Below are 55,196 nucleotides of genomic sequence, written 5' to 3' on the forward strand. Positions count from 1 at the left end.
TTGCTGGGTCGGCTGATTACCAACCTCGAGCACGGCACACCATAAATATATATCACGCGTGATGTAAACCTGTATGATGGCCTTTTCCAAGGAGCCATCATGTCCCGTCGTATATTGATCACCGGCGCCAGCGTCGCCGGCACCACCACCGCCTGGTGGCTGACCCAAGCAGGGATTGACGTCGACGTCGTCGAGCGCGCGCCAGCGTTTCGCGACGGCGGCCAGAACGTCGATGTGCGCGGCAATGCCCGCGCAGTCCTGCGCAGAATGGGCCTGGAAGAGCGCGCCCTGGCCCGCAGCACCAGAGAGCGCGGTACCGACTGGGTCGATGACAGCGACAGCGTGGTCGCCCGCTTCGAGGCCAGCGATTCGGACACCGACAGCGGCCCGACTGCCGAACTGGAAATCCGCCGTGGCGATATCGCCCGCATCGTCTACGACGCTGCGCGCCAGCACGCCCGTTTCCGCTTCGGCGACAGCATCGCCAGGATCGATCAGGATGACACCGGTGTGGACGTGACGTTTGCCAGCGGCCAGCGTGCGCGCTACGATCTGGTGGTGGTGGCCGAAGGCGTGGGGTCGGCCACGCGCGAGCTGGTCTTCCCCGGCGAGAACGTCGTACGCTGGATGGACCTGACCATTGCCTATTTCAGCATCCCGCGCCTGCCCGGCGACAGCGCGTATGCGCGGCAGTACAACACGGTCGGTGGCCGGGGTGCGGTCCTCAAGCCGGCGCTGGACGACAAGCTGGGCGCGTACCTCGGCATCCAGAAAAAGCCGGCAGGCGAACACGAATGGACATCCGACCAGCAGCGCCGCTTCATCCTCGCGCAGTTCGCCAATGACGGCTGGGAGTTCCCGCGTATTCTCGACGTGATGAAGGAGGTGGACGACTTTTATTTCGATGTGCTGCGCCAGGTTCACATGCCGCGCTGGTTCCATGGACGCGTGGTGTTGACCGGCGACGCCGCCTGGTGCCCGACACCGTTATCGGGCATCGGTACCACGCTTGCCATCGTGGGCGGCTATGTGCTCGCCGGCGAAATCGCCAACGCCACGGCGCCCGCAGCGGCGTTCGCACGGTATGAGAGCATGATGCGTCCGTTCGTGGACGAAGGCCAGGATATCCCGAAAATCGTCCCGCGCATGCTGTGGCCGCATACGGGCATCGGGTTGACACTGCTGCACGGTGCGCTGCGCCTGGCCAGCACGCCACTGCTGCGCGGCTTGATCAACAACGGTTTTGCGCGCGATGCCAGCAAGATCGACCTGCCCGACTACCGCTGAACCACCACCTCAGTTCTCGCTGCACACACCGATGGTGGCGCCCGGCAGCAGCACCGGCTGCCACATCTCCTGCAGGTCGGTGGCCGGCGTGCCGTTGACCAGCGCCAGCAGCATGTCGACCATGCGCGCGCCGGCCTTGCGCGGTTCGGGCTGGTCGATGGTGGCGACGTTGGCACCGGCCAGCGAATCGGCCATGCTGCCCCACACCACCACCGACATGTCCTTGCCCATCTCGATGCCGGCGTCGCGCATGGCGCGCACCACGCCGGCGCCGGACATGTGGTTGTCGACGATGACCGCGCTCGGACGCGGCGAGCAGGCCAGCAGCTGCTGCATGGCGCTGTGGCCGCTGCGGCGGTCGATGCAGTCGGCGATCAGGTAGCGCGGATCGACCGCCAGGCCGGCAGCCGCCATCGAAGCCATGAAGCTGTCGCGCCGCTCGCGGGCAAAATTCATGTCCAGCGCGGCGCTGACCATCGCCACCCGGCGGTGGCCCAGCGCCAGCAGGCGCTCGAGCGCCAGTTCCACGCCGGCCGCGTGGTCGTAGTCGAACCAGGCATACGGCGCATCCTGCTGGGTGCGGCCGTGGGCGATGAACGGGAATTTGGCCTGGGTGAGAAAGGCGATGCGCTCGTCGTGCACCAGCGTGCGCGACACCACCAGGCCATCGACGCGGCGCCCGCGCACGATCTGCTGGTAGGCGCGCTGCTCGGTGCCAGGCGAGACGGGCGCCAGGATCAGGTTCTTGTTGAATGCTTCGAGCGCGGCGGACATGCCGTCCACCACGTCGAGGAACATCGGATCGGCCAGGTCGGCCGTCATCAGGGGGAAGATCAGGCCATACACATTGCTGCGTCCGAGCGCCAGGCTGCGCGCCATCGGATTGGGCTGGTAACCGGCTTCGCGGGCGGCCTTGAGCACGCGTTCCCGGGTTTTGACATTGACCTCGGGATAACCGTTCAAGGCGCGGCTGACGGTGGTTTTCGACATCCCCAGAAAATTAGCCAAGCGCTGCAAGTTCATAGGATAACATTCAATGTTGATCATCGATTATAGCGGCGCTGGCAACGCTGCCGCCATGACAACAAAGGTTAATCGCAATAAATACAACAAATGACAGGTCATCTGTGCCCGTGGCGGACCAGTTGCAAGGCTGCCGCAGCGCCGGGCCTGCATGATGTTGCCGCCTTGCCTTTTTCGTTTTTCTGTCCTAATCTTTTTTAGAGAACGATCAACGCTGAAGGGAATATGTCGTGGCCACCGTAACGTCCATCACGCCCGCCAGCACGCTGCAATCGTCCGTGGTCCGTGCCGAGCGCCAGGTGCGGCAAGGGGAAACCCGCGTGGACCAGGATGCGGCGCGCCTGGACCAGAGCAGAACGCAGCTGCGCCGCGACCGCGAGACGCTGGCGCAAAGCGAGCGCGAAAGCACGCAGGCCGCGCGTACGCCACAGCAGGCCGCGCCTGCGGTCAACCTCGACCGCGCCATCCAGAGCCCGTCGCGCGCCGAGCAGGCACTGACCGGGCTGCTGACCGCCAGCCGGCCCCAGGTCAATTCGCTGGGCCAGGCGATCGGCAAGTTCATCAACGTCACCGCCTGACCGGGCAGCCCGTCACGACGCGGTCTGACGGCCGGTCTCTGTGTCGCTGCCCGCCGCTTCCTGCAGCACCAGCGGCGTCCACCACGGCTGCTGCGCCGCTGGCGCCAGGGGTGCCATGATGGCCATCGGCATGCCGATTTCCGGCGTGGCCAGCGGCAGCCGCCGTTCGGCCGCCAGCGCGGCAATGCGGTCGAACGGATCGTGCCACGGGTGCAGCGACAGGTCGAAGGTACCGTTATGGATCGGCAGCATGACCTTGCCGCGCAAGTCGAGGTGGGCTTGCAGCGATTCCTCGGGCTGCATGTGGACGTCCGGCCATTGCGGATCGTAGGCGCCGGTTTCCACCATCGTCAGGTCGAACGGACCGTAGCGGCGGCCGATTTCCTTGAAGCCGTCGAAGTAGCCGCTGTCGCCGGAGAAGAAGATGCGGGCCTCGCGGTCCTCGATCACGAACGACGCCCACAGGGTCTTGTTGCGGTCGCTCAGGCTGCGGCCGGAGAAATGCTGGGTGGGCGTGGCCACCAGGCGCAGGCCATCGACCTGCGTGCTTTGCCACCAGCCCAGCTGGCGCACCTTGTGCGGCGCGATGCCCCAGGCGATCAGGCGGTCGCCCACCCCGAGCGGCGTGATGAAGTGCTCGGTCTTCGGCGCCAGCGCCAGCACGGCAGCGCGGTCCAGGTGGTCGTAGTGATCGTGCGACAGGATGATGCCCTTGATCGGTGGCAGGTCTTGCAGACTGATCGGTGGTGCATGAAAACGCCTGGGGCCGGCCCACTGCAACGGCGAGGCGCGCTCCGAAAATACCGGGTCGGTGAGCCAGAAAGCGCCGTCGAGCTTGAGCAGCACGGTCGAATGACCGAGGCGGTACAGGGTGCGATCCGGCGCAGCGCGCAGCTGCTGCGGCGTGATCGCGTGAACGGGAATGGCAGCGCGCGGCACCGTGTTGGCCGGCTTGTCGAACCACATGCGCAGCATGATGCTGAGTCCCTTGAGCAGCCCCATCTTCTGCATCCGGGCCGGGTTGCGGTAACGGCCGTCGCGCGTGCGCGGTGCGGCAGGCGCGGTCAGTGCATCGAGATGGTCGATAGCAGACTCAGCAATAACAGATGGATGGACCATGGGATTCCTCGCAGGGGGTGTTAGCGCTACAATTTACACTACACAGTGTAGTTCTGATTTTTGAAAAAGTAAACTACCGGGTGTAAAATGTCTGGATGAATGCTCCCATCAAGCTCACCGACCGCAAGCGCGAGGCCATCGTCGATGCCGCCATTGCCGCATTTCGCGGCAGCGGTTTCGAGTCGACCAGCATGGACAAGATCGCCGCCACGGCCGGGGTGTCCAAGCGCACCGTGTACAACCATTTTCCCAGCAAGGAAGCGTTGTTCGCGCACATCCTGCAACAACTGTGGTGCAGCACGTCGTCGCTGGAAGACACGCCCTACGACAGCACCCTGCCCCTGCGCGAGCAGTTGCTGCAGCTGCTGTGGAAAAAAATGGAAATGCTCAAGGACGCCTACTTCCTCGACCTGGCGCGGGTGGCCATTGCCGAAACCATCCATTCGCCCGCGCGCGCGCACGAGATGGTCGCGCGCCTGAGCACCAAGGAAGAAGGCCTCACGCGCTGGCTGCGCGCCGCACAGGCGGACGGCCGCCTGCGCGCAGCCGACCCGGTGCTGGCCGCGCACCTGCTGCAGGGCCAGCTCAAGACTTTCGCGTTCTGGCCGCAGGTCACGCTCAACCAGCCGCCGCTCGACGCCGCCACCCAGGTGACGGTGTTGGAGACCACGGTGGACATGTTCCTGGCGTATTACGGCACGCCGGGGGGCGCCGCGTGACGGCTACACCGTTGCCAGGTATTTCGGCGACTGCACCCGCATCACGGCATACAGCACGAACGGCGCTGCCCACGCCAGGTTGACCAGCCAGGTCAGCGCATACTGGCTCAGCGGCACGACGGCGCCCGACGCCAGCTGCGCCATCAGGTACTGGTTGCTGATGAGTGGCAGCAGATGGGCGTAAGCATGGCTGTTTTGCGCCATGCCGAATACCACCGACGCCAGCAGCGGCAGCAATGACAACATGCCGACCGTGGTCTGCGCTTCCTTGTAGGAGCGGGCATTGAGCGCCAGCGCCAGCTCGGCAGCAGCGGCAAACAGGGGCAGCGACAGGCTTGCCACGATCAGCCCGGCGATCTGCGCCAGCGTCAGGCTCCAGGACAGGCCGATCTGCGCCAGCGGCAAGGTGCTCATGACCAGGTGTACCAGCACCAGCTCCAGCGCCAGCCCGATCATGCCCACCAGGGCGGCTGCGATCCATTTGCCGCCGATCAGGTAAGCCGCCTTGACCGGCTGCGCCAGCAGCACCTCCATGGTTTTGCGTTCGCGCTCGCCGGCCGAGCTGTCGATGACTGTGCTCATGCACAAGAAAAAGGCGGGCATGAAGAACAGGCCGATGAAGCCCGCGATCTGCTTGCCGGCACGCTGCGCGCTGGAGCTGACATCGTGCTCGACGACGGGCGCCAGCGCGCCGGCCTGGACCGCCTCGGGCGCCAGCTGGCTGCGGTAGGCGTCGACATTGAACCGTTGCACCAGTCCGACCAGCTTGACATAGGCCGACGCCGGCACACCCGTGCTGTCGTAGTACAGCGCTGTCTCCCGCAGACGTGCTGGTACCGGGGCAGCAGCGGATGGAGCGGCCCCGGCCCCGACCTGTTGGGCCAGCACGATACCGACCCGTTCCGGATCCTCGCTGTAGGCTGTTTCGGCAGCAGTGCTGCTGTTGACCAGCGTGGCCTCCGCCCCGTGCCGACGCAAGAACGTCACCAGCGCGGGGGCGCCCGGCGCGGACGCCACGGCGACGTGGATGAAGCTGCCGCGCGCCGCCTCGCTGCTCTTGATCCGGTCGCTCAACAGCAAGCCCAGCAACGCTGGATAGACGAACACGAACAACAGCAGCATCAGCAGCGTGCGGCGGTCGCGCAGCGACTCGCGCACTTCCTTTAGCGTGACGACCAGCAGCTTGTTCATGCAGCCTCCGCCGTCTTGGTATCGACCAGGCTGACAAACGCCTCTTCGAGGTCTTCGGCTGCCGTCAGCTCGCGCAGCATTTGCTGCGAGCCGGCCGCGATGGCGCTGCCACGCGCCATGACGACGATGTGGTCGCTGAGCTGGGTGACTTCCTGCATGATATGGGTGGACAGCACGATGCAGCAGCCGGCATCGCGCAGCGTCAGCAGGGCCCGGCGCAGGCTGCGCGCGCTCATCACATCGAGCCCACGCGTCGGCTCGTCCAGGATCAGGTTGCGCGGGTTGGCCAGCGTGGCGCGCGCCACCGACACCTTCATGCGCTGGCCTTGCGAGAAGCCCAGGATGCGGCGGTCGATGATGTCGGCCAGCTCGAAGATACGCGCCACCTCCTCGATGCGGGCCTGCGCGGCCGCCGTGCCCATGCCGTTGAGGCGGGCAAAATACAGCAGGTATTCGCGCGTCGTCAGGCGGTCGTACAGGCCGGCCTGGTCGGGCAGGAAACCGATCGAGGCACGTACGGCTTCCGCCGCGATGGCCGGATCGAGGCCGTCGACACGGATATCGCCGCTGTCGCGTGGCATCAGGCCCAGCAGCATGCGCAGCAGCGTGGTCTTGCCGGCGCCATTCGGGCCCAGCAAACAGGTGATCTTGCCATTGCCCGCCTTGAGCGACACCTTGTTCAAGGCGCGGACGTTTCCAAAAGACTTGCTCGCTTTCATAACTTCTATCATGATTCGGCTCTTGATCTGATGTGGAAAGAACGTCGTCGCCGGCTGGCACCGGTGCGACGGGTACGCACGATCGCCCTGTGATCGCTGCGTTGAAATGATATTATGTCGTATGCCGATACATCGTCAAGCGATATGTCGGCTTACGATCTAATGTCTGGGAAACTATGGATGCAAATAAATACCTGCCGTTGACCGAATCGACCTTCTACATTCTGCTCAGCCTCGATGAACCGCGCCATGGCTACGGCATCATGCAGCGGGTCAGCGAGATGAGCGATGGAGAAGTCCGTATCGGACCGGGCACGCTGTACGGCGCCTTCAACATGCTGGAGAAACAGAAGCTGATCGCCATGGTGCGCGAAGAAGATCGGCGCAAGATCTATGCGCTGACGACAGAGGGACGCACGGTGCTGCAGGCGCAGCTGGCGCGCACCCGGCGCCTGCTCGACAACGCCGGCTGGCTGGCGCAGAACGGCTGAGGAACTGGATGGACGTACGACGCAAAATCAAATTCTGGTGGCCGTGGCAGGACCTGGCCGAGCAGGAATGGCTGACGCAGCAGGCGGCGCAAGGCCTGCACCTGCGCTCGGTCGGGGTGCTGGGCAGCTACCGTTTCACGCGGGGCGAACCGCGCGACATGGTCTATCGCATGGATATCGAATTCGGACCGCGCCGCACCCATTACCGCCAGTTGTACGCGGACGCCGGCTGGGAACACGTGGCCAGCTACTACGGCTGGCAGTACTGGCGCACCCCGCGCGCGGCCGACGGCAGCGAGGCGGAAATCTTTACCGATGATGTCTCGAAACGGGCCAAGTTCAAGCGCATCCTCTGGTACCTCGGCATCTCCACGCTGCCGGCCCTGGTGGTCGCGGTCCATCCCAATACGGCCGACCTGCTGCGCCAGCAGCCGCTGCCGCTGGCAATCGGGGTCCGGGTGCTGCTCTACGGCCTGATCGGCATGAACCTGCTGGCAGCAGGCGGCGTACTGTCGCGCATGCGCCGGTTGCGCGCGCTGTAGTGCCGCGCCTGGTCAGGGCGCCAGCCCATAGCCGGTGCTGTGGCCGAGGCTGACAAACGACAGCCGCCCATCGAGCACCAGGGCCAGCGCCGGTGTGGCTGCCGCGTCCAGGTCACGCAACGGCACCAGGGCGCAACCGCTGTCGCGGCTGGCATAGCGCCGGTCGCCGAGCCCGACGGTGCCGGCGCCGTCGAAACAGACCTTCAGCAGGTCCGGACTGTCGTATTTTTCGGTCCGCAATCCCAGCGCGTACCACGGAATATTGGCCTGGGTCGCGTGCAGCTCGCGCAGCGCTGCGCGCACGGCCGCCACGTCCAGGCGCGGCCAGACGTCCGGCGGTATCGACCAGGCGACCGCCAGGAAATGGGCCTTGGTCCGGGCATTGAACAGGATGCTGGCAGTCTCGCCCTCGGGCAGCGGCAGGTTCGGCAGCACGAAGTAGCCGCCGCGCAGCGACGCCACCGGGTGGTCGCTGCTGTCGCTGACGACCGCCACCGCCCAGTCCGCGGGTTCGTAGCCGTCCTGCTGGTCGGCGGTGAGGTCGGTGAACGACAGCCGCAGAAAGGGCTGGACATGGGCGTGGTCGGGCGGCATGTAGCCGAGCAGCTTGCGCTGCAGTGCGTAATAGGCGCCATAGTCGAGCGTGCCGGCATTCCTGAGCGCCGTGATCTGCACCGGCGGCGTGGCGACCGCGTCATCGGCGCGCGCGCTGACCGCGACCGATGCCCAGGCCAGCCATGCGCCCAGCAGCAGTGGCTTGATGGCGCTCATCGGGCAGTCCAGCCGCCGTCGATCATCAGGTTGTGCCCGGTCACCATGCGCGCGGCAGGCGAAGCCAGATAGACCACGGCATCGGCCACGTCTTCGGGCGTGGCTGCGGCGCCCAGCGGGATGCCGTTGGCGATCTCGTCGGCGAACGGCGCCTGCGCCAGCAGGGAACGGTTGTACTCGGTCACGACGAAGGTGGGACTGACCGCGTTGACGCGGATGCCCAGCGGCGCCCACTCGACGGCCAGGGCACGGGTCAGATTGATCAGCCCGCCCTTGCTGGCGCAGTAAGGCGCCCGGTTGATGTTGCCGACCACGCCGTGTTGCGAGGCGATATTGACGATGGTGCCACCACCGTGTTCCCTCATTTCCAGCGCCGCTGCCTGGGCGCAGAAAAACGCGCCTTTCAGATTGATCGCCATGACGTCGTCATACTCTTCCTCCTCCAGCTCCAGCGCGCTCTTGAGCAACTGCGCGCCAGCGTTGTTGACCAGGATGTCGAGCCGTCCGAATTGCCGGCACACCAGGCCGACCGCTGACGCGATCGTCATCGTCGAACGTACGTCGAGCGTCAGGTCCATGGCGCGGTAACCGGCGCGCTGCAGGTCCGCCACCACTGCGCGTGCCGCGCCCGCTTTCGCTGCCACTTCCGTGATGGCCACGGCCGCGCCCGCGCGGCACAGGGCCCACGCCGTGGCCCGGCCGATGCCGGCACCGCCGCCCGTGACCAGCGCCACCTTGCCGTCCAAGCCGAAGGAGCTCATGCATGGGCTCCCATCATCTGCACCTTCAGCAGCACCAGCTGGAACAGGCCCCACAGCAGCGCGGCGGCGGCATAGGCGCCCACGCGCCGGCTCTTGATGGTCCACGCGAAGCCGGCCACCACCAGGGCGTAGGTCCACAGGTCGAACAGGTCGATATAGCTCCATATCTGCAGCCAGCCTGGCGCCGTGTCCAGGTGCAGCAAGGCTGCAAACGACAGCGGATTGGACTTGCCGTCGCCGCCCAGCGTGATGCCCAGGATCGCGCGCAGGGCGCTGGCCAGCAGCACCGGTGCGCTGGCCAGCGCCGTCATGCTCAGCAACGGCCGGTACTTGATGTTGCCGGCCAGCGCAGCAGCCAGGAAAAAGATCGCGCTCATGAACAGGATCAGCAAGGTCGGCATCAGCGCCGACACGGCCAGCGCCGCACCGACCACGAACCACTTGTTTGGCGCCATGCCGGCCGGCAGCTGGCTCAGTGCCTGCTCGGTGCCGCTGGTAAACATCGGAATGTTGACCAGCGAAATGAGCAGCTGCAGCGCCAGCATGGTGGCCAGCAGCTTGCCGGTCTGGATGCGGTCGAGCTGGCGGAAGACGGCGGCGGGTGTGAGCAGGACGCGCGCCAGGGGAGAGATATGCATGAGAGTGCCTCGTGTGAGTGCTGAAAAGACCTAGAAGAGCCGACACAGAACGGTATCGAGCAGATCGAGCATGTCGTCGATCTCATGCTCGCTGATGGTGAGCGCAGGGAACAGGCTGATGCCGCCGTCGAAGTGGTACACCAGCAAGCCATTTTCCTTGAGCTCGGCACGCACCTGCTGCGACTCGGCCGCCGTAAAGGGTTGCCCGCCGGCGTGGCGCAGGGCGATGCCGATCATCAGGCCCAGGCCCCGGACCTCGGCCACGCACGGATACGCCCGTCCGGCCAGCGCGGTGCGGATCACCTGCCCCTTGCGCAGCACGCCGGCCAGCACGTCGTGCTGATCGATAAACTGCTGGGTAGCCAGGGCGGCGCTGCAACCGAGCGGATTGCCATCCTGCGTCGAACCCATCGCCACGGCCGGCACGGCGCCCCGGAACACGGCCGCCAGCGGCGCCCCGAGCACCGTCGCGCCCAGCGGCAGGTAGCCGGCATTGAGCCCCTTGGACAAGGTCACGATATCGGGCTGCAGGCCCAGTGCCTGCGACGCCAGGAAGGTGCCGCAGCGGCCCGCGCCGGTTGCCACCTCGTCGGCGATCAGCACCACGTCGTGCTGGCGGCACAGCTGCTGCACCGCTGCCCAGTACGCCGCGCTGGGCACGATCACGCCTGCCGATCCGAGCACCGGTTCCACGATCATGGCTGCCAGCGCGGCGCCGTCGGCAGCAAGCAGTGCGGCCAGCGCAGCGAGCGATGCCGCTTCGTCGCGCGGGCCGGGGATGCGGCGAAACAGTGAAGGCGCCAGCTGTTCGGACGGTGCCAGTTCCGCTTGCAGCAAGCCGCCGGCCAGCGCTGCCAGCCAGCTGCCGCCATGGTAGCTGTCGTCGAAACTGACGATGGCGCGCTTGCCGGCACGGCCCGACCGTTCCTGGTAGAGACAGGCCAGGCGCAGGGCGGTCTCCACGGCGGAGGAGCCGGTGGTGGACAGATAGACGGCGCCGCCGGGCATCGCGCACCGGTCCAGCAAGGCCTCGGCCAGCTGTTCGGCGTAGTCGTGCGACGTGTCGAACAGGGTGGCGTAGCCGAGCTGCGACAAGGTGCGTGCGATCGCCCCGGTGACGGCGTCGTGGGCACCGCCCAGCGCCATATTCCACAGGCCGCTGGCGCAATCGAGGTATTCGATGTTGCGGTCATCGGTGACCACCAGCCCGGCGCTGGCGCGCAGGCGCAGTGACGCCGGTGCGCCGGGTGCCGAAAACGGCCGCCATAACTTAGCCATGCAACACCCCCTTGCGCAACTGGTGAAGGTGGGCAGTGGCCTGGCGCACGCCGCGGTAAGCCAGCAGCACCACCGCCAGGGCAGCGAGCACGCTGGCACCCAGAGGCGAATACGGTGCCAGCCAGCGGTAGATGTTGAACAGGCCCATCAGCCAGAACGCGGGGACGGCAACCGTGGCGCCCAGGCCGAACCACGGCAGCCAGGCCGGCTCGTCCGCGGGCTTGGCGCTGGTCAGCGCACCGAGACCGACCAGCCGTGCCGCGCGGCGCCACGCGGCAGCCACCGCGCGCTGGTGCAGATTGGGCAGGCCGGACAGGTACACCGCGATCCAGTAGCCGTCCAGCTTGACGAAGGGGAACAGATTGAGCAGCGCTATCAGGCTGTTGATGATGGCCAGGGTCATCAACAGGTCCACGCCGCACGCGATCCAGGCGCTCAGGAGCAAACACGACAGCAGCAACTGGAACACCACGCCGGCCAGCGCCACCGCCACCTTGGCGCCGGTCGAAGGCAGGCGCCAGGTGGCGCTGACATCGCAATAGGCGATCGGCGCCAGGTACAGGAAGCTGATGCCGACCGCCTCCACCGCGCCACCGAAGTATTTGCAGACGACCGCGTGGCTCAGTTCATGACCGGCGACGATCAGCAGCATGATGACCAGCACCAGGACGGCCTGCACGTAATCGAGCTGGTACATATAGGCTTGCAGCGGTTTGTCCAGTGCGCGCGGCGCCAGCACGAACAGCAGCATCGGCAGCAGGCAGATGGCCAGGCAGGCGGCCCGCGCGGGCAGGCCGAACAGGCCGGCGATCAGGGGGCGGTGGCGGTCGAGGAAGGCATCCGGATTCCACAGCACCAGCTTGGCGTCGGTCACCGCCGCCAGCCGTTCCAGCAGCGGCTTGGGCGCCGCTGCCCGCACGGCGTCATGCAGCATGCCGTTGCTGGCAAACCAGTCGAGCAGCGTGCGCACCTGGGCGGCCGTGAAGTCGCCTGGCGCCAGGCACAGTTGTTCGGCCGAGCGCGCCCCGTCCAGGCTGCGCAGAAAGCCGGTTTCCCGCATCCCCATGCGAAAATATTTTTTCTGGCGGCGGTCGTAGACCACGCATTTGCCGTCCACGGCCGGTTCAAACTCGAGCTCGGCGTTCACCAGCGGTGCGCCTGCGGTCGCCGCGTTCATGCTGCCGCCTCGCGGTGGGTGAGCACGTAGTAGCGCAGATCGGCAAACGTGTGCTCGTGGTCGATCACCAGCGGCGACGCCGCGATTTCCGCCTGCATCAGCGCGCGCGGCAACCACGCCTTGCTGCTGCAGCCCAGGCTGCGCCGCGTCGCACCGGCCCAGTCGAGCTGCTCGCGGTACACATTGAATTGCAGGGTGCCGCCGTCGGCGCTGAGCTGCTGGCCGATCACGGCAAAATCGATCCCCTCGTCGTTCTCGTGCGACCACATGTCGGTCATCGTGGTGTACAGGCCGGTGTTCGGACCGTCGGGATCGATGGTGTCGAACACGAAACGTCCGCCCGGCGCCAGGTGGCGGGCCACGCAGGCATACAGGCCGGCGCGCAGCGGCGCGCTGCGCAGCAGGCTGATGCTGGTGATGCCAAGTATGATGAGGTCGTATTGCTGGTCCAGTGCGAACTGCGTCATGTCGCCCTGCATGAAGCGCACCCGGTCCGCGATGTCGGCGTGGTCCTGCGCGCCATGCAGCGCGGCCAGCGCCAGCATGTCGGCCGACAGCTCGAGCCCGTCCACGCGGGCGCCCAGGCGCGCCAGCGGAAAACTCAGGCGGCCGGCGCCACAGGCCAGGTCGAGCACGCGCATGCCGGGCTGCAGGTGACGTTCGAACGCGGGCAAGTCTTCGATATAGGTGCCGAGGAAGCGGTCGTAAAAGCCGGCGAAGTGCGGACCGTAGAGGTCGCCCGTGTAGTCGGCTGCCACCCCCAGCTGGTGCAGCTTGTGAAAGATGCCGAAATAATTATCGTTGTCAGGCAGAGCAAGATTAGTCACCGATCACTCCTTGTTGCTGTAAGTTGGTACGGGCCGTGGCCAGGCTGGCGCCGGCGTCGTCGGCAGTCACGTTGAACTGTGCGCTCAGGCTCGCGCACAGGTCGGCATCGGCGGCGCCGGTCCACCATGCCTCGGCGATCACGGCCATCGCCTGGCTGATTCGCAGCAACCGCCGCTGCTGGCGCCACCAGACGATGTACTGGCCGCCGATGGCAATGATCTGCGGGCGCTCGCCGGTCCGGGCCGTTCCGCAGGCGCCGCCATAAAAGCGGTTCGCCATGCCGGCGCTCGATACCTGCATGTGGGCGGCGACGCTGCCGTCGCCCAGCAGCGGCATCAGCGCCGCCGGCAGCCCCAGCATGTCGAAGAACAGGGTCATGTTCGGATAGGCGCGGCGAATTTCGCAGTATTGGCCGGCAAACGCTTCGGGCATCTGGCTGCACTGGCTGCACTGCGACCGCACCGGACAGGTGGCGCAGTCGCGCCGCACCGTCGCCAGCTGCTGGCGCTTGCGGGCCTCGAGCACCAGGTCGTCATAGCGCTGGGCAGTGCTGCCGATCGCGGGGGTATCGCGACAGGTGCTCACTTCACCCTGCGGCCCCACCTGCAGACGACGCATCAGGTGGACACGGCAGCTGCCATTGACGCCCCAGCGGCAGCGGTTATCGACCGCCAGGTTGACGGCCGGCGGCGCGCCATGCAGTTCGCCGCTGCGCTCGAACAGCGCGAGCCGCGCACGCAGGGCCGCGACATCGGCACTGTCGCGTATCTGGAGAAAATATTGCACGCCTGGACGCAGCGTGCTGCCGGCCGCCCCCAGCTGGGCCAGCGGCAAGTCTGCCGACTCGAACTGCACCGATTTGCCGTCCAGTGCCAGCCGCGCCTGCGCAGCGTGCGGTTCGGCCACCAGCACGTAGGCGTGCTTGGGCCAGCCGTCGGTTTCTGCCAGCGCCGGCGTGCGCAGGTCGGGCAGCAGCTCGTTATAGCGGCGTTCGGTTGCACGCAGCACCACGGCGCTGCGCAGGTCGAGATCGGAGGCGGCCCAGGCGTAGGCAGCGCGGCGCGCAGCCGGTGCCAGGTCGGCATCGAGTTCGAGGTGATTCAGCGACGGCAGCTGCTTGGCGTCGAAGTAACTGCCGGTGCGCAAGGCAAGATGCCCATTGGTGCCATACAACTGGCAGCGCGCGGTGCGCCGGGCGCCGTTGTCGATGGTGCAGCGGGGATCGGTGGCCAGCTGTGCCTGCAAGTCGGGCGCGAGATCGGCGCCATCCAGCGCGATGGCCGTCACCAGCGCCGGTGCGCACTGCGCATAGACGGCGGCGGTAAAGGCGCTGCTGTCGGCATGCAGCCGGTATTGACGGCCGCCGCCCTGGGCCAGCAGGAGGTCGAGGGTCGCCTGCAGCACCGGTGCTGCCAGTTGCAGCGCCCAGATCGGCACCGGCCCGGCGTCGGCCGAGGATTGCGTCGCCAGCCATTGCAGCTCGGCAGCGAGCAGCGGGCCCGCCAGCAGGCCGGTCTGGACCACGTCGTGGACCGTCAACAGGCCGCTCAGATAAGGGGAAGAAGAAGGAGAAGACAGCGCGGCCGGCGCGCAAGCGGCGTGGCGGCACAGCCATGCGGCGATCACGCCGGGGTCGGTGTCTGCCTGCCAGGCGCTGCGCTCGCGCAGGGCGGCGGCGACCTTGTCGTTGGCGCCGTCGAGGGGGCCGGAGAGAAAAAATTCCGCGTGCGGCTGCAAGGCGTCGATGCCGCGCAACAGTTGCAACGTGGGTGCTGCATTGTAGGGGGTGACACAAAAATGGTACGCCTCGGTGCGCTGACGCAGCAGTTGCCTGACCAGGTCCGACGCCCGTCCCTCGGGCCGACCACGGTACAGCTTGACACCGATGCCCTGTGCGGCCATCGCGGCTGCGATGTGCGCGTCATGGATATCGAAACCGACACCGCTCACGTATTCGACGTCCAGTTTTACTCTGGCAAAGCCTATGGTCTTCACATTGTTCCCCAGATCGGTCATGACAAGCGGTCCTCGCAGAGGACCGCTCAGGGTCTACGTGTTACGGATGTCTTACGTTGCTACGACCACACCGATGGCGATGCCGATGGCAACGCCTTCCCAGAAAGCGTCGGACAGCGGGGATTTAACGGCTGGCAGCGATTCGATTTGCAGTTCCATGATTTATCCTTTGAAAGTGATTTAAATTACGTCGCGATGATAACGATGGCGATGCCGACAGCTACGCCCCATTCCATGTCGCTCATTGGGGCTTTAATTTCGGGCAATGCTTCGATATGCAGTTCCATTATATTTCCCTTAATTTAAAAATTTAGAATAAAGAACTCCCATCAAGCTGAATATATAAATTCAGCCCGCCAAGTTTTCGATAATCCATGGTGATTTCCCTGTGACCAGGGGACTGCCCGGCATGCCAGCAACGGTGTCGCTGTCACGTTCGGAAGAGTGCGGCTGCAGCTCTTGGATACATCCTAGCATGTGATTTTTTTTGAATGCAAGACACAAATTTGCCTGCTTTTGATGCTTTCAGAACATGATTTTGATAATTTTGTGACAATCCGTGAGTATTCGATCCGCATATCAAACAGTTAAGCTCGCCTGCGTCCAAAAAACTTGAAAAATAATTTTTTTGTTTTTTCAAAAAAAATAATTTCTGGATGACGCCGTTGTATTTCGTTCCTAGCGATTGACCTTTTTTTATGGAACCGATTAAATTGCACGCGCAGAGGCACTTTTATTGGATGACTTTTACAGGGAGATCGGCAATGAGCGTGAAAATGGCGGCACTGAATATATTCACCGACCCCAGCCGGGCTTTTTTATCGGAGCAGACTGAAAACAAGGCGTGGTTGCCATTAATGGTCGTGCTGCTGGCGTCGATCGTATCGTTCCTGGTCTATTACCAGGCGGTGGATTTCGCCTGGCTGCAGGACAATCTGGTGGCCGCGATGGAACCGGCCCAGCGCGAGGCCGGCAAGCGGATCCTGACCATGAAGGCGCTGGTGATCGGCAGCCTGCTCAGCGTGGTGATCCTGGTGCCGCTGACCCAGCTGCTGCTGGCCGGCTACCTGCACCTGGCGGCCAAGATCAGCCACTCCACCCGCACCTTCGGCGCCTGGTTCGCGCTGGTGGCGTGGACCGCCTTGCCCTCGGCCCTGTTTCTGCCGCTGACCCTGGGTCAACTCCTGCTGAGCAAGAACTTCCAGCTCAGCCCGGAACAGCTCAATCCGTTTACCGTCAACCAGCTGCTGCTGCATCTGCCCAGTGGCGCGCCGTGGCAATCGCTGACCGACAGCATCAACCTGCTCAGCCTGTGGAGCCTGGGGCTGCTGATCATGGGGGTGCGCAACTGGACGCAGCGCAGCACCGTGAGTGCCGCCGTGGTCGTGCTGCTGCCGTATGGCGTGATCTACGGCCTGTGGGCGCTGAGCGCTGCCCTGGGTACGCGATGATGAAAAAGCAGTTCATCATCGGCGCCATCGTGGTGGTCCTGGCGTCGCCGTTTGCGGTGCAGGCCTTCAAGCCGGCCAAGGGCAAGCGTGTCGAGTCCGCAACCGTGACCCTGCGCAAGCTGAGCACGTCGGTCCTGGCATCGGGCACGCTGGCGTTTCAGGAACAGGTGCAGCTGTCGCCCGAGGTGATCGGCAAGGTCACGCGCATCCTGGTCAAGGAAGGCGACCACGTGACGCCCGGCCAGGAATTGCTGCTGATCGATGAAAAGGCTTACCGCGCCGAAGTCGAGCAGCAGGAGGCGGCGGTACGCCAGCAGCGCTTGAATATCCAGCAGCAGGACATCGCACTGGCCAACCAGAAAGACCAGCTCGATCGCAAGAAGGACTTGAACCAGCGCGGCTACATCACCAAGCCGCAGCTCGAGGACGCCCAGTTCAGCTACGACCGGGCCCGGCTCGATTTGCGCATCTCGCAGGAAAACTTGGCCCAGGCCGAGGCGGTGCTGCGACAAAGCCGCGAGCGGCTGGCCAAGACCATCATCCGCGCTCCGCTGTCGGGCACGGTCACGGCAGTCGACATCAAGCTCGGCGAAACGGCCGTCGCCAGCCAGATCGGCATCCCGGGCGCCAGCATGATGACCATCGCCAATACCGATAGCCTGATGGCGGAGGTCAACGTGGATGAGGCCGATATGAGCTCGTTCAACCTGGACAGCAAGGTGGCGCTGTATGTCTCGGCGTACCCGGATGCGCCGCTGCAGGGCAAGGTGCGCAGCATTTCCATGCAGCCGAGGAAACCGAGCGAGGCCGGCGCCAACGCCCAGGGCAAGACCTACAGCGTGAAGGTATCGCTGCAACAGCCCGAAGGCATCCGCCTGCGCCCCGGCATGACGTTCAGGGCCGAGATCTATGCCGAGCAGGCCGGCCAGTTGCTGACGGTGCCGGTGCAGGCAGTGCTGAGCAATAACGACGAAAACGGCGGCGGCCAGGAAGGCAGCAAGCGGCGCGCGCCCGAGGTGGTCAACTATGTGTTCGTCAATAACGGCGGCGTGGCGGAAAAGCGGCTGGTCAAGCTGGGCGTGTCCAACGACCAGTACCAGGCCATCGTCAACGGCTTGCGCCAGGACGAGACCGTGGTAACCGGCCCCTACCGCGAACTGCGGCATCTGGTCGATGGCGACAGCCTCGACCATCCGCCAGCGCCGCCGGCCAGCCGCGCAGCCGCTGCAACGGGCACTTACCGATGAACGTGATCGAGCTGGAGCACATCAGCAAGCACTACCGCCTCGGCCAGGAAGACATCGCCGTGCTGCAGGATCTTTCGCTGTCGATCGCTGCCGGCGACTACGTGGCCTTCGTGGGCAGTTCGGGTTCGGGCAAATCGACGCTGATGAACATCCTGGGCTGCCTCGATGTGCCCAGCAGCGGCCGCTTCATCCTGAACAACCGCTGCGTCAGCGACATGAGCGTCAGCGCACTGGCACAGGTGCGCAACCGCGAGATCGGCTTCATCTTTCAAAGCTTTAACCTGCTGTCGAAGTTGTCTGCGCTCGACAACGTGGCGCAACCCCTGATCTACCGCGGCATGCCGCCTGCCGAACGGCGCGCGCGCGCCCGCGTCATGCTGGAACAGGTGGGACTCGGACACCGGCTGCACCATTTGCCGAACCAGTTGTCCGGCGGCCAGCGCCAGCGCGTGGCGATCGCCCGGGCCCTGTGCGGCGAGCCGGCGATCCTGCTGGCCGACGAGCCCACGGGCAACCTCGATTCGGCCACCACGGCTGAAATCATGCAGCTGTTCGACCTGTTGCATGAACAGGGCCATACAGTGGTGGTGGTGACCCACGAGGCGGACGTGGCGCAGCGCTGCAAGCGGGTCATCCGTCTTGCCGACGGCAAGATCGTTTCAGATTCGAACAACTAGGACATCTCAATGGCCTTACGCATGCTTTACGACTGCTGCGCGTCGGCACTGGCCAGCATCCAGGCGCACCGGTTGCGCAGCTTCCTGACGTCGCTGGGCATCATCATCGGTGTGGCGTCGGTGATTGCGGTGGTGGCCACGGTGCAGGGATTGACGTCCACCATCGCCGACAGCTTCAAGGGCCTGGGCAGCAACAGCCTGACGCTGCGCTCGGACACCTCGTTCGAGGAACAGCTGCAGGGCAAGCAAAACCGCCTGACCCTCGCCGATCTCGACAAGGTCCGGCGCAGCATCGACGGCATTTCCAGCATCACGCCGTCATTTTCGCCGGTGGGCAAATTCGGCACCACGGTCAAGGCCGGCAACAAGACCAGCTATAGCCGCGTCATCGCCAGCACGCCCAGCTACCAGGATGCCTACGAAGCCTATACCCAGGCCGGCCGCTTCCTCAATGCGGCCGACGAGGAGTCGGGGCGCAATGTCTGCGTGATCGGTGAAACCCTGCGCGAAAACCTGCTGCTGCCGAAAAATCCGGTGGGGCAGTACATCCAGGTCAACGGCAACTGGTTCAAGGTGGTCGGGCTGGCCGAGCCGCGCGGCGAGATCCTCGGCATCAGCCAGGACGACTACATGATCATCCCGTTCTCGGTCGGCCTGGCCCTGGCCGGCAATCTGGCCAGCCAGGACGTCAGCATCACGTTCAATGTGGACCGCATCGAACAACTCGAAGAAATCCAGAGCCGGGTGACGGCATTGCTGCGCAACGCCCACAAGCTCAAGCCTGGTCAGAAGAACGATTTCAAGGTCCAGACCTCGCAGCAACTGACCGAATCGTTCACCCAGATCCTGTCCAGCCTGACCGTGGTGCTGGTCGGAATCGTCAGCATTTCGCTGCTGGTCGGCGGCATCGGCATCATGAACATCATGCTGGTTTCGGTCACCGAGCGCACCCGGGAAATCGGCATCTGCAAGGCGCTGGGAGCGTCGCGCGCCTACATCCTGACCCAGTTCCTGATCGAGGCAGTGGCCATCTCGCTGATCGGCGGCGTGCTGGGCCTGATGCTGGGCTATGGCCTGGCGTTCGTGATCGGCGCCCTGATCCCCGGTTTTCCGGCACCCAACGTGCCGGTGTGGGCCATCGCGCTGTCGCTGACGTTCTCGTCCGCAGTCGGCATGTTGTTCGGCATCCTGCCTGCCGCCAAGGCCGCCGACCTCAATGTGATCGACGCGCTGCGGTACGAATAGTCCGCTAGAATGGCAGGGCGCCAACAACCGCCGGAGGTCCGCATGCCGATTACGCCGCAAGCGCTGGAACTGCTGATGCAGGAAGTGGAGCAGGACGATCCGATCGATTTCGCCGACCTGCCGTTTGCCGAGGAAGACCTGCGCGCGCTGATCGCCAACCACCTGTGTGACATGGCTGCAGCGATGGACAATTTCAGCGAACAGGACAAGCAGCTGACCCTGCTGGCGGTGGCTGCCAAGCTGGTGCTGGAAAACCTGGTGCTGCACATCCAGCTGCTGCGCCGCCATGGCGTGCCGCTGAGCGCCTCCACCGACGCCCTGCTCGACCGGCTGCGCAAAGGCAGCCAGGACGGTTGACCGGGCGTCTTGCCGCGGGCCGGCTCAGGCGCGCCGGCGCGCTGCCGGCGCGGTGATGACGAGATCGGTATCGGCCACCGCCACGCACGGCAGCATGCAGCCCTCGCGCTGCTCTTCCCGGCTCAGGCCCGGCCATTCGACCCGGTAGTGGACAGTGCCGCTGTCGAGCCGGCACAGACAGGTGCGGCAGGTGCCGTTGCGGCACGAGCTGGGCAGGCGGATACCGGCCGCCTCTGCTGCTGCCAGCACGGAGACGCCCGCGCCCGCAGCAAAGGTCCAGCCCGGTCCCGCCAGGGTCACTTCGAGCGTGTCGGATCTGGTGTCGGGTTCGGTGTCGCACATGTGCTGGTCCGCTGATCGAAACCGCCATGATACGCCAGGCCCCGTTCCCCAGCGGCTGGCCGGGCGCCCACAATACTGGCGGCAGGGCTGCCCGCGCGTGCGCCGGACCGGCGGGCAGTCTGCCTGCAGGCAGACTGCCGCCCCGTCGCCCCATCGCCCCATCGCAGAGAGACGGTCGCGTCAGTCGGCCTTGAAGTTCTGGCCCAGCGACATCGGCTTGTTGAGCAGGATGGTCTGCGGATTGCGGCAGATCAGCACCAGCACCACGATGGTGGCGAGATAGGGCAGCATCGACAAAAACTCGGTCGGGATCGCCAGCCCCATGCCCTGGCCGTGGAACTGCAGCACCGTCACGCCGCCGAACAGGTAGGCGCCCAGCAGCACGCCGCGCGGCTTCCAGGTGGCAAACACCACCTGCGCCAGCGCGATCCAGCCGCGCCCGGCGGTCATGCCTTCCACCCACATCGGCGTCAGCGCCAGCGACAGGTAGGCGCCGCCGAGCCCCGCCATGGCGCCGCCGAATAGCACCGTGCCATAGCGCAGGCCGATGACGTTGAAGCCGATCGCATGGGCGCTGTGCGGCGACTCGCCCACCGCGCGGATCACCAGCCCGAGCCGGGTGCGCGCCAGCATCCACCCGACCGCCAGCACCAGTACCAGCGAGCCGTACACGATGGCGTCAAAGCGGAACAGCAGCGGCCCGACGAACGGCAGGTCCGACAGCAGCGGCAGCGCCAGGCCCGGCATGCGCTCGACGGTCTGGCCGACCAGGCCGCGTCCGGCGAAAGCCGAGACACCGATGCCGAACAGGGTCAGCGCCAGGCCGGTGGCCACCTGGTTGGTCTGCAATGTCAGCACCAGAAAGCCGAACAGCAGCGCCATCGCCATGCCCGCCGCCATCGCCGCCAGCAGGCCGGCCACCATGCTGCCGGTGCCGAGCGTGACACCGAAACCGGTCACTGCACCGACCAGCATCATGCCCTCCAGGCCCAGGTTCAGTACGCCGGAGCGCTCGGTCACCAGCTCGCCCATCGACGCCACCACCAGCGGCGTGGCGGCGCCGGCAGTGCTGGCCAGGAAGGCGATCAGCAGTTCGGTGGTGATCATGAAACGACTCCCGCAGTACGCTGCTGTGGCCTCGGATGCGGCTTCAGGCGGTAATGGATGAACAGGTCCGCCGCCAGCAGGTAGAACAGCAGCAGGCCCTGGAACACGCCGGTGATCGCCGACGGCGCACCGAGCTCGATCTGCGCGGTTTCGCCGCCGATGTACAGCAGCGACATCAGCAGCGCCGACAGCAGCACGCCGAGCGGGTGCAGGCGGCCCACGTAGGCGACGATGATGGCGGCAAAGCCGTAGCCGGGCGAGACCGACGGCTGCAGCTGGCCCAGCGGCCCGGCTACCTCGCCCACGCCGGCGACGCCGGCCAGCGCGCCGCTGACCATGAAGGCCAGCCAGACATTGCGCGGCTCGGAAAAGCCGGCGTACAGGGCGGCGGCCGGCGCCATGCCGCTCACCTGCATGCGGTAGCCGGCAAACGTATGGCGGCAAAAGAACCATGCGGCGCCGGCCGCCAGCAGCGACAGAATAAACGCCGCGTTCAGGCGCAAGCCATCGACCAGCAGCGGCAAGGTGGCCGCGGCGCTGAACATTTTCGATTGCGGAAAATTGAAACCGTCCGGATCGCGCAGCGGACCGTGCACCAGGTAGCTGAGCAGGTGGTACGCCACGTACACCAGCATCAGGCTGACCAGGATCTCGCTGGTATTGAAGCGGGTGCGCAGCAGCGCCGGAATCGCCGCCCACAGCATGCCGCCCGCGGCGCCCGCTGCCAGCATCAGCGGCAGCATCCACCATGCCTCCACGTCCTGGCAGTGCAGGGCCACGGCGCCGGCCGCAATCGCACCGACCGTCAGCTGGCCGTCGGCGCCGATGTTGTTGACGTTGGCGCGAAAGCCGAGCGCCAGGCCCACGCCGCACAGGATCAGCGGCGTCGCCTTGAGCAGCAGTTCGCCGGCGCCATACATGGTGGTCCACGGCTTGACGAAGTACACGTAGAACGCGTGCAGCGGCGGCTGGCCGAGGAACAGGAACAGCAGCGAGCCGGTGGCCAGCATGGCCAGCGCCGCGATCAGCGGTGACGCCAGCATCATGCGGCGCGAGGGTGCGGGACGTTTTTCAAGCCGGGACATGCGGTGCTCCTGTAACGGTAGGGTCGGCAACGGCGCCTTGTTCATCGAAATCGCCGCTCATCCATACGCCGACCTGGCTGACGCTGGTCTCGGCCACCGGCACGGCGCGCGACAGGCGGCCATCGGCCAGCACGGCGATGCGGTCGCTGAGCATGAACAGCTCGTCGATGTCCTCGGACAGCACCAGCACCGCCACGCCGGCGCTGCGCATGTCGAGGATGGCCTGGCGGATCAGCATGGCCGCGCCGATATCGACGCCCCAGGTGGGCTGGGCCAGCACCATCACCCGGGGCGCCAGCAGAATCTCGCGCCCGACGATGAATTTCTGCAGATTGCCGCCCGAAAGGCTGGCCGCCGCCGCGCGCTCGCCGCCGCACCTGACCTGGAAGCGCGCGATCACGTCGCGTGCAAACGCGGCCACCGCGCCGCGCCGCACCAGTCCGCGCTGCACCATGGCCGTGGCCGGCGGCACGTAGCCGGTCAGCAGCGCATTGTCGGCCAGCGACAGGTCGGGCACGGCGCCCCGCCCCAGCCGCTCCTCGGGCACGAAACCGAGGCCGCGCCAGCGCCGCTGCGCCGCGTCGAGCGGCCCCACGTCCTGGCCGAGCAGGCGGATCGTGCCCTGGCCCGGTCCCAGCGGCCGCTCGCCCGAGATCGCCTTGAGCAGCTCCTGCTGGCCGTTGCCGGAGATGCCGGCGATGCCGACGATCTCGCCGCTGCGCAGCGCCAGGCCGATGCCCTTGAGCTGGGTGCCGAACGGCTCGGCGCTGTCGACGGTGAGCGCGTCGAGCGCCAGCGCCACGGCGCCCGGCGGCTGCGGCGTATGGACGCACACGGGCAGTTCGCGGCCGATCATCAGCGCGGCCAGCGACCGCGCGCTTTCCTGCTGCGGCAGCGCGGTGCCGGACACGCGCCCGCCGCGCAGCACGGTGGCCTTGTCGCACAGCGCCTGGATTTCGTCGAGCTTGTGGCTGATGTAGACGATGCTCATGCCTTCGGCCGCCAGTCGCCGCAACGACGCAAACAGTTTCAGCACGGCGTCGGGTGTCAGTACCGAGGTCGGCTCGTCCATGATCAGCAGCTTCGGCGACTGCAGCAGGCAGCGCACGATTTCCACGCGCTGGCGCTCGCCCACCGACATGCTGTGCACGAGGCGCGTCGGGTCGAGCGGCAGGCCATATTGTTCGGAGACGGCACGGATGCGCGGCGCCAGCGCTGCCGGCGAGGTTTTCTGGTCCAGCGCCAGCGCGATGTTCTCGGCCACGCTCAGCGTGTCGAACAGCGCGAAGTGCTGGAACACCATGCCGATGCCGAGCTTGCGCGCCGCGTGCGGCGACTCGATCTGCACCTGCCGGCCCTGCCACAGGATCTGACCATCGTCGGGTTTGACCACGCCGTAGATGATCTTCATCAGTGTGCTCTTGCCGGCGCCGTTCTCGCCCAGCACGGCGTGGATCTCGCCCGGCATCACGGTCAGATCCACCCGGTCGTTGGCCACCACCGACGGATAGACCTTGGAGATGCCCAGCAGCTGCAAGCGCGGTTCAGTCATTCGCCAGTCCTTCCTCGTCACCAGTGATGGACCAGGTCAGACGCAAGGAGCATGCCACGATACGCGCTGCGCGCCGGCCGGTAGTGGGCCCACCCTGCACTAAAGCGGGATGGACCGCTCCCCAAAACTGTGCGCCGGAGGACGCGACCGGTCGCCATGGTGCCGGCCGGTGCGGTGCGGCGCGGCAGCAGGACTGCCACTGGCCTGATCCTTGCTAGATTGTCGTCGAGGGTTGATTCACGATTACAATCGCCGTCCCGCAGCCTTGCATCGCTGTTTGCTGCCCACATCATTTACACGGAGTCCGTCCATGCCACGTCGTTCACGCCTGATCCGCCGCACCGCTGCCTTTGCCCTCCTCGCTGCCGGCGCCGTCGGTGCTGCCGCGGCGGCCGACTGGAGCGACACCTCGCTCAGCTACCGCTACGGCACCAAATTCGCCGAGCCGTTCAACGACAACGACATCACCAAGAACATCGTCAACTTCAGTCACGTCTCCGGCTACAAGTACGGCAAGAATTTTTTCAGCGTCGATCTGCTGATGTCGTCCGATCTCGACCCGTCGTCGGCCGGCTCCAACAGCGGCGCCCACGAAGCGTATGCCGTGTACCGCCACACGCTGGACTTCGGCAAGATCGCCGGCAAGAGCTATGCCTTCGGTCCCGTGCGCAGCATCGGCGCCACGGCCGGCTTCGACTACAACAGCAAGACCGACGCCGGCTACAACTCGAAGAAGCGCATGGTGGTGGCCGGCCCCACGCTGATGTTCGACGTCCCCGGTTTTCTGGACGTGAGCCTGCTGGCGATCTGGGAATCGAATGCGCCGTATAACACCTTCACCAACCAGGCCACGCCGCGCTACTCGTACAAGACCCACGCCATGCTGACCGGCGCCTGGGGCATCCCGTTCGACATCGGCATTCCACTGAGCTTCGAGGGCTACGCCAACTTCATCACCGCCAAGGGCACCAACGAATTCGGCGGCGGCACCGCGCCGGAAACCAATATCGACATGCAGATCATGTACGACCTGAGCGGCGCGGTCGGCGCCGCCAAAAACACGTTCAAGGTCGGCGCCGAGTACCAGTACTGGCGCAACAAGTTCGGCAACCCGAGCCGCAACAACAACGGCGCCACGGCCCGCACGCCGATGGTTCGCGCCGAATACCATTTTTAAAACCGATCCCGAGGACGCCCATGATGAACCGCCGCACCGCACTGACCGCCATTGCCGCCGCCTGCACTTTGGCTGCCGCCATCCCGTCGTTTGCCGCCGAGCCGCTGAAGGTCGGTTTCGTCTACGTGGGCCCGGTCGGCGACGCCGGCTGGACCTATGCCCACGACCAGGGCCGCCTGGCGCTGGAAAAGGCGCTCGGCGGGCAGGTCAAGACCACCTACGTGGAAAATGTGCCCGAGGGGGCGGACTCCGAGCGCGTGATCCGCAAGCTCGTCTCCGAAGGCAACAAGCTGATTTTCACCACCTCGTTCGGCTACATGAACGCCACCGAAAAAGTGGCAAAAAGCGCGCCCGGCGTCACCTTCGTGCACGCCACCGGTTTCAAGCGCGCCAAGAACCTGGGCACCTACGAATCGCGCCTGTACGAAGGCTCGTACCTGAACGGCATCCTGGCCGGCAAGATGACCAAGTCGAACACGCTGGGCTTCGTCGCCTCGTTCCCGGTCCCCGAGGTGATCCGCAACATCAATGCGTTTACGCTCGGCGCCCAGAGCGTCAACCCCGGCATCAAGACCAAGGTCATCTGGGTGAACTCGTGGTACGACCCGGCCAAGGAACGCCAGGCAGCGGAAACGCTGGTGGCGCAGGGTGCCGACGTGATGGCGCAAAACACCGACTCGCCGGCCACGCTGCTGGTGGCGCAGGAAAAAGGCGTGTATGCATTCGGCTGGGACTCGGACATGGCGCGCTTCGCCCCCAAGGCCCACCTGACCGCCGCCACCAACGACTGGTCCGGCTACTACATCGACACGGCCAAGGCGGTCATCGCCGGCACCTGGAAAAGCGATAACTACCATGGCGGTTTGAAGGAAGGCATGGTCAAGATGTCCAGGCTGAACGCCGTGGTGCCTGCGGCAGCGGCCAAGCTGTACGAGGAAAAAAAGGCTGCGCTCACGGCCGGCACGTTTGCGCCGTTCACCGGTCCGATCAAGGACCAGTCGGGCGCCATCCGGTACGCGGCCGGCGTGCGCGCGCCGGAAAAGGATGTGACGTCGATGAATTTCTATGTCCAGGGTGTCGATGGCACGATCCCGAAATAGGCGCCCGCGATGACTGCTGCCGCCACCGCGCAGGACCATGTCTGGCTGACCGAGGTGCTGGCGCTGGCGCAGCGCTCGCGCGACGAAGGCCACCATCCGTTTGCCGCGATGGTGGTGGCGGCCGACGGCACCGTGCTGGCGGCAGCGATGAACGCCTCGTCGAGCGACCGCACTGCGCACGCCGAAATGAACGCGCTGCGCTTGGCGTCGCAACGTTTCAGCCCGGCCGAACTGGCCGGCGCCACGCTGTACACCAGCGCCGAACCATGCGCCATGTGCAGCGGCGGCACCTACTGGAGCGGCGTGGGCCGGGTGGTGTACGCGCTGTCGGAAGCGAGCCTGCTGCAACTGACCGGTGACGATCCCGAAAATCCGACCCTGGCTGTGCCGTGCCGCACGGTGTTTGCCGCCGGCCAGCGCCCGACCGAAGTGATCGGGCCGCTGCGCGAAGACGAAGCGCGGCGCGCGCATGCGGGGTTCTGGCAAGGCGGACCCGCCACTGAAACGTATTAAATCGAACAATATTGTTGCCACCAAGTGATGTTTTGGGGCAACAACTTGGGCCGGCAGGGCGGCGCCGGTACCGGTCACGGCGACATCGATTGCTAATTTTCCGTAATGGGGTCAGAGTATCACCCTGAACCAGGCATCACGCGATGCGGGGGAGATAATCATGACGATATTACATTTATTAGCTGCCACGGCAGCCACCGTCGGCAGCCTGTCGCTGGCGCCGGCGCAGGCGCAGACGGCGCCCGTCGACAAGGCTGCCAGGGCGACCGTGGCCACGCCCTATTCCGATGCCTACGTGCCGCGCGCCATGCGCCAGTCGCGGCGCGAGCTCGTGCCTGGCGCTGGCGTGAAGGATGCGGCCGGCCCGATCCTGCTGCGCCTGCAGCCGATGCAGAACCTGAAAAAGCGCTTTGCCGATGCCGACCTCGACAACAGCGGCACGCTGAACCGCGAGGAAGCGCACCAGGCCGGCCTGTCGGTGGTCGAAAAGAATTTCGACAGCATCGATACCGCCCAGCGCGGTCACGTCACCTTCGACGACGTCAACGCCTACCTGATCCGCCGCCGCGAAGAAGCCAACGCGCGCTGATCCCGTTCAGACCGGCGGCGCTTCCGAGCGCGGCAGCGCGAGCGTGAAGACGGCGCCCGCGCCCGGCGTGCTGCGCACGGTCAGGCTGCCGTGGTGGACCTCGGCCAGTTCGCGCGAGATGTACAGCCCCAGTCCCAGCCCCGACGGCACCTCGTTGCCCACGCCACGCTCGTACGGCTCGAATATCTTTTGCTGCAGTTCGGGCGCGATGCCCGGTCCCTGGTCGCGCACCTCGACCAGCACCTGGTCGTCGTGCACGTTCAGCACCACCGTCACCGGCTGCTGGGCGCCGTAGCGCATGGCGTTGGTGAGCAGGTTGACGACGATCTGCTCGATGCGGAATTCGTCCCACCAGCCGCTGACCGGCGTGCCGGCGTCAAGGCTGATGCTGCAGCAGGCGGTGGCCGCCTGCGGCGTCAGGTCGTGCACCACGCGCCGCAGCAGGGCCGACATTTCCACCCAGCCCGGGCGCAGCGACAGCTTGCCGCTGCGGATGCGCGAGACGTCGAGCATGTCGTCGATCAGGCGGATGATGCTCTGGATCTGGCGGTCGTCGCGCGCCACCATGCGCTGCAGCTGCTCGGCGCCGAAGGCGGCCATGTTGCCGCGTTCGAGCTGCATCTTGCGCAGCTGGGTTTCCAGGTATAGCGTGTTGAGCGGCGTGCGCATCTCGTGCGACACCATCGACATGAATTCGTCGCGCATGGCCAGCGCGCGCTGCAACTGGGCTTGCGCCGCGTTCAGTTCGGCCAGCATGGCTTCCTGCGCCTGGCGCGCCTGTTCCAGCGCCTGCACCTGGCGCCGCATCGCTTCGCGCTGCTCCCACAGCGCCACGAACACTTCGACCTTGCTGCGCACGGCGCGCGAATCGAGCGGCTTGTACAGCACATCGACCGCACCGGCCTCGTAACCCTTGAACGAATAATTGAGTTCCTTGCCGGCGGCGGTCACGAACACGATCGGGATCTGCCGGGTCTTCTCGGTGCCGCGCATCAGCTCGGCCAGCTCGAAACCGTCCATGCCCGGCATCTGCACATCGAGAAAGGCCATGGCAAAGTCGTGCTGCAGCAGCAGCGCCAGCGCTTCCTCGCCGGAGCCGGCCTGAAAGATCTCGCGCCCCGGGCCCCGGATCACGGCGTTCAGGGCTTGCAGGTTTTCCGGCAGATCGTCGACGATCAGCAGTTTGGTCGGTTGCTCGGCTTGCATTAATTCTTCTCCAACTTCAACAGCAATGTATGGATCGCGTCCAGCGGCAGCACCAGGTCCGGGCGCCGCACGCGGATCGCTTCCTGTGGCATGGTGGCCACTTCAGCATCTTGGGGATCTTGCACCACGGTCAGGCCGCCGGCGCGGCCGATGGCCGCCATGCCGGCCGCGCCGTCGTGGTTGGCGCCGGTCAGCAGGATGCCCAGCAGGGCCGGCCCGTAGGCGTCGGCCGCCGACGCCATCAGGATGTCGATCGACGGCCGGGCAAAATTGAGCGGCGGCTCGCAGCTCAATGAAAAGCAGTAATCCGACTCGACAGACAAATGGTAGCCGGAACCGGCAAAGTAGAGCGTCCCGGACGTGACGGTTTCCTTGTCGGCCGCCTCGCGCACGGGCAGCGCCATGCGCGGCGCAAACACGTCGGCCAGCTGGCTCTGGCGCTTTTCCGGCACGTGCAGCACCGCCACCACGGCCAGCGGGTACTGCTGCGGCAAGCCCGGCAGCAATTTCAGCAAGGCGCCCACGCCGCCGGCCGAGGCGCCGATCACGACCGCTTGGAGGCGGGTGCGGCGGCTGGCCAGGGCAGCGTCGATGGCGGCAAGTGCGGCGGCGTGCGGCATGGCTTAACGCTTGCGGAACAGCCGTTCGCGCTTGACCACCGGTTCGAACGCGGGCCCGTAGGCGGAAAAGTCGATGCTCTCCTTGCTGCCCAGCCCCAGGAAGCCGCGGTGGCACAGCGACTCGTGGAACAGGCCGAAGGCGCGCTCCTGCAGTTTCTTCTTAAAATAGATCATCACGTTGCGGCAGCTGATCAAATGGGTTTCGGCAAACACGGCGTCGGTCGCCAGGCTGTGGTCGGCGAAGGTGACGTTCTCGCACAGCGCGCCGTCGAACAGGGCGGCATTGTAGGCCGCCGTGTAGTAATCGGAGAAGCTGCGGGTGCCGCCGGCAGCCTGGTAGTTGGTCGTGTACTCGCGCATGGCGTCGAGCGGGAACACGCCCTTGCGCGCTTTTTCCAGCGACTGCGGATTGATGTCGGTGGCGTAGATCATGCTGCGCTCGAGCAGGCCCTCTTCCTTGAGCAGGATCGCCATCGAATACACCTCTTCGCCGGTGCTGCTGCCGGCGATCCAGATCTTCAGCGACGGATACGTGCGCAGCACCGGCATCACGTGTTCGCGCAGCGCCAGCCAGTAGCTGGGGTCGCGGAACATCGACGTCACGGGGATGGTCAGGTATTGCAGCAGCTGGCTGAACGCGGCCGGCTCGTGCATGATGCGCGCCTGCAGCGCCGAGATGGTGGCGCACTCCATGTCGCGCATCGCGTGCAGCACGCGGCGCTTTTGCGACGCGCCCGTGTAGTCGCGGAAGTCGTAACTGTACTTCATGTAGATCGCTTCCATCAGCACCTTGATCTCGATGTCGGTATCGCTGTGCATCATGCGCCCCGCTCGCCGTTGGGCATCCACACGCGCAGCAGCGAGTACAGGCGCGACAGGTCGATCGGCTTGGCCAGGTAGTCGCTGGCGCCGGCGGCCAGGCATTGTTCCTGGTCGTCCTTCATGGCCTTGGCCGTGATGGCGATGATCGGCAGGCGCTCGAAGCGGGCGTCGGCGCGGATGCGGCGCGTCGCTTCCAGGCCATCCATGCCCGGCATCATGACGTCCATCAGTACCAGGTCGATGTCGGGGTGGGCGTCCATTTTCTCGATCGCTTCGAAGCCGTTACGGCCCACTTCGACCAGCACGCCCTTCTGTTCGAGCGCGCTGGTGAGCGCAAAGATGTTGCGCACGTCGTCATCGACGAGCAGGATGCGCCGGCCCTCGAACACGCGGTCGCGGGAGCGCACGGTGCGCAGCATGGTCTGGCGTTCGGTCGACAGGTCCGCCTCCACCTTGTGCAGGAACAGCGTCACCTCGTCGAGCAGGCGCTCCGGCGAACGCGCACCCTTGATGATGATCGAGCGCGAATACTTGTGCAGGTCCGCTTCCTCGGCGCGCGACAGGTTGCGGCCCGTGTACACGATCACGGGCGGGAAGGCGGCCAACTGTTCGGCCGACATTTTCTGCAGCAGCTCGTTGCCCTGCATGTCGGGCAGTTTCAGATCGATGATCATGCAGTCGTAAATCGTCGTGCGCAGCAGCGCCAGCGCTTCGGCGCCGGTGCCGACGGCCACGATTTCGACGTCGTCGTCCGAGATCAGCTGCACCACGCTCTCGCGCTGGCGGTCGTCGTCTTCGACCAGCAGCACGCGCTTGATCTTTTGCGTGAGCTTGGTCTCGATCAGGCGGAACACGTCCATCAGCTGCTCGCGCGTGGCCGGCTTGAGGGCGTAGCCGATGGCGCCCAGGTGCAGCGCCGCTTCGCCGTTCTCGCTGCCGGACACCACGTGCACGGGGATGTGGCGGGTGGTGGCATCGTCCTTGAGCAGCTGCAGCACCGACAGGCCGGAGCGGTCGGGCAGGCGGATGTCGAGCAGCACCGCGTCCGGCCGGTACTGGCGCGCCAGTTCCAGGCCCTCGTCGGCATGGAAGGCCACCAGGCAGCGGTACTGCTTTTCGTGCGCCAGGTCGTACAGGATGCGGGCGAACGTGGGGTCGTCCTCGACCACCAGCACGGTGCGCCGGCCGGCCGCGCCCTGCGGCATCTCGTCGATCTCGGCGCGGTCGTCGGCAAACGGGCGCACGCGTGGCGGCGGCTCGGCCGGCTCGGCGGGCGCAGCGGGGGCAGCAGCCGGCTTGGGTGCCATCGCCTTCCACGGCGTGGCAGCGGGCGCCGCCACCGGCACCGGCGCGGCAGCCACGCTGGCCGCAGCGTAGGCATGGGTGCGGCCCTGTTCATCGAGCTCGGCCGGCGCGCTGGCGCTGCCCAGGCGCGGACCGGCTTCAGGCGCGGTAAACGCCAGCGGCAAGGTCAGCGTGAAGCAACTGCCCTGCCCCACCTCGGACGCCAGGCCGATAGAGCCGCCCAGCAGGTGCGCGAGGTCGCGCGAGATCGACAGGCCCAGGCCGGTGCCGCCATACTTGCGGCTGGTGGTGCCGTCGGCCTGCTGGAAGGCGTTGAAGATGCCGACCTGGTCTTCCGGGCGGATGCCGATGCCGGTATCGTGCACCGCGAAGCCCACCGCGTCGGCGCCCACGCGCTCGAGGCTGAGCGTGATCTGGCCGGCGCTGGTGAACTTGAGCGCATTCGACAGCAGGTTCTTCAGGATCTGCTCGAGGCGCTGGCGGTCGGAGACGAGGTGCGCCGGCACATCGTCGGCCACCTGCACCTGGAACGCCAGTTTCTTTTGCTGGGCCAGCGGCTCGAACACCATGGCCATGCCCTCGACCACGTGGCGCAGCGACAGCTGCTCGGGCACCAGTTCCAGCTTGCCCGCCTCGACCTTGGAGATGTCGAGGATGTCGTTGATCAGGTTCAGCAGGTCGTTACCGGCCGAATAGATGGTGTTGGCGAAGCGCACCTGTTCGTCGTTGAGGTTGCCGAGCGTGTTTTCCGACAGCAGCTTGGCCAGGATCAGCGAACTGTTGAGCGGCGTGCGCAGCTCGTGCGACATATTGGCCAGGAATTGCGACTTGTACTGGCTGGCGCGTTCGAGTTCGGCCGCGCGCTCCTCGAGTTCCTGCTGCGCCTGGGTCAGCGCGGCATTCTTGTGGTCGAGCGCCAGGCCCTGTTCGGCCAGCTGCTCGTTGGTCTGCTCGAGTTCGGCCTTCTGGTTTTCCAGGCTGGCCTGCGATTCTTCCAGCACGCGCGACTGTTCTTCCAGTTCCTCGTTGGCAGTGCGCAGCTCTTCCTGCTGCACCTGCAGCTCTTCGTTGAGCTGCTGGGTCTCGGCCAGCACTTCCTGCAGGCGCTGGCGCGAGTGGCTCGCTTCGATGGCGTTGCCGATATTGCCTTTGACCAGGGTGAGGAATTCGATGTCGCGCGTGGTGATCGGGCGCAGCAGGCCCAGTTCGACCACGCCGTTGACCACGCCATCGTTGTCGAGCGGCGCCAGCAGCACGCTGGCGGCCGGGCCGGCGCCGAGGCCGGAACTGACCTGGATATAGTCGCTGGGCACCTGGTCGAGGCGGATCAGGCGGCGCTCGAGGGCCGCTTGCGCCACCAGCGTTTCGGACGGATGCATTTTCTGCTCGCGCGCGTCCCACTCGGCCGAGAAGCCGTACGACGCCACGCGGTGGAAACTGCCGTCCGGCGCGCGCAGGTACAGCGCGCCCACCATCGCATCGAGGTAGCGCGCCAGGAACTGCAGCAGCGCCGCCGACAGTTGCGGCAGCGCCATCTGGCCGATGCCCTGCTGGGCCAGCTCGCTCTGGCCGGTGCGCAGCCACGCCTGCTGTTGCAGCAGTTCCGCGTGCTCCGTGTGTTGCTGCAGCACGCTGTTATACACCTTGGACAGGCCGAGCAGTTCGCGCCGGCCGAACCAGGCCAGCGCACCGCCCACGCCCAGCGTCAGCAGCAGGTAGACGCCGGCCACGACGAACGTGACGCTGCGGGCGCTGTCGTTGCGCTCCTGGCGCATGCGCGCCTCGGACAAAATGAAGGTGTCGAGCAGGCGGCGGATTTCGTCGAACTGGGTCTTGCCGCGATTGGTCTTGACCGAGCCGGTGACATCGCCGTTGGCGGCCCGCAGCGCGATCATCTCCTGCGCATACTTGTCCCAGCCGCCATGCTGGGCCTGGATGTTGTGCAGGCGGTCGACCTGGGCCGGATTGTCCTCCACCAGCTTGAGCAGGTTCTCGATATTGGCCGTGACCTTGGGCTTGGACAGCACGTACGGTTGCAGGAATGCCTCGTCGCCGGTCAGCAGGTAACCGCGCATGCCGGTTTCCATGTCCACCATCTGCTTGCTGATCTCGTTGGCGCTGCCGATCACCCGTTCGCTGTGCTCGACCCAGTTCATGGTGGTGATCAGGTAAATCAGCAAGATGACGAACACGCCGGCGCTGACCACCCCCGACGCCAGCGGCAAGGTGATGTTGCGGGCCAGGATGCGGCGGAACGACTGGTCGTCCATCGACGATTTATTGGGCATGATGCGGACCACGATAGCTTGTGAAACCGGAAGTTTATCGCATTTACAAGATTGATCAGGGCATTCGCCAATCGTGCGGCATGGAAATATTAAGGTAACGACAGGTACACCGATTCATTGACATACGCGTCGTATGTCAATAAGATGCACCGTCAGCTACGTTACGTAGCCCATCCTCCGGAGCCCGCCCATGACCCGCCGCAGCCGTGCCGACATGATCGAAACCACCCGGGCCACGCTGATCGCCACGGCGCGCCGCGCGTTTGCCGAGCATGGCTATGCCCAGACCTCGATGGACCAGTTCACCGCTGCAGCCGGACTCACGCGCGGTGCGCTGTACCACCATTTCGGCAGCAAGGAAAAGCTGCTGCTGGCCGTGATCGACCAGCTCGAAGGCGAAGTGGCGCTGCAGCTGCAGGCCAGGGCCGACGTCGCGCCCACGCCGTGGCTGGCGCTGCGGGCCCGCTTGTGCGGCTACCTGGAACTGGCGCGGGTGCCGGAGCTGCGCCGCATCATCTTGCAGGATGCGCGCGCCATGTTCGGTGACGTGCCGCAGGTGCACCAGAGCGCCGGCATCGGCGTGCTCGCCCATGCGCTGCAGGCGCTGATGGACGACGGCACCGTGGCGCCCGGCCATGCCGGGGTACTGGCGCGCATGTTGTACGGCGCAGTCACGGAAGCGGCATTCTGGATCGCCGAGGATGCCGGCCCGGACTGCACTCCGGACGATGCTGATGCGGAGGCCGACATCCGCCTGGCTGCCTCGATCGCCAGTCTCGACCAACTTTTGCGCGGCCTGCTGGCGCGCTGACCGTCTCAGCAAGGAACCCATCATGCAATGGCAAGGCACCCCCCACCGCTTTGGCGCGCTCGCCAAATTGTTCCACTGGACCAGCGCGGCAGCGTTCATCGGCGCCTATCTCGTCGTGTATTACGTGATCTGGTGCATGGACGACGAGCAGCCCGAGAGCCTGGTCGTCCTGAATGTGCACTGGATGCTGGGCATCCTGGTCGGCGCCCTGGTCCTGCCGCGCCTGCTGTGGAAACTGCTGGACGTGCAGCCCGACAGTCCGCCCGGCTCGCTGCTCGAACACCGGCTGGCGCACCTGGCGCACTGGGGCTTGTACGCACTGCTGATCGTGATGCCGCTGACCGGCTACATCGGCACCAGCATGGCCACCGATTACGGCCTGTTCAGCGTGCCCTCGTTCCGCGACACCAGCCTGTTCCACTGGATCGCGGCGACGTTCGACCTGACCTGGGAAGCGTTCGAAGCGCCGGTGGACGTGGTGCACCACGTGGTCGGCAAATGGGTGGCGTGGGTGGTGGTGCTGCTGCACGTGGCAGCAGCGCTGTTCCACCACCTGGTGCGCAAGGATACGGTGCTGGTGCGGATGTGGCCCGGGCAATCAGACCGGTAAGCTGCACAGCCCGGGCCGTGGCGCGGCTGTGGCGTGCGGACCGTGCAGCGTCGCGATCAACGGGCCAGGATCGCCGCCAGCACCATGCCCAGCCCGACCATCGAAGCGAGCCACACCAGCGAGCGCACGTAGGGAATGCCGGCCGCGTACAGCGGAACGTACACCACGCGGCACACCAGGTACAACCAGCAGCCCCACAGCGTCAGCGCGCCTTCGCGGCCGGCGACGTGGGCGATCAGCACCGCAGCGATAAACAGCGGCAGTGTCTCGTACAGGTTGGCCTGCGCCCGCTGCAGGCGCGCCGTGACCGGCCTCGGCGGCGGCGCCTGGCCGTCGCGGGCACTGGCGTTGTACTGGATGCCGGTTTCGGCCGTGCGCAGCTGCGCGGTCAGCAATACCTGGACGATGGCCAGCACCAGGGTCCAGGCCAGCAGCGTCAATTCGGTTGTCATCGTGGAGCTCCATCGGTCATTTTTGGTGACGCGAGCTTACTCCAAGGACGGCGGGTCCTGGCACACCATTCAGTGCGGTGTCGTGCCGGGCATTGACGCGCGCGCGCCTGCAGCGGGTGCAGCTCTACAAATATGCAACAGTGACGTAGCGCGGTGCGCCGCCTGCACGAGACGACCGGCGGCAGGCACTGGAACGATGATGGCGCGACATGGCGCGCTGGCCGGCGCCGTCACAGCGCCCGACCTGGCGGCTGGAATCCAGGCCAAGCAATTGATTTGTTTGGAGAAAACTGGTGCGGCTGGCTGGAATCGAACCAGCGACCCTTGGCTTCGGAGGCCAATACTCTATCCACTGAGCTACAGCCGCGCGGGGGGAACCTTGGAGGTGTGCCGTAGGATACCGGTTTTATCGGCGCGCGTCCATGGTCGCGTAGCGTTTTAACCATGGTGATGGTTTCCCTGCGTCGATGTTTGTGCCTATAATCGGCCGCATGATAAAGGTTTTGCAACGCAGCCCGATCGGTCATTCGGTTCGTAACCCGGTACAGACTTCAAGGACATCATGAGCGACGCCCACAACGATTCCATCATCAAAACCCCCAAGCAGCTGGCCGGAGCCGTAATCGGGTTCTTGCTGGCGACGGTCATTGGCATCATCCTCCTGGTCCAGTACGTGACGACCGACAAGCTCACCGGCGCCGGCTCCAACAGCCAGGCACCCGGCGAAATCGCCGCCCGCATCGCGCCGGTGGCCGATACCGGCTTCACCTTCAAGGATGCCAACGCGCCCAAGGTGCTGCAGGCGGGCGACGCCATCTACAACTCCACCTGCGCCGCCTGCCACGGCGCCGGCGTGGCAGGCGCGCCCAAGGTGGGCGACGCGGCCAGCTGGTCGGCGCGCATCGCGCAAGGCTACGACACCCTGGTCCAGCACGCCATCGGCGGCCTGCGCGCCATGCCCGCCAAGGGCGGCAACCCCGACCTCGACGACGTCGAAGTGGCACGCGCCGTGGTCTTCATGGCCAATCAGTCGGGCGCCAAGTTCAAGGAGCCGGCAGCCCCGGCCGCTCCCGCTGCTGCTGCCGACAAACCGGCCGAGCCTGCAAAATAAAACCCGCGCCTCACGTCGAGGTCAGACCTAATGCCGTCAAATTAAGCGAAAAGTATTAATTTTGTTGGCATAAAAAACGTCGTCTCCGTGCAGGCGGGGACCCAAGTTGCCTGACATGTCGATGCATCTCGCAGAACTTGGGTACCCGCCTTCGCGGGTACGACGGATATCAGGACCTTAACTTAACGGCATTGGAAACTGCCCCCGCAGCGCGCGGTTAGCGGCACAGGCCGAAGGCTTTGCGTTCGGGGAAGTAGCGGTAAGTAAAAGTGCGCATCGGGTATTCGGTGACGGCGATCTCGATGGCGGGCGGCACCAGGTCGAAGCGTGCGGGCAGCTTGTTGTTGACGCGTAGGCGCACGCGCCAGATGGTTTCGTCGGCGGTGGCGCCGGCCACCAGCATGTCGGGCACCTTGGGGATCACGTCGACGATCTCGGCGCGCCCGTTGACGGGGCGCTGGTAGAACGTCACCAGCTCGGCCTTGGCGATCACCGGACCGTGCGGTGCGGTGATGTTGTAGTCGCGCGAGAGGAAGCGGGCGCGCTGGCCGCGCGGCACGAAATACACGAACGTGAACTCGGCGCCGCCGTCGGCCAGCGTGACCGGCGGCGTGGTCGAGATGCTGATGCCGCGCGGCAGGTCGAAGCGCGAACCTTCCTGCCAGTCCTTGCAGTCGGGCGTGACGGCCATGTAGACGTCGACCGGCTTGTAGGCGTCGCCGCAGGCGGTCAGGGTGCTCAGGGCGAGCAAGGCGGTCAGGGGTAATACGGCACGCATACGCATGGGTTCGGCTTCCGGGGTTGGGACGATGCGGTAGTTTACAGTACGTCGTCGCTGAATTGGGGCGGCATTCGCCGATCGGTACAGCGGTGCGCCGAAGCGGCATGACCGGTCGCGTGTTTCGGGCATAAAAAAAGCGGCGTTGTTGCCAACGCCGCCTTTCATTTATTGCCAGCTGCTTACCACATGATCACGCGGTCCTTGGGCGCCAAGTACATCTTGTCGCCCGGCTTGACGCCGAAGGCGTCGTAGAAGCCCGGCTGGTTGCGCATCGGACCGTTGGCGCGGAACTGGCCCGGCGAGTGCGGGTCGGTCTTGATCTGCTGGATCTGTGCCGCTTCCCGCATCTTCATGCGCCACACTTGGGCAAAGCCCATGTAGAAGCGCTGGTCGCCGGTCAGGCCGTCGATCACCGGCGCTTCCTTGCCGTTGAGCGACAGTTTATAGGCCTTGTAGGCGATCGCGATGCCGCTGTTGTCAGCAATGTTTTCGCCCAGCGTCAGTTCGCCGTTGACGTGGTAGCCAGGCAGCGGGCTGAACTGGTTGTACTGATCGACCAGCATCTTGGTCTTGGCCGCGAAGTTCTTGTGGTCGGCCTTGGTCCACCAGTCGCGCAGGTTGCCGTCGCCGTCGTACTGGGCGCCCTGGTCGTCGAAGCCGTGGCTGATTTCGTGACCGATCACGCCGCCGATGGCGCCGTAGTTGACCGCGTCGTCGGCAGCTGCGTCAAAGAACGGCGCTTGCAGGATGGCGGCCGGGAACACGATCTCGTTCATTTCCGGGTTGTAGTAGGCGTTCACCGTTTGCGGCGTCATGCCCCACTCGTCGCGGTCGATCGGCTTGCCCAGCTTGTTGATTTCCTTGTTGTAGTCGAACTCGTTCGAGCGCATCACGTTGCCCACCAGGTCATCCTTGGACACGGTCAGCGCCGAATAGTCGCGCCACTTGTTCGGGTAGCCGATCTTGGTGGTGAACTTGGCCAGCTTGGCTTGCGCCTGCTTCTTGGTTACCGGGCTCATCCAATCGAGCGTATCGATGCTGGTCTTGTACGAGGCCAGCAGGTTGTTCACCAGCGCTTCCATGCGCGCCTTGCGCTCGGCCGGGAAGTGGTCTGCCACGTACAGCTTGCCCACTGCTTCGCCCAGCGCGCCTTCGGTCACCGAGACGCCGCGTTTCCAGCGTGGCTGCTGTTCCGTCACACCGCTGAGCACGGTGCCATAGAAGGCGAAGTTTTCATCGACGAAGGACTTGCTCAGGTAAGGCGCAAACGCGTGCACCGTGTGGTAGCGGAAGTACGCCTGCAGGGTGTCGATCGGGGTCTTGTTGAGCAGCGCGGTCAGGCCCTTGAAGTAGCTGGGCTGGCTGACGATCACGTAGCTGACCTTGCTGCCGATGCCGGCATCGGCCAGGTAGCTTTTCCAGTCGTAGCCGGGCGCCAGGGTGTTCAGTTTGGCGACGTCGACCTTGTTATAGGCCTTGATCGGATCGCGCAGTTCGACCTTGGTCCATTGCAGCTTGGCCAGTTGTTTTTCGAACGCCAGCACCGCGCGCGCGCTGGCGGCGCCATTGCTGTCGCCGGCCAGGGTCAGCATCTTGGCCATGTGGACTTCGTACTTGGCCAGCGTGTCGGCCAGTTTCTTGTCGTCCGCCTTCAGGTAGTAGTCGCGGTCCGGCAGGCCCAGGCCCGACTGGAACAGGTCGGCCACGTACTTGGTCGAATCCTTGTTGTCCTGGTGGATGCCAAAGCTGTACGGCGCGCCCACGCCGATCTTGTTGAAGTGGGCGATCAGGGCCGGCAACTGCTTCTTGTCCTTCAGCGCGGCGATCTGGTCGAATTCGCCCTTGAGCGGGGTCACGCCCAGTTGCTCGAGCTTGGCTTCATCCATGAAGCTGGCGTAAAAGTCGCCGATGCGCTGGGTATCGCTGCCGGCAGCCTTGTTCTTGCTGTTGGCCGCGTCTTCGATGATCTTGCGCAGTTGCGGCTGGATGTCGTCGCGCAGCTTGGCAAAGCTGCCCCAGCTGGCTTTATCGGCCGGAATCTGGGTCGTTGCCAGCCACTTGCCATTCATGTGGGTAAACAGATCGTCCTGGACGCGAACGGCCGGATCGATGTATTCGACAGCGATGCCGGAGGTCGGCGCTTTGGCTTGCTGGGTGCTGGCAGCGGTCACACTGTTGGTGTTGTCCGCAGCGCCGGCCAGGCCTGCGATCAGGCTCAGCATCAGTGCACTTACGAGATGACGTTTCACGAAGATCCTTTGAAGTGAGGAATACAAAAAGGCCAAGTCTGCACTTGGCCAGCCATGCAGTTATATACAAAAACACCATGCCCGGCAAGCAGTTTGCGACGGCCGGGCAAGGGCATGCGGCCGTGCCGCTTACCAGATGATGACGCGCTGTTCCGGCGCCACGTACATCTTGTCGCCGGGCTTGACGCCGAACGCTTCGTAGAAGCCGGGCTGGTTGACCACGGTGCCGTTGGCGCGGAATTCGCCGGGCGAGTGCGGGTCGGTCTTGATCATCAGGATCTGCTGCGCCTCGCGCGCCTTGGCGCGCCAGATCTGCGCCCAGCCCTGGTAGAAGCGCTGCTCGCCGGTGAAGCCGTCGATCACCGGCGCCGGCTTGCCGCCCAGCGACAATTTATAGGCCTTGAAGGCGATCGCCGCGCCGCTGTTGTCGGCGATATTTTCGCCCAGCGTCAGCGCGCCGTTGACGTGGTAGCCGGGCAAGGGGCTGTAGCCGTCGTACTGCTTGACCAGGGCGTCGGTCTTGGCCTTGAAGTTGGCGCGGTCGGCAGCGGTCCACCAGTCGCGCAGGTTGCCGTCGCCGTCGGACTGGCTGCCGCCATCGTCGAAGCCGTGGCTGATCTCGTGGCCGATCACGGCGCCGATGGCGCCGTAGTTGACGGCGTCGTCGGCATTGACGTCGAAGAACGGCGGTTGCAGGATGGCGGCCGGGAACACGATCTCGTTCATGGTCGAGCTGTAATAGGCGTTGATCGTCTGCGGCGTCATGCTCCATTCCTCGCGGTCGATCGGCTTGCCCAGCTTGTTGACCATGCGCTGGTGCGCAAAGCTCGACGCGCGCAGCACGTTACCGACCAGGTCGCCCTTGACGATCACCAGCGACGAATAGTCGCGCCACTTGCTCGGGTAGCCGATCTTGGGACGGAACTTGGACAGCTTGTCCTGCGCTTCGCGCTTGGTGTCCGGTCCCATCCAGTCCAGGCCGTCGATGCTGGTCTTGTACGCCGCCAGCAGGTTCTGCACCATGGCGTCCATGCGCGCCTTGCGCTCGGGCGGGAAATACTGGGCCACATAGGCCTGGCCCAGCGCTTCACCGAGGGCGCGCTCGACCAGGGCCACGCCGCGTTTCCAGCGCTCCGGCTTGACGGTGACGCCGGTCAGGGCGGTGCTGTAGAAATCGAAGTCGGCGTCGGCAAACGGCTGCGACAGATACGGCGCGGCGCTGCGCAGCAACTGCCATTCGAAATACGCTTTCCAGGTCGCCAGGTCGGTTTTTTCAAGCAAGGCGGTGTACGCGGTCAGGAAGCTGGGCTGGTTGACGATGGCGTAGTCGGTCTTGCTGCCCACGCCGGCGGACGCCAGCGCCAGATTCCAGTCGTAACCGGGGGCCAGCTCGCCGAGCTTGGCGAACGGTATCTTGTTGTAGCGCTTGATCGGGTCGCGGTTTTGCACCTTGGTCCATTGCGCCTCGGCCAGCGCGGTTTCCAGCGCCACGATGGCCTTGGCGTTGGCGCTCGCCTGCGGCTGCGGCGCGCCGGCCAGCTGCAGGATGTGGGCCACGTGGGCTTCGTACTTGGTCAGGATGGCGGCCAGCTTGGCGTCGTCCTTTTTCAGGTAGTAGTCGCGGTCGGGCAGGCCCAGTCCGCTTTGCGCAATGCCGACCGCATACTTGCTCGACTCGCGCGCATCCTGGCGCACATACACGCTGTACGGCACGGTCACGCCAAGCTGATCCAGGTGGGCGATCAGCATCGGCAGCGCCTTTTTATCCTTGACCCCGCGAATACGGTTGAGCTCGCCGGCCAGCGGCTTGACGCCGAGCGCATCGCGCTTCTGCTCGTCCATGTAGCTGGCATAGAGGTCGCCGAGCTTTTGCGCATTGCTGCCGGCCTTGCGGGCAGTGCTGCCGGCCTTGTCCTGCTGCGCTGCCTCGATGATGGCGCGCAATTGCGGCAAGGTGTTTTCCTGCAGCTCGATGAACGAACCCCAGCGTGCGCGGTCGGCAGGAATCTCGGTATTTCTGACCCAGGCGCCATTCTGGTAGCCGTAGAAGTCGTCCTGCGGACGCACGCCGGTGTCCATGTTCTTGCGTTCGATGCCGGAAGACGGGGCGGCAGGGGCCGCAGTATCGGCCGCGCCGGCAAAGGCCGTGGCCAGGCTCAGCGCCAGGGTGCTCAGCAAATATTTTTTCACTACTTGTCCTTTTGAGGTCGAAGATCGAGGGCCCATCGCATTGCCGCGCGGGTAGCGCAGCACCGGGTCGCCGCAGGAATATTCTACCGCCGCAGGACAGTTGTTACAGCGCAGTTACTTTACGATACATGCGGCCGTGGTCAGCCGCCTGGCAGCGTCATGCTGACGCCGCCGATGCCCATGCCGCGCTTGCGGCCGCCGCCACGGTGTTCGCTGCCCTGCTCGCGGTGGTCGCTGCGGAGCGGGCCGGCGACGGCGACGCAGGGACCATCGAAGATGGCGATGCCTGGAATGCTCCCGCAAAAGAAAACGCTGCCAACAGGTAAAAAAAAGCCTGCGCTTGGGGCGCAGGCAAAAACCACTTCAGGGTAGAGAGAAATACGAACCCAGTGTAGGCCGCGCGCTTGGCCTTGCACGCAATTCTTACAAATGCTTACTGCCTTCAACTTGCCCGATACACTGAATACAAACAGACACAATTGCCGTTTCACCAGTTGGGTATTGGGTTACTTCGTTTGACAACGGCACCGTTGTAAATCCCGGTAAAGCTGTAAATGATTTCGGGAGGGCTACGACGTTTGCTCGAAATCAGGTTTATACTGGTTTTTACGCAGGCGCACCCTGCGCTTTTTTGGGTGAAACATGGGCAAGAAACTCAACAATTCCGGGCTGATCGGCCTGGGCATGGTGGCGGGCGTGGCGCTGTCGCTGCAGTTTTCGGCACTCGCGCAAAAACCGGCGCCGCCAGCCTTGCCGCTGGCGGAATTGCGCCAGCTGGCCGATGTCTTTGGCCTCATCAAAACCGATTACGTGGAACAGGTCGAGGACAAGAAGCTGCTGACCGACGCCATCGCCGGCATGGTGGCCTCGCTCGATCCGCACTCGGCTTACCTGGACCAGAAGGCGTATGCCGAATTGCGCGAAGGCTCGCAAGGCAAGTTCGTCGGACTGGGCATCGAGATCGGTCCCGGCGAGGATGGCTATATCAAGATCGTCGCCCCGCTCGAGGATTCGCCGGCCTGGCGCGCCGGCATCAAGCCCGGCGACGTGATCAGCCGGCTCGACAACACGGCCTTGAAAGGCATGGCGCTCGACGACTCGGTCAAGCTGATGCGCGGCGAACCGCACTCGAAAGTGGCGCTGACCGTGCTGCGCAAGGGCGAAGAGGAGCCGCTGGTCTTCAACATCACGCGCGAGGAGATCATCCAGAAGAGCGTCAAGGGCAAGCTGATCGAGCCGGGGTATGCCTGGCTGCGCATTGCGCAGTTCCAGGAACCGACGGTGGACGACATGGCAGCAAAGATAGCGGAGTTGTACCGGCAGGACCCGCAGATCAAGGGCCTGGTGCTGGACTTGCGCAACGATCCGGGCGGCGTGCTGCAGGGCGCGATCGGTGTGGCAGCGGCCTTCCTGCCCCGGGACGAGGCCATCGTTTCCACCAACGGCCAGTTGCCCGAACAGAAAACCGTGTATTACGGCCGTCCCGAGTACTACCAGTTACACGCCGAGAGCGACGCGCTGGCCAAGCTGCCCGAGGCCATCAAGCGGGTGCCGATGGTAGTGCTGGTCAATACCGGTTCGGCGTCTGCCTCCGAGATCGTCGCCGGCGCCTTGCAGGATTACCAGCGCGCCACCATCATGGGCACGCAAACCTTTGGCAAGGGCTCGGTGCAGACCATCCGCCAGCTCACTGCGGACACGGCCGTCAAGCTGACCACGGCGCGCTACTACACGCCCAAGGGGCGCTCGATCCAGGCCAAGGGCATCACGCCCGACCTGGTAGTGGACGAGTACGCGGACGGCGACGGCATCAATGCGCTGCGCACGCGTGAAGCCGACCTGGCCAAGCACCTGAGCAACGACCGCGAACAGGAAGCGTCGAAAACCAAACGCGACGAACTGGAAGAGCAGTTGCGCATCATTGCACTGGAAAAACAGCGCAAGCCGCTCGAATACGGCAGCAGCGACGACTTCCAGCTGGCCCAGGCCTTGAACCGGCTCAAGGGCAAGCCGGTGCAGCTGGCCAAGCCGGACACCACGGTCGTGCAGGCCAGCCTGGGCAAATAAGGCCCCGCACGGATTTAGAGCGGCGCTTCGGGCGCCGCTTTTATTTGGGGCGCAAGGCGGCGCCATTGTGTAAAATTTGCTCCACTCTTGGCACTCGCCATTGCCCAATTCGAAAGCTTACTCATGAAACAAGCCGTCATCAGCGGTACCGGTCTTTTTACGCCGGCGCAGTCGATTTCCAACGAAGAACTGGTCGACAGTTTTAACGCCTACGTGGCGCAGTTCAATGCCGACCACGCCGCCGCCATCGAGGCTGGCACCGTCACCGCGCTCGAGCCGTCGAGCGTGGCGTTCATCGAAAAGGCGTCGGGCATCAAGTCGCGCTTCGTGATGGAAAAAGCCGGCATCCTCGACCCGCAGCGCATGGTGTCGCACATCCCCGAGCGCGGCGACGATGAACTGTCGTTGCAGGCAGAAATCTGCGTGGCAGCCGCGCAGCAGGCGCTCGACCGCGCCGGTCGCACCGCCGCCGAGATCGACATGGTGCTGGTCGCGTGCTCGAACATGCAGCGCGGCTATCCGGCCATGGCGGTGGAAGTGCAAGCTGCGCTCGGCATCGATGGCTACGGCTTCGACATGAATGTGGCGTGCTCGTCGGCCACCTTCGGCATCCAGCAGGCGGTGGCCGCCGTGCAGAGCGGCCAGGCGCGCGCGGTGCTGGTACTGAACCCGGAAATTACCAGCGGCCACCTGAACTGGCGCGACCGCGACAGCCATTTCATTTTCGGCGACGCCTGCACTGCGGTGGTGGTGGAGCTGGCGGAAACGGCCAAGGGCGCGCACCGCTGGGAAATCCTCGACACCAAGCTGAAAACCAGTTTCTCGAACAATATCCGCAACAATTTCGGCTTCCTCAACCGCTTCGACGAAGCCGGCGTGGGCCAGCCCGACAAGCTGTTCCGCCAGCAGGGCCGCAAGGTATTCAAGGACGTCTGCCCGATGGCCGCCGAGATGATCAAGGACACCATCGCCCACGCCGGGCTGGACGTACCGCAGGTCAGCCGCTACTGGCTGCACCAGGCCAACCTCAACATGAATTTGCTGATCACGCGCATGGTGCTGGGCCGCGATGCCGAACCGGGCGAAGCGCCGGTCATCCTCGACAGCTATGCCAACACGTCGTCGGCCGGCTCGGTGATCGCGTTCCATAAATACTCGGACGACATGGCGCCGGGCCAAATGGGTGTGCTGTGCTCGTTCGGTGCCGGGTACTCGATCGGCTGCGTGGTATTGCGAAAAATGTAAGCAGCTACACCTGGTTTCACGCGTGTTTGGGGGTTGACCGAAGTTTCGATCAAATAGCGGCTGGTTCGGATTTTTTGCCAGAAATTGCCGCGTGATGTGCTACTCTTTGCCTGTTTTCTAACATTCTCTAGAGGAGTCCCCCACGCATGCCCCACAACATCAGCCTGATTACCACGATCGCCGCCGCCCTCGGATTCGGCCTTGTTCTTGGTTATATAGCAACGCGCCTGCGGTTACCGGCGCTGGTGGGGTATCTGGCGGCAGGCATCATGTTGGGACCGGCAACGCCGGGGTTCGTGGCCGATGCGGCGCTGGCCGGCCAGCTGGCCGAGATCGGCGTGATGCTGATGATGTTCGGCGTCGGCCTGCACTTCTCGCTCGACGACCTGTGGGCCGTGCGCAAGGTGGCCCTGCCCGGCGCCGTGCTGCAGATCGTCGTGGCCACCGGCATGGGCATGGCGCTGGCCCACTGGTGGGGCTGGAGCATCGGCGGCGGCCTGGTGTTCGGGCTGGCGCTGTCGGTGGCCAGCACGGTGGTGCTGCTGCGCGCGCTCGAGGAGCGCGGCATCCTCGACAGTTTCAATGGCCGTATCGCGGTCGGCTGGCTGGTGGTGGAAGACCTGGTGACCGTCATGGTGCTGGTGCTGCTGCCGGCCGTGGCCGGCTCGCTGGGCGGCACCACGATGGACGCCCACGGCGTGGCCGTGCCTGCCGGTGAAGTCGACCTGGTCAGCACGCTGACGATCACACTGGGCAAGGTCGCAGCCTTCATCGCGCTGATGCTGGTGGTCGGCCGCAAGCTGTTTCCGTGGATGTTATGGCAGGTGGCGCGCACCGGTTCGCGCGAACTGTTTACGCTGTGCGTGATTGCCGCTGCCGTCGGCATCGCCTACGGTTCCACCCATTTCTTCGGCGTGTCGTTCGCGCTGGGCGCCTTCTTTGCCGGCATGGTGCTGCGCGAATCGGAACTGGCGCACCGCGCCGCACAGGAATCGCTGCCACTGCGCGACGCCTTTGCCGTGCTGTTCTTCGTCTCGGTCGGCATGCTGTTCGAGCCGGCCATCGTCACCGAACAGCCGCTCAAGCTGCTGGCGGTGGTGGCGATCATCGTGTTCGGCAAATCGGTGGCCGCCTTCGTGCTGGTGGTGCTGCTGCGCTACCCGGCCAAGACGGCGCTGATGGTCTCGGCCAGCCTGGCGCAGATCGGCGAATTCTCGTTCATCCTCGCTGCGCTCGGCATGTCGCTGGGCCTGATGCCTGCCGAAGGCCAGAGCCTGATCCTGGCGGGCGCCATCATCTCGATCGCCTTGAACCCGGTGGTGTTCAGCGCTACCGGGCCGCTGGGCCGCTGGCTCACGCGCGAGGGTTCCGTGATTTCCAACTACGAGCGGGCGGCCGATCCGCTGGCCGAACTGCCGATGTCGGTGCCGCACGAGCACCTGGACGGCCAGGTGGTGCTGGTCGGTTACGGCCGCGTCGGTCGCCGCATTGCCGACGTGCTGCTCAAGCACAGCATTCCTTTCGTGGTGGCCGAGCAGAACCGCGAGGTGGTGGACCAGCTGCGCCGCAAGGGCATCCACGCGGTGGCCGGCAACGCGGGCGAACCGGCCGTGCTGATCCAGGCCCACGTGGCGCGCGCCAGCATGCTGGTGATCGCCACACCGGACACGTTCCACGTGCGCGCCATGGTGGAAACGGCGCGCCTGCTCAACCCCAACATCAAGTCGGTGGTGCGTACCCACAGCGACGAGGAAGCGGACCTGCTGCGCAGCGAACTGCCAGCCAAGGTGTTCATGGGCGAGGAAGAGCTGGCCAACGGCATGACGGAATTCGTCATCGACAACTTCGAGCGCAAGCAGGCTGGCGGACACTGATCGGCCCGGCGCCAAGCGGGTACGCTGGCGTCCGGCAGAGTGTGGCCCTTGTCATCTGCCAGCCTTTCCCGTACGCTGGAAAAATGAGCCGATTCCGATTCCTGCTGTTACTGATACTAGGTGTGTGCGCCGCCCAGGCCGGTGCGCAGGCAGCGAAACCGGACACCAGCCGGCTCGAGGTCGCGGTCAACCGGGTGGACGTGGACGGCCAGCATATGTACGAGCTCGACGCCACCGGCGTGGTGGCCGCGCCGCTGCCGCGCGTGTGGCGCATCCTGACCAATTACGAGCGCATGACCGAGTTCGTGCCCGACCTCGAATCGTGCAAGGTGCTTTCGCGCAATGGTAACGAGGTCATGATCGAGCAGTTCGGCGTGGCCCGGCTGCTGTTCATGACGCAGGCCATCCACCTGATCGTGCGCGCGACCGAGCAGCCGATGTCGGCCATCGACATTGCCCTGGTGTCGGGCGACATGAAACACTACGAGGCGCGCTGGGAACTGGTGCCGATGCCCGAGACCGGCGGCACGCGGGTCGTGTACAAGGGCCGCATGATGCCCAATTTTTATGTCCCGAGCCTGTTCGGCGCCAAGATGATCCGCTCCGACGTCGAGCACATGATGCGCGCCGTGCTCACCCGCCTCGACCGCCGCGACGACCGTCAGCCCACCGTCAATCCGATCCTGATCGCGCCGCCGGCGAAATAATTACGACAGCCGGGTGTCGCGGTCGCGCAGCTCGGCGAAGTTTTCCAGGCTGCCGATCTTGATCATGACCGGGTTCAGGCTGGCGCTTTGCATGGCGCGCCAGGCGAACAGCCACTCCTGTTCCTGCGCCTCGGCGGCGGTCTTGGTAAACGCCGCACCGAGCGCTGCGCGCACGCCGTATTCCACCACGCCGTCGATGCCGGCCCAGTTGGGCAAGGTGCGCTGCACGGCGCGGTGCAGACGCTCGCCGAATTCCTCGGTATTGTGGATCACCAGGCAGCTGTCGGCGGCAAACAGGTCGAACAGCTTGCGCTCCCAGGCCTGCGAAAAACTCAGGACCAGGCACGGCGGCGCCGGCCGCAGGATGAACTGGCCCTGGGTCAGCGCCAGTTCCAGGTCTTCGCGCACGCCGTAGCGGTACAGGGTCGGAGGGCGTTGGTAGTCATGCATAAAAACTCGATTCTAGACAGGTTGTTTGGTCGGATCGCGGCGCACGTGACGGTGCGAGCGCATCGCGGCCGACGCGATAAAAATTTCGCGCAGCAGGTAGCAGAAGCTGCCGATCAGGCAGAACACGGAAAACACGAACATGCCGGCAATGTAGTTTTCCAGCGCAATGTTGGCGATATCGCCGAGGAACAGCATGGCGATCACCAGGCAGATCATCAGGCCGCAGGCGGTGGACAGCGCGATCGAATAATTGATCAGGTGCGAGCGCCGGTACATCACGTCGAGCTCGTTGATATAGGCTTCGCTGTACGCAATGTCGAGCCGGTCCTCGAGCACGCGCGAACGGTCGATGATGCGCGCCAGGCGGTTGGTCAGCACGATCAGGTTGGTACACACGCCGGACAACAGAAACACCGGCGCAATGGCCAGTTGAATGATGTGGCCGATATCGCCGAGCTGAATATTCATAAATGACGGTACGCTGAAAATGATACGGGGCCTCTTCGGGCGGTGTACGTTGCCGGGAGTTGTTAGTGTAGCAGCACCGCACGTGCCCGCACCACTTTCAGCGCGCGACGCTGCTAGTCGAAGCTGCGCTGGCGCCAGAATTGTTCCGTTGCCGCCACCAGGGCGCGCGCAATGCCGTGTTCCATGGCGCCATGGCCGGCATCGGGGATCATCCGCATCACCGCCCCCGGCCACGCCTGCTGCAGGCGCCACGCCGACAACGGCGGACAGATCACGTCGTAGCGGCCCTGCACGATCACGGCCGGCAGGTGGGCGATGCGGCCGATGTTGCGCACCAGCTGGTCGTCGCTGAAAAAGCCCAGGTTGGCCATGTAGTGCGATTCGAGCCGGCCCACGCCCAGATCGAGCACATCGTTGGGCGCCTCCTCGGGCTGGGGCAGCAGGAACACGCGCCGTCCCTCGAAGCGGCTCCAGGCGCGCACGGCCGGCCAGTGCACGGCCGGGTCGTCGCTCATGATGCGGCGCACGTAGGCGCCCAGCAGGTCGCCGCGCTCGTGCGCGGGGATCGGCGCCACGAACTCCTGGTACAGCTCCGGGTAAAACCACTGCACGCCATGCAGGAACCAGTCGATCTCGGGCTGGGTGCACAGGAAGATGCCACGCAATACGAAGCCGAGGCAGCGCTCGGGGTGGGCCTGGCCGTAGGCCAGCGCCAGGGTCGAGCCCCACGAGCCGCCGAACACCAGCCACCGGTCGATCCCGAACTGGCTGCGCAGTTGTTCGATATCGTCGATCAGCAATTGCGTGGTGTTGTGGCGGCATTCGCCGACCGGCACCGACTTGCCGGCGCCGCGCTGGTCGAACAGGATCACGCGGTAGCGCGCGGGATCGAAAAAGCGCCGGTGCTGCGGCGACAGCCCGGCGCCGGGGCCGCCGTGCAGGAAGATCACCGGGATGCCGTCCGGGTTGCCCACTTCTTCCCAATAAATGGTGTGCAGGGCGTCCACGGCCAGCATGCCGTGGCGGACCGGTTTGATCGGTGGGAACAGCGGAGAATGGGGGGCGGGCATGGCAATCCTCGGGACGGTGACAGCCGATTGTACGAAAAAAAACCGGGATCGCGAACGATCCCGGTTTTTACGCGTGAGCGCGAGCGCGCCAGCGCGGTCAGGACATGTGCTGGCCACCATTGATGGCGATGTTGGCACCGGTGACGAACGCTGCCTCATCGGACGACAGGTAGGCCACCAGGCCAGCCACTTCTTCCGGCTTGCCCAGGCGGCCCATCGGGATTTGCGGCACGATCTTCGTTTCCAGCACCTCGGACGGGATTTCCATGACCATCTTGGTGCCAATATAGCCGGGCGAGATGGTATTGACGGTCACGCCCTTGCGCGCCACTTCCAGCGCCAGCGCCTTGGTAAAACCGTGCATGCCGGCCTTGGCAGCCGAATAGTTGGTCTGGCCGAAAGCACCCTTCTGGCCGTTGACCGACGAGATATTGATGATGCGGCCCCAGCCGCGCTCCACCATGCCGTCGCACACCGGCTTGGTCATGTTGAACACGGAGTCGAGGTTGGTGCCCATGACGGCGTCCCAGTTCGGCTTGTCCATTTTCTTGAAGGTCATGTCGCGCGTGATGCCGGCATTGTTGACCAGCACGTCGATCGGACCGATATCCTTTTCGATGGCGGCGATGCAGGCCTGGGCCGAATCGTAGTCGGCCACATCGCATGGATAGGCGCGGAAGTTGAAGCCCTGGTCGCGGGTCGTGGCCAGCCATTGCTCGACCTTGGTGTTGCCGGGCGAGTAGGTGGTGACCACGCAATAACCGAGCGCCGACAACTTGAAGCACACCGCTTCGCCCAGACCGCCCATACCGCCAGTAACCAATGCAACTCGTGCCATGTTTGTCCCCTCGTGAAGTAACGTGAAATACGGGCCGCCGCACCCGGCGGACGGCCCCGGTTGGTTGTTATGCCCGTTCGATGGCCAGCGCCACGCCCATGCCGCCGCCGATGCACAGCGAAGCGAGGCCCTTCTTGGCGTCGCGGCGGACCATTTCGTGGATCAGGGTGACCAGGATGCGCGCGCCGGACGCGCCGATCGGGTGGCCGATGGCGATGGCGCCGCCGTTGACGTTGATCTTGCTGGTGTCCCAGCCCATTTCCTTGTTCACGGCCACGGCCTGGGCGGCGAATGCTTCGTTAATTTCCAGCAGATCGAGGTCGTCGGGCGTCCAGCCGGCTTTTTTCAGGCACAAACGGGTGGCGCTGACCGGTCCCATGCCCATGAAGGCAGGATCGAGGCCGGACGAGGCGTAAGCCTTGATCTTGGCCAGCACCGGCAGGCCCAGCTCTTTCGCTTGCGTGGCCGACATCATGATCACGGCGGCAGCGCCATCGTTCAGGCCCGAGGCGTTGCCGGCCGTGACCGTCCCTTCCTTGTTGAAGGCCGGGCGCAGGCCGGCCAGGCCTTCCAGCGTGGAACCGGGCTTGATGTATTCGTCGGTGTCGAAGACGATGCTGCCTTTTTTCTGGGCAATTTCCAGCGGCAGGATCTCGTCCTTGAACTTGCCTTCTTTTTGCGCCGCTTCGGCTTTCAGCTGCGACTGCAGCGCGAATTCGTCCTGCTCGGCACGGGAAATCTCGTATTTCTTGGCGACGTTTTCAGCCGTCACGCCCATGTGGTACTGGTTGTAGACGTCCCACAGGCCGTCGACGATCATGGTGTCGACCATCTTGATGTCGCCCATGCGGAAGCCGTCGCGCGAGCCGGGCATCGCGTGCGGGGCGGCGCTCATGTTTTCCTGGCCGCCGGCGATGACGATTTGTGCATCGCCGCATTTAATCGCCTGGGCAGCCAGGTGGGTGGCTTTCAAACCGCTGCCGCACACGTGGTTGATGGTGAAACCGGGAATGGTGTCGGGCAGGCCGGCCTTGATCACGGCCTGGCGCGCGGGGTTCTGGCCGACGCCGGCAGTGAGCACCTGGCCCAGGATCGCTTCGCTCACCAGCTTGGGATCGATGCCGGTCTTGGCCAGCAACCCCTTGATGACATGGGCGCCCAGGTCGGCCGCCGCAGTCTTAGCCAGCGAACCGCCGAATTTGCCCACACCTGTACGGCCTGCGGCCACGATTACTACATCATCCATGTGATTCTCCAAAACGCCGGTGCACAGCCGGCATGGTTAGCAAAAGCGAACTTCCATCCACCTGATGATACGCTTGCCACGGCGGCGGCGTGGCGGCTTTCGATGCTGCGTTGCCGCGAAGTTGCCTCGACGTTGCCGCGACGTTGCCGCGACGTTGCCGGCCAGGCCAGGCCCGGCCACCCCGGGGCGGCACTGGCGCAAGCTTTTCCGTGTCAACCGTGATCATCAATCGGGGGATTCATCGTAAGCGCGGCAATACTCTGCCCTTTTGATCTGGCTCAATCGGCCGGCGACCATTTTGAATAAGACATGCTTATTTGTCACGACAATAATCTGATACCGTCCAGCGTCGCCGCGCATTGCTCGCGTATCACTTTGACGAAGTCCAGCACATAGGCCTTGTGCTGCTGGGCCGGCGGCACCGACACGTACAGGTCGCTCCACAAGCCCTGCTCGCCCACCGGCCGCGCGATCACGTAGTCATAATCGACATAGTTCTTGATGGCCCAGTTGGGCAGCGCGGCGATCCCGCGCCGGCTCGCCACCAGCTGCAGCACGGCGACCGTCAGCTCGGCGGTGCGGCGTTCGAAGGCGATGTGTTCCGGTCGCAGCACTTCGCGGATCAGGTCGATGCGCTGTTCCGGCACCGGGTAGGTGATCAGGGTTTCGCCGCTGAAGTCGGCCGCCTGCAGCCGACGCTGGGCCGCCAGCCGGTGTTTTTGCGCCATCACCACCATGATTTCGAAGCGGAACAGCGCAAACGTGGCGAACTCGGGGCCGTATGCCGAGCCGATGACGAGGTCGGCGGCGCCGCTGCGCAGCAATTCGGCCGGTTCGCTGTGAAAGCCCGACACCAGGTCGATCTCGACATCGGGCCAGCGCTGGCGAAATTCATCCATCACCGGCATCAGCCAGTCGAAGCAGGTATGGCACTCGAGCACCACCCGCAACTGGCCGGTGTCGCCCTGCGTCAGGCGCGCCACGTCGCGCTCGGCATTGTCGATTTCGGGCAGCAGCATGTCGGCCAGCTTAAGCAGCCGCGCACCGGTCGCGGTAAAGCCGATCGGCACCGATTTGCGCTCAAATAGCGGCCCGCCGTAGCGATCTTCCAGTAACTTGATTTGATGGGACAGCGCCGACTGGGTCAGGTTGAGCAGCTGGGCAGCGCGCACCAGGCTGCCGGCGGAGCGCAGCGCGCTCAAGGTGCGGAGGTGGCGAATTTCTAGCATCTATTAATCTTTTTCATGTCGATCCGCAAAATCTTTCGTTTGGATTATAGATTGGAATGCCGCAAACTTTAGCGCACCGATATGAACTCCTTATGACAAGCACGATGATTACCGCCATTCCATTCATCCAGACCCATCTTCCCGGCTTCTTCCCTGCCGGCGCAGCGCAGGCGGCCACGGCCGCCCTCCAGCACAGCGCCGGCCTCGACTTCGTGACCGTTGGCGGTGTCTGCTGCGCGCAGCCGGGCGACAGTGCCGGGCGGGGGATGCGGCAGCATGGATCGCCCGACATGCTGTTGTCGCAGGCCTGCGCACCGCTGTTCGTCCAGGTGACCGCAGCGCTGGCTGCGGGCCACGCCGTCAAGGCAGTACTGCCGGGACCGATGAGCTTTCTGTGGCTGGGCCGGGAAGACACGACTGCGGACCGCCTGCCCCTGCTCGCGCGGCTGCTGCCCGCGTATTGCGCCGTGCTCGACCGGCTCAAGCAACTGGGCGTGCAGTGGGTGCAGGTCGACGAGCCGATCCTGGGCCTGGGCCTGCAATTGCCCGGCGCCTGGCGCAGCGCGTTCGAGTATGCGTACTGGCAGCTGAACCAGGTGGGGGTACCGCTGCTGCTGGCCACCTATGGTGCACCTTTGCAAGAAAACCTGGGCCTGGCCTGCCGCCTGCCGGTCGCCGGCCTGCACGTCGACGGCGTCTGCGCGCCGCACGAACTGACCAGCATCGCGGACTGGCTGCCGGTGCACAAGGTGCTGTCGGTCGGCATCGTCGATGGCCGCGCGCACGGCCCTACCGACCGCGACACGGCCCTGGCGCTGCTGGCGCCGCTGGCCGACAAGCGCGGCGGCAAGCTGTGGCTGTCCACCTCGTGCCCGCTGCTGCAAGGGTCGGTGCCGCAGGGGTCGCTGCTGGAAGGGTCGCTGCTGGAAGGGTCGCTGCTGCAAGAATCACTGCTGCAACGGCAGCTGCTTCGTGGGTCACTGCTGCAAGAAACGATGCCGCAGGGGTCGCTGCCGCAAGAAACGATGGCGCAGGGATCGCTGCCGCATCCGTCGCTGCCGGATGAATTGCTGCAACAAGCATCGCTGTGCCAGGCGCCGGCAATACCGGAGCTGCTGCGACCGGTCGCCGGAAGCCAGCCCGCCAGTCATGACGGCGCCGCGCTGGCCTTTGCGACCGCCAAGCTCGGCGAACTCCGCATCCTGAAAGCGGCGCTGGCGGCCATGGCAGCCGGTAAGGACGCGGCGCGGGGGGCCGGCGGCAGCCCCGCATTTTTCCACGCGTTCAGCCGTGCATCTCTCCCCATGGGCGGTTTTCCACAGTAGAATGCCAGCACCTGCGCCTGCGCGCGCGGATGCCACCATTCTTTACTGTCGCCCATGTCCAAGAGCCTGTTTCAAAAGCCTGTAGAAATCAAGATTTCCACTGTAGTTGCGGTCTCCGCCATTGTTACCACGGCCGATGTCAAGGCCCTCGACGCGGCGCTCTCCAGCATGACCGGCGGCAGCGCCGACTTCTTCGACGACGATCTCACCGTGATCGACATTGCCGCCTTGCCAGATGGCACGCCCATCGACTGGCAGGCCGTCATCGCGGTGCTGGCCAAATATCGCTTGAAACCGGTCGCCGTGCGCAATGCCCCGCCCGCCATGGCCGCCGAGATTGCTTCGCACGGACTGAGCCTGGAAACCGCCAGCAAGCCGCGCGACGACGAGGCACCGGTTGCCGCAGCGGTCGCAGCGCCTGTCGCGGCGCCGGCAGCGGCGCCAGCCCCGGCCAGGGCCCCCACCGTGTCGAGTCCCGCCGAGCCGGTACCGAACGGCGCCGGCGTGATGATCATCGACTCCCCGGTGCGCGCCGGTCAGCGCATCTACGCGCGCGGTTGCGACCTGATCGTCACCGCCGTGGTCAACAACGGCGCCGAGATCATCGCCGACGGCAGCATCCACGTGTACAACACGCTCAACGGCCGCGCGC

General features: G+C 65.1%; 53 protein-coding genes, 1 tRNA gene and 1 pseudogene (2 of these 55 only partly in view). 24 read left to right on the top strand and 31 right to left on the bottom strand.

Annotation, left to right across the window (positions count from 1 at the left end; genetic code table 11):
* Positions 1–45, top strand: partial view of a MarR family winged helix-turn-helix transcriptional regulator gene (locus tag ASF61_RS18535; RefSeq protein ID WP_056159694.1) — the 3' portion only. Its footprint begins 405 nt before the window's first position; only the last 45 of its 450 coding nucleotides appear in the window; its start codon lies off the left edge, out of view; its stop codon occupies positions 43–45.
* A gap of 54 nt (positions 46–99) precedes the next feature.
* The gene (locus tag ASF61_RS18540; protein ID WP_056159258.1) at positions 100–1,287 is read left to right on the top strand and encodes an FAD-dependent monooxygenase; all 1,188 of its coding nucleotides are present in this window, start codon (positions 100–102) and stop codon (positions 1,285–1,287) included.
* Positions 1,288–1,296: 9 nt separating this feature from the next.
* Here the strand turns inward: ASF61_RS18540 and ASF61_RS18545 are convergent, their stop codons facing one another.
* A complete protein-coding gene (locus ASF61_RS18545; RefSeq protein ID WP_229205923.1) occupies positions 1,297–2,277 on the bottom strand; it encodes a substrate-binding domain-containing protein in 981 nt (326 codons plus the stop codon).
* A 263-nt stretch (positions 2,278–2,540) separates the two neighbouring features.
* Between ASF61_RS18545 and ASF61_RS18550 the strand changes: the two genes are divergently transcribed.
* A complete protein-coding gene (locus tag ASF61_RS18550) occupies positions 2,541–2,888 on the top strand; it encodes a hypothetical protein (RefSeq protein WP_229205924.1) in 348 nt (115 codons plus the stop codon).
* 12 nt (positions 2,889–2,900) lie between these two features.
* Here the strand turns inward: ASF61_RS18550 and ASF61_RS18555 are convergent, their stop codons facing one another.
* Positions 2,901–4,007, bottom strand: a complete 1,107-nt coding sequence (locus ASF61_RS18555) for an MBL fold metallo-hydrolase (protein ID WP_056159263.1) — start codon at positions 4,005–4,007, stop codon at positions 2,901–2,903.
* Between the two features lie 95 nt (positions 4,008–4,102).
* Between ASF61_RS18555 and ASF61_RS18560 the strand changes: the two genes are divergently transcribed.
* Positions 4,103–4,726 carry a TetR/AcrR family transcriptional regulator gene (locus tag ASF61_RS18560; RefSeq protein WP_056159265.1) on the top strand — a complete coding sequence of 208 codons (624 nt, stop codon included), beginning with the start codon at positions 4,103–4,105 and terminating at the stop codon, positions 4,724–4,726.
* Between the two features lie 3 nt (positions 4,727–4,729).
* Here ASF61_RS18560 and ASF61_RS18565 read toward each other — a convergent pair whose 3' ends face one another.
* Positions 4,730–5,917 carry an ABC transporter permease gene (locus ASF61_RS18565; protein ID WP_056159268.1) on the bottom strand — a complete coding sequence of 396 codons (1,188 nt, stop codon included), beginning with the start codon at positions 5,915–5,917 and terminating at the stop codon, positions 4,730–4,732.
* Entirely contained in the window at positions 5,914–6,648 is a 735-nt protein-coding gene (locus ASF61_RS18570; RefSeq protein ID WP_056159272.1) for an ATP-binding cassette domain-containing protein, read from the bottom strand. The genes ASF61_RS18565 and ASF61_RS18570 overlap by 4 nt, the downstream gene beginning before the upstream one ends.
* Positions 6,649–6,812: 164 nt before the next feature.
* On the opposite strand from ASF61_RS18570, the gene ASF61_RS18575 reads away from it, so the two are divergent.
* Together ASF61_RS18575 and ASF61_RS18580 are read left to right on the top strand one after the other, a co-directional pair.
* Positions 6,813–7,127 (top strand): PadR family transcriptional regulator, encoded by a 315-nt coding sequence (locus tag ASF61_RS18575; RefSeq protein ID WP_056159274.1) that lies wholly within the window; start codon positions 6,813–6,815, stop codon positions 7,125–7,127.
* An 8-nt stretch (positions 7,128–7,135) separates the two neighbouring features.
* Complete coding sequence (locus ASF61_RS18580; RefSeq protein ID WP_056159277.1) at positions 7,136–7,669, top strand: DUF2812 domain-containing protein; 534 nt, start codon at positions 7,136–7,138, stop codon at positions 7,667–7,669.
* A 12-nt stretch (positions 7,670–7,681) separates the two neighbouring features.
* Here the strand turns inward: ASF61_RS18580 and ASF61_RS18585 are convergent, their stop codons facing one another.
* From ASF61_RS18585 to ASF61_RS18615, 7 genes are read right to left on the bottom strand one after another with little or no spacing between them, the layout of a single operon-like run.
* Positions 7,682–8,440, bottom strand: a complete 759-nt coding sequence (locus ASF61_RS18585) for a hypothetical protein (RefSeq protein WP_056159280.1) — start codon at positions 8,438–8,440, stop codon at positions 7,682–7,684.
* A complete protein-coding gene (locus ASF61_RS18590) occupies positions 8,437–9,201 on the bottom strand; it encodes an SDR family NAD(P)-dependent oxidoreductase (RefSeq protein ID WP_056159284.1) in 765 nt (254 codons plus the stop codon). The genes ASF61_RS18585 and ASF61_RS18590 overlap by 4 nt, the downstream gene beginning before the upstream one ends.
* The gene (locus ASF61_RS23640) at positions 9,198–9,839 is read right to left on the bottom strand and encodes a YIP1 family protein (protein WP_056159287.1); all 642 of its coding nucleotides are present in this window, start codon (positions 9,837–9,839) and stop codon (positions 9,198–9,200) included. The genes ASF61_RS18590 and ASF61_RS23640 overlap by 4 nt, the downstream gene beginning before the upstream one ends.
* A 30-nt stretch (positions 9,840–9,869) precedes the next feature.
* The gene (locus ASF61_RS18600) at positions 9,870–11,117 is read right to left on the bottom strand and encodes an aspartate aminotransferase family protein (RefSeq protein WP_056159290.1); all 1,248 of its coding nucleotides are present in this window, start codon (positions 11,115–11,117) and stop codon (positions 9,870–9,872) included.
* Complete coding sequence (locus ASF61_RS18605; protein ID WP_056159292.1) at positions 11,110–12,294, bottom strand: M50 family metallopeptidase; 1,185 nt, start codon at positions 12,292–12,294, stop codon at positions 11,110–11,112. The genes ASF61_RS18600 and ASF61_RS18605 overlap by 8 nt, the downstream gene beginning before the upstream one ends.
* Positions 12,291–13,121, bottom strand: coding sequence for a bifunctional 2-polyprenyl-6-hydroxyphenol methylase/3-demethylubiquinol 3-O-methyltransferase UbiG (locus ASF61_RS18610; protein ID WP_056159295.1), 831 nt, complete (start codon positions 13,119–13,121; stop codon positions 12,291–12,293). Before ASF61_RS18610 ends, ASF61_RS18605 begins: the two co-directional genes overlap by 4 nt.
* Positions 13,114–15,138 carry a hypothetical protein gene (locus ASF61_RS18615; RefSeq protein WP_056159298.1) on the bottom strand — a complete coding sequence of 675 codons (2,025 nt, stop codon included), beginning with the start codon at positions 15,136–15,138 and terminating at the stop codon, positions 13,114–13,116. Before ASF61_RS18615 ends, ASF61_RS18610 begins: the two co-directional genes overlap by 8 nt.
* Before the next feature lie 776 nt (positions 15,139–15,914).
* On the opposite strand from ASF61_RS18615, the gene ASF61_RS18620 reads away from it, so the two are divergent.
* The 5 genes from ASF61_RS18620 to ASF61_RS18640 are packed head-to-tail and all read left to right on the top strand — an operon-like array spanning position 15,915 to position 20,115.
* Positions 15,915–16,589: a YIP1 family protein gene (locus tag ASF61_RS18620; RefSeq protein WP_162242012.1), complete on the top strand. Its 675-nt coding sequence runs from the start codon at positions 15,915–15,917 to the stop codon at positions 16,587–16,589.
* A complete protein-coding gene (locus ASF61_RS18625) occupies positions 16,586–17,836 on the top strand; it encodes an efflux RND transporter periplasmic adaptor subunit (RefSeq protein ID WP_082491806.1) in 1,251 nt (416 codons plus the stop codon). Before ASF61_RS18620 ends, ASF61_RS18625 begins: the two co-directional genes overlap by 4 nt.
* Positions 17,833–18,513, top strand: coding sequence for an ABC transporter ATP-binding protein (locus tag ASF61_RS18630; RefSeq protein WP_056159311.1), 681 nt, complete (start codon positions 17,833–17,835; stop codon positions 18,511–18,513). The genes ASF61_RS18625 and ASF61_RS18630 overlap by 4 nt, the downstream gene beginning before the upstream one ends.
* Positions 18,514–18,522: 9 nt before the next feature.
* Positions 18,523–19,758, top strand: coding sequence for an ABC transporter permease (locus ASF61_RS18635; RefSeq protein ID WP_082491807.1), 1,236 nt, complete (start codon positions 18,523–18,525; stop codon positions 19,756–19,758).
* 42 nt (positions 19,759–19,800) lie between these two features.
* Positions 19,801–20,115: a hypothetical protein gene (locus ASF61_RS18640; RefSeq protein ID WP_056159316.1), complete on the top strand. Its 315-nt coding sequence runs from the start codon at positions 19,801–19,803 to the stop codon at positions 20,113–20,115.
* A gap of 24 nt (positions 20,116–20,139) precedes the next feature.
* On the opposite strand, the gene ASF61_RS18645 is transcribed toward ASF61_RS18640, so the two are convergent.
* The 4 genes from ASF61_RS18645 to ASF61_RS18660 all read right to left on the bottom strand — a co-directional run bounded on the left by ASF61_RS18645 (position 20,140) and on the right by ASF61_RS18660 (position 24,201).
* A complete protein-coding gene (locus ASF61_RS18645) occupies positions 20,140–20,457 on the bottom strand; it encodes a 2Fe-2S iron-sulfur cluster binding domain-containing protein (RefSeq protein WP_056159319.1) in 318 nt (105 codons plus the stop codon).
* Positions 20,458–20,637: 180 nt separating this feature from the next.
* The gene (locus ASF61_RS18650) at positions 20,638–21,564 is read right to left on the bottom strand and encodes an ABC transporter permease (protein WP_056159322.1); all 927 of its coding nucleotides are present in this window, start codon (positions 21,562–21,564) and stop codon (positions 20,638–20,640) included.
* Positions 21,561–22,649: an ABC transporter permease gene (locus tag ASF61_RS18655; RefSeq protein WP_056159325.1), complete on the bottom strand. Its 1,089-nt coding sequence runs from the start codon at positions 22,647–22,649 to the stop codon at positions 21,561–21,563. Before ASF61_RS18655 ends, ASF61_RS18650 begins: the two co-directional genes overlap by 4 nt.
* Positions 22,636–24,201, bottom strand: coding sequence for an ABC transporter ATP-binding protein (locus tag ASF61_RS18660; RefSeq protein ID WP_056159328.1), 1,566 nt, complete (start codon positions 24,199–24,201; stop codon positions 22,636–22,638). Before ASF61_RS18660 ends, ASF61_RS18655 begins: the two co-directional genes overlap by 14 nt.
* 310 nt (positions 24,202–24,511) lie before the next feature.
* Between ASF61_RS18660 and ASF61_RS18665 the strand changes: the two genes are divergently transcribed.
* The 4 genes from ASF61_RS18665 to ASF61_RS22975 all read left to right on the top strand — a co-directional run bounded on the left by ASF61_RS18665 (position 24,512) and on the right by ASF61_RS22975 (position 27,580).
* A complete protein-coding gene (locus ASF61_RS18665; RefSeq protein WP_056159329.1) occupies positions 24,512–25,378 on the top strand; it encodes a hypothetical protein in 867 nt (288 codons plus the stop codon).
* Positions 25,379–25,398: 20 nt separating this feature from the next.
* Complete coding sequence (locus ASF61_RS18670) at positions 25,399–26,478, top strand: BMP family ABC transporter substrate-binding protein (protein WP_056159334.1); 1,080 nt, start codon at positions 25,399–25,401, stop codon at positions 26,476–26,478.
* Positions 26,479–26,487: 9 nt separating this feature from the next.
* On the top strand, positions 26,488–26,991 hold the full coding sequence (locus ASF61_RS18675; protein WP_056159338.1) for a nucleoside deaminase: 504 nt from the start codon (positions 26,488–26,490) through the stop codon (positions 26,989–26,991).
* Positions 26,992–27,151: 160 nt separating this feature from the next.
* Positions 27,152–27,580 carry an EF-hand domain-containing protein gene (locus ASF61_RS22975; protein WP_229205926.1) on the top strand — a complete coding sequence of 143 codons (429 nt, stop codon included), beginning with the start codon at positions 27,152–27,154 and terminating at the stop codon, positions 27,578–27,580.
* A gap of 6 nt (positions 27,581–27,586) precedes the next feature.
* On the opposite strand, the gene ASF61_RS18685 is transcribed toward ASF61_RS22975, so the two are convergent.
* From ASF61_RS18685 to ASF61_RS18700, 4 genes are read right to left on the bottom strand one after another with little or no spacing between them, the layout of a single operon-like run.
* Entirely contained in the window at positions 27,587–28,786 is a 1,200-nt protein-coding gene (locus ASF61_RS18685) for a hybrid sensor histidine kinase/response regulator (RefSeq protein ID WP_056159344.1), read from the bottom strand.
* Positions 28,786–29,406: a chemotaxis protein CheB gene (locus ASF61_RS18690; protein ID WP_056159347.1), complete on the bottom strand. Its 621-nt coding sequence runs from the start codon at positions 29,404–29,406 to the stop codon at positions 28,786–28,788. Before ASF61_RS18690 ends, ASF61_RS18685 begins: the two co-directional genes overlap by 1 nt.
* A gap of 3 nt (positions 29,407–29,409) precedes the next feature.
* Positions 29,410–30,228, bottom strand: a complete 819-nt coding sequence (locus ASF61_RS18695) for a protein-glutamate O-methyltransferase CheR (protein WP_200919905.1) — start codon at positions 30,226–30,228, stop codon at positions 29,410–29,412.
* The gene (locus tag ASF61_RS18700) at positions 30,225–33,821 is read right to left on the bottom strand and encodes a response regulator (RefSeq protein ID WP_056159700.1); all 3,597 of its coding nucleotides are present in this window, start codon (positions 33,819–33,821) and stop codon (positions 30,225–30,227) included. The genes ASF61_RS18695 and ASF61_RS18700 overlap by 4 nt, the downstream gene beginning before the upstream one ends.
* A 190-nt stretch (positions 33,822–34,011) precedes the next feature.
* Between ASF61_RS18700 and ASF61_RS18705 the strand changes: the two genes are divergently transcribed.
* Both ASF61_RS18705 and ASF61_RS18710 read left to right on the top strand, forming a co-directional pair.
* Positions 34,012–34,632: a TetR/AcrR family transcriptional regulator gene (locus tag ASF61_RS18705; RefSeq protein WP_056159353.1), complete on the top strand. Its 621-nt coding sequence runs from the start codon at positions 34,012–34,014 to the stop codon at positions 34,630–34,632.
* Positions 34,633–34,654: 22 nt separating this feature from the next.
* Positions 34,655–35,242, top strand: a complete 588-nt coding sequence (locus ASF61_RS18710) for a cytochrome b (protein ID WP_056159356.1) — start codon at positions 34,655–34,657, stop codon at positions 35,240–35,242.
* A gap of 56 nt (positions 35,243–35,298) precedes the next feature.
* Here the strand turns inward: ASF61_RS18710 and ASF61_RS18715 are convergent, their stop codons facing one another.
* On the bottom strand, positions 35,299–35,694 hold the full coding sequence (locus ASF61_RS18715) for an MAPEG family protein (RefSeq protein ID WP_056159359.1): 396 nt from the start codon (positions 35,692–35,694) through the stop codon (positions 35,299–35,301).
* A gap of 291 nt (positions 35,695–35,985) precedes the next feature.
* Positions 35,986–36,061: transfer RNA gene (locus tag ASF61_RS18720), tRNA-Arg, on the bottom strand.
* A 195-nt stretch (positions 36,062–36,256) separates the two neighbouring features.
* On the opposite strand from ASF61_RS18720, the gene ASF61_RS18725 reads away from it, so the two are divergent.
* Positions 36,257–36,805, top strand: coding sequence for a cytochrome c5 family protein (locus ASF61_RS18725; RefSeq protein ID WP_056159362.1), 549 nt, complete (start codon positions 36,257–36,259; stop codon positions 36,803–36,805).
* A gap of 217 nt (positions 36,806–37,022) precedes the next feature.
* On the opposite strand, the gene ASF61_RS18730 is transcribed toward ASF61_RS18725, so the two are convergent.
* The 4 genes from ASF61_RS18730 to ASF61_RS23485 all read right to left on the bottom strand — a co-directional run bounded on the left by ASF61_RS18730 (position 37,023) and on the right by ASF61_RS23485 (position 42,516).
* Positions 37,023–37,589, bottom strand: a complete 567-nt coding sequence (locus ASF61_RS18730) for a hypothetical protein (RefSeq protein ID WP_056159365.1) — start codon at positions 37,587–37,589, stop codon at positions 37,023–37,025.
* Between the two features lie 176 nt (positions 37,590–37,765).
* A complete protein-coding gene (locus tag ASF61_RS18735) occupies positions 37,766–39,808 on the bottom strand; it encodes a M13 family metallopeptidase (RefSeq protein WP_200919909.1) in 2,043 nt (680 codons plus the stop codon).
* A gap of 156 nt (positions 39,809–39,964) precedes the next feature.
* Positions 39,965–42,061 (bottom strand): M13 family metallopeptidase, encoded by a 2,097-nt coding sequence (locus ASF61_RS18740; RefSeq protein WP_373994562.1) that lies wholly within the window; start codon positions 42,059–42,061, stop codon positions 39,965–39,967.
* Between the two features lie 104 nt (positions 42,062–42,165).
* Entirely contained in the window at positions 42,166–42,516 is a 351-nt protein-coding gene (locus tag ASF61_RS23485) for a hypothetical protein (RefSeq protein ID WP_156369641.1), read from the bottom strand.
* A 151-nt stretch (positions 42,517–42,667) separates the two neighbouring features.
* Here ASF61_RS23485 and ASF61_RS18750 point away from each other — a divergent pair, with 151 nt between their 5' ends.
* From ASF61_RS18750 to ASF61_RS18765, 4 genes are all read left to right on the top strand, one after another.
* The gene (locus ASF61_RS18750; protein ID WP_056159376.1) at positions 42,668–44,092 is read left to right on the top strand and encodes a S41 family peptidase; all 1,425 of its coding nucleotides are present in this window, start codon (positions 42,668–42,670) and stop codon (positions 44,090–44,092) included.
* Positions 44,093–44,215: 123 nt separating this feature from the next.
* The gene (locus tag ASF61_RS18755; RefSeq protein WP_056159379.1) at positions 44,216–45,337 is read left to right on the top strand and encodes a beta-ketoacyl-ACP synthase III; all 1,122 of its coding nucleotides are present in this window, start codon (positions 44,216–44,218) and stop codon (positions 45,335–45,337) included.
* A 146-nt stretch (positions 45,338–45,483) separates the two neighbouring features.
* Positions 45,484–47,211, top strand: a complete 1,728-nt coding sequence (gene ybaL, locus ASF61_RS18760; protein ID WP_056159383.1) for a YbaL family putative K(+) efflux transporter — start codon at positions 45,484–45,486, stop codon at positions 47,209–47,211.
* Between the two features lie 83 nt (positions 47,212–47,294).
* The gene (locus tag ASF61_RS18765) at positions 47,295–47,918 is read left to right on the top strand and encodes an SRPBCC family protein (protein WP_056159388.1); all 624 of its coding nucleotides are present in this window, start codon (positions 47,295–47,297) and stop codon (positions 47,916–47,918) included.
* Here the strand turns inward: ASF61_RS18765 and ASF61_RS18770 are convergent, their stop codons facing one another.
* The 6 genes from ASF61_RS18770 to ASF61_RS18795 all read right to left on the bottom strand — a co-directional run bounded on the left by ASF61_RS18770 (position 47,919) and on the right by ASF61_RS18795 (position 53,219).
* Positions 47,919–48,368: a hypothetical protein gene (locus tag ASF61_RS18770; protein ID WP_056159391.1), complete on the bottom strand. Its 450-nt coding sequence runs from the start codon at positions 48,366–48,368 to the stop codon at positions 47,919–47,921.
* Between the two features lie 12 nt (positions 48,369–48,380).
* A complete protein-coding gene (locus tag ASF61_RS18775) occupies positions 48,381–48,836 on the bottom strand; it encodes a DUF2721 domain-containing protein (protein WP_056159394.1) in 456 nt (151 codons plus the stop codon).
* 113 nt (positions 48,837–48,949) lie between these two features.
* On the bottom strand, positions 48,950–49,906 hold the full coding sequence (gene pip / locus ASF61_RS18780; protein WP_056159397.1) for a prolyl aminopeptidase: 957 nt from the start codon (positions 49,904–49,906) through the stop codon (positions 48,950–48,952).
* 97 nt (positions 49,907–50,003) lie between these two features.
* Complete coding sequence (gene phbB / locus ASF61_RS18785; protein WP_056159400.1) at positions 50,004–50,744, bottom strand: acetoacetyl-CoA reductase; 741 nt, start codon at positions 50,742–50,744, stop codon at positions 50,004–50,006.
* Positions 50,745–50,811: 67 nt separating this feature from the next.
* Positions 50,812–51,990 (bottom strand): acetyl-CoA C-acetyltransferase, encoded by a 1,179-nt coding sequence (locus ASF61_RS18790; RefSeq protein ID WP_056159403.1) that lies wholly within the window; start codon positions 51,988–51,990, stop codon positions 50,812–50,814.
* A gap of 320 nt (positions 51,991–52,310) precedes the next feature.
* The gene (locus ASF61_RS18795; RefSeq protein ID WP_056159405.1) at positions 52,311–53,219 is read right to left on the bottom strand and encodes a LysR family transcriptional regulator; all 909 of its coding nucleotides are present in this window, start codon (positions 53,217–53,219) and stop codon (positions 52,311–52,313) included.
* Between the two features lie 299 nt (positions 53,220–53,518).
* On the opposite strand from ASF61_RS18795, the pseudogene ASF61_RS24225 reads away from it, so the two are divergent.
* Both ASF61_RS24225 and minC read left to right on the top strand, forming a co-directional pair.
* Positions 53,519–54,100 (top strand): annotated as a pseudogene (locus ASF61_RS24225) (5-methyltetrahydropteroyltriglutamate--homocysteine S-methyltransferase); the annotation flags it as partial.
* 498 nt (positions 54,101–54,598) lie between these two features.
* Positions 54,599–55,196 carry the 5' portion of a septum site-determining protein MinC gene (gene minC / locus ASF61_RS18805; RefSeq protein WP_056159411.1) on the top strand. Its footprint extends 194 nt past the window's final position, so only the first 598 of its 792 coding nucleotides appear in the window; the start codon lies at positions 54,599–54,601; its stop codon lies beyond the right edge, outside the window.

The organism is Duganella sp. Leaf126 (assembly GCF_001423125.1).
Classification (GTDB): Bacteria; Pseudomonadota; Gammaproteobacteria; order Burkholderiales; family Burkholderiaceae_D; genus Rugamonas.

Excerpts from the sequence above, each read along its gene's own strand:
- ASF61_RS18540 (WP_056159258.1), top strand. The coding sequence starts at position 100 with ATGTCCCGTCGTATATTGATCACCGGCGCCAGCGTCGCCGGCACCACC.
- ASF61_RS18545 (WP_229205923.1), bottom strand. The coding sequence starts at position 2,277 with ATGTCGAAAACCACCGTCAGCCGCGCCTTGAACGGTTATCCCGAGGTC.
- ASF61_RS18555 (WP_056159263.1), bottom strand. The coding sequence starts at position 4,007 with ATGGTCCATCCATCTGTTATTGCTGAGTCTGCTATCGACCATCTCGAT.
- ASF61_RS18560 (WP_056159265.1), top strand. The coding sequence starts at position 4,103 with ATGAATGCTCCCATCAAGCTCACCGACCGCAAGCGCGAGGCCATCGTC.
- ASF61_RS18565 (WP_056159268.1), bottom strand. The coding sequence starts at position 5,917 with ATGAACAAGCTGCTGGTCGTCACGCTAAAGGAAGTGCGCGAGTCGCTG.
- ASF61_RS18570 (WP_056159272.1), bottom strand. The coding sequence starts at position 6,648 with ATGATAGAAGTTATGAAAGCGAGCAAGTCTTTTGGAAACGTCCGCGCC.
- ASF61_RS18575 (WP_056159274.1), top strand. The coding sequence starts at position 6,813 with ATGGATGCAAATAAATACCTGCCGTTGACCGAATCGACCTTCTACATT.
- ASF61_RS18580 (WP_056159277.1), top strand. The coding sequence starts at position 7,136 with ATGGACGTACGACGCAAAATCAAATTCTGGTGGCCGTGGCAGGACCTG.
- ASF61_RS18585 (WP_056159280.1), bottom strand. The coding sequence starts at position 8,440 with ATGAGCGCCATCAAGCCACTGCTGCTGGGCGCATGGCTGGCCTGGGCA.
- ASF61_RS18590 (WP_056159284.1), bottom strand. The coding sequence starts at position 9,201 with ATGAGCTCCTTCGGCTTGGACGGCAAGGTGGCGCTGGTCACGGGCGGC.
- ASF61_RS23640 (WP_056159287.1), bottom strand. The coding sequence starts at position 9,839 with ATGCATATCTCTCCCCTGGCGCGCGTCCTGCTCACACCCGCCGCCGTC.
- ASF61_RS18600 (WP_056159290.1), bottom strand. The coding sequence starts at position 11,117 with ATGGCTAAGTTATGGCGGCCGTTTTCGGCACCCGGCGCACCGGCGTCA.
- ASF61_RS18605 (WP_056159292.1), bottom strand. The coding sequence starts at position 12,294 with ATGAACGCGGCGACCGCAGGCGCACCGCTGGTGAACGCCGAGCTCGAG.
- ASF61_RS18615 (WP_056159298.1), bottom strand. The coding sequence starts at position 15,138 with ATGACCGATCTGGGGAACAATGTGAAGACCATAGGCTTTGCCAGAGTA.
- ASF61_RS18620 (WP_162242012.1), top strand. The coding sequence starts at position 15,915 with ATGGCGGCACTGAATATATTCACCGACCCCAGCCGGGCTTTTTTATCG.
- ASF61_RS18625 (WP_082491806.1), top strand. The coding sequence starts at position 16,586 with ATGATGAAAAAGCAGTTCATCATCGGCGCCATCGTGGTGGTCCTGGCG.
- ASF61_RS18630 (WP_056159311.1), top strand. The coding sequence starts at position 17,833 with ATGAACGTGATCGAGCTGGAGCACATCAGCAAGCACTACCGCCTCGGC.
- ASF61_RS18635 (WP_082491807.1), top strand. The coding sequence starts at position 18,523 with ATGGCCTTACGCATGCTTTACGACTGCTGCGCGTCGGCACTGGCCAGC.
- ASF61_RS18640 (WP_056159316.1), top strand. The coding sequence starts at position 19,801 with ATGCCGATTACGCCGCAAGCGCTGGAACTGCTGATGCAGGAAGTGGAG.
- ASF61_RS18645 (WP_056159319.1), bottom strand. The coding sequence starts at position 20,457 with ATGTGCGACACCGAACCCGACACCAGATCCGACACGCTCGAAGTGACC.
- ASF61_RS18650 (WP_056159322.1), bottom strand. The coding sequence starts at position 21,564 with ATGATCACCACCGAACTGCTGATCGCCTTCCTGGCCAGCACTGCCGGC.
- ASF61_RS18655 (WP_056159325.1), bottom strand. The coding sequence starts at position 22,649 with ATGTCCCGGCTTGAAAAACGTCCCGCACCCTCGCGCCGCATGATGCTG.
- ASF61_RS18660 (WP_056159328.1), bottom strand. The coding sequence starts at position 24,201 with ATGACTGAACCGCGCTTGCAGCTGCTGGGCATCTCCAAGGTCTATCCG.
- ASF61_RS18665 (WP_056159329.1), top strand. The coding sequence starts at position 24,512 with ATGCCACGTCGTTCACGCCTGATCCGCCGCACCGCTGCCTTTGCCCTC.
- ASF61_RS18670 (WP_056159334.1), top strand. The coding sequence starts at position 25,399 with ATGATGAACCGCCGCACCGCACTGACCGCCATTGCCGCCGCCTGCACT.
- ASF61_RS18675 (WP_056159338.1), top strand. The coding sequence starts at position 26,488 with ATGACTGCTGCCGCCACCGCGCAGGACCATGTCTGGCTGACCGAGGTG.
- ASF61_RS22975 (WP_229205926.1), top strand. The coding sequence starts at position 27,152 with ATGACGATATTACATTTATTAGCTGCCACGGCAGCCACCGTCGGCAGC.
- ASF61_RS18685 (WP_056159344.1), bottom strand. The coding sequence starts at position 28,786 with ATGCAAGCCGAGCAACCGACCAAACTGCTGATCGTCGACGATCTGCCG.
- ASF61_RS18690 (WP_056159347.1), bottom strand. The coding sequence starts at position 29,406 with ATGCCGCACGCCGCCGCACTTGCCGCCATCGACGCTGCCCTGGCCAGC.
- ASF61_RS18695 (WP_200919905.1), bottom strand. The coding sequence starts at position 30,228 with ATGATGCACAGCGATACCGACATCGAGATCAAGGTGCTGATGGAAGCG.
- ASF61_RS18700 (WP_056159700.1), bottom strand. The coding sequence starts at position 33,821 with ATGCCCAATAAATCGTCGATGGACGACCAGTCGTTCCGCCGCATCCTG.
- ASF61_RS18705 (WP_056159353.1), top strand. The coding sequence starts at position 34,012 with ATGACCCGCCGCAGCCGTGCCGACATGATCGAAACCACCCGGGCCACG.
- ASF61_RS18710 (WP_056159356.1), top strand. The coding sequence starts at position 34,655 with ATGCAATGGCAAGGCACCCCCCACCGCTTTGGCGCGCTCGCCAAATTG.
- ASF61_RS18715 (WP_056159359.1), bottom strand. The coding sequence starts at position 35,694 with ATGACAACCGAATTGACGCTGCTGGCCTGGACCCTGGTGCTGGCCATC.
- ASF61_RS18725 (WP_056159362.1), top strand. The coding sequence starts at position 36,257 with ATGAGCGACGCCCACAACGATTCCATCATCAAAACCCCCAAGCAGCTG.
- ASF61_RS18730 (WP_056159365.1), bottom strand. The coding sequence starts at position 37,589 with ATGCGTATGCGTGCCGTATTACCCCTGACCGCCTTGCTCGCCCTGAGC.
- ASF61_RS18735 (WP_200919909.1), bottom strand. The coding sequence starts at position 39,808 with ATGCTGAGCCTGATCGCAGGCCTGGCCGGCGCTGCGGACAACACCAAC.
- ASF61_RS18740 (WP_373994562.1), bottom strand. The coding sequence starts at position 42,061 with ATGGGCCCTCGATCTTCGACCTCAAAAGGACAAGTAGTGAAAAAATAT.
- ASF61_RS18750 (WP_056159376.1), top strand. The coding sequence starts at position 42,668 with ATGGGCAAGAAACTCAACAATTCCGGGCTGATCGGCCTGGGCATGGTG.
- ASF61_RS18755 (WP_056159379.1), top strand. The coding sequence starts at position 44,216 with ATGAAACAAGCCGTCATCAGCGGTACCGGTCTTTTTACGCCGGCGCAG.
- ybaL (WP_056159383.1), top strand. The coding sequence starts at position 45,484 with ATGCCCCACAACATCAGCCTGATTACCACGATCGCCGCCGCCCTCGGA.
- ASF61_RS18765 (WP_056159388.1), top strand. The coding sequence starts at position 47,295 with ATGAGCCGATTCCGATTCCTGCTGTTACTGATACTAGGTGTGTGCGCC.
- ASF61_RS18770 (WP_056159391.1), bottom strand. The coding sequence starts at position 48,368 with ATGCATGACTACCAACGCCCTCCGACCCTGTACCGCTACGGCGTGCGC.
- ASF61_RS18775 (WP_056159394.1), bottom strand. The coding sequence starts at position 48,836 with ATGAATATTCAGCTCGGCGATATCGGCCACATCATTCAACTGGCCATT.
- pip (WP_056159397.1), bottom strand. The coding sequence starts at position 49,906 with ATGCCCGCCCCCCATTCTCCGCTGTTCCCACCGATCAAACCGGTCCGC.
- phbB (WP_056159400.1), bottom strand. The coding sequence starts at position 50,744 with ATGGCACGAGTTGCATTGGTTACTGGCGGTATGGGCGGTCTGGGCGAA.
- ASF61_RS18790 (WP_056159403.1), bottom strand. The coding sequence starts at position 51,990 with ATGGATGATGTAGTAATCGTGGCCGCAGGCCGTACAGGTGTGGGCAAA.
- ASF61_RS18795 (WP_056159405.1), bottom strand. The coding sequence starts at position 53,219 with ATGCTAGAAATTCGCCACCTCCGCACCTTGAGCGCGCTGCGCTCCGCC.